This window comes from Acinetobacter sp. CE-15 (genome assembly GCF_051059255.1).
Taxonomy (GTDB): Bacteria; Pseudomonadota; Gammaproteobacteria; order Pseudomonadales; family Moraxellaceae; genus Acinetobacter; species Acinetobacter guillouiae.
In genome coordinates, this window is the sequence record NZ_CP192737.1 from 1153431 (window position 1) to 1211101 (window position 57671).

Here is a 57671-nt window from a genome sequence, read left to right on the forward strand (position 1 = left end):
CAGCATGTCTGGAGTTATAAAGAGGCCTTAATCCCAGAACAATTGCCGAAATCACTTTTGGTGATTGGTTCAGGGGCCATTGGCAGCGAGTTTGCCAGTTTATATCAAGACTTAGGTTGCCAAGTCACCTTGGTTGATATTGCCAAACAGATCCTACCCAGTGAAGACCTTGAAGTTGCCAAATATGTGCAAAAGCAATTTGAACAGCATGGCATGACGGTTTTGACTGAAGCGGCTGTACAAAACATCGAAATCGACAAAGACCAAGTGCATTGTCATGTTGAAACTGCAACCGGTCTACAAACCATCACTGTTGAAAAGGTCCTTTCTGCAATCGGTGTGCAACCCAACACTCAAAATCTGGGTTTAGAAAGATTGGGTATTGAGTTTGAGCATGGTTTTATCAAAGTTGATCCGTGGTGTAAGACCAATGTGGTTGGAGTGTATGCCATTGGTGATGTCGCAGGTGCGCCATGCTTGGCACATAAAGCCAGTCATGAAGCAATTTTATGTGTGGAGAAAATTGCTGGGCTGACGCATGTACATGCTTTAGATCGTAGCCAAATTCCAGGGTGTATTTTTACCCATCCGCAGGTGGCAAGTATTGGGCTAAGCGAGCAAAAAGCCAAAGCAGCAGGTTTTACAATCAATGTAGGTAAATTCCCTTTACAAGCTAATGGTAAAGCTTTGGCTTTAGGCGAGACCACAGGATTTGTAAAAACTATTTTTAATCAAGAAACAGGGGAATTGTTGGGGGCACACATGGTGGGTCATGAGGTCACTGAACATATTCAGGGCTTTGCCATTGCTAAATATTTAGAAGCCACTGATGAAAGCCTAGCACAGGTGATTTTCCCACATCCTACGTTATCTGAGGCGATGCATGAGTCGGTTTTATCGGCAATGCAACGTGCAATCCATATTTAAGGAGTCGCAACATGCCTAGAGGTCTAAACAATAAAGTCGCATTAATTACAGGTGCCGCACAGGGCATAGGACGCGGTATTGCTTTACGCTTGGCACAAGAGGGCGTACATATTGCCTTGGTTGATCTTCACCAAGAAAAGTTAACTGCTGTTCAGCAAGAGATTCAAGCATTTGGGGTGAAAGCCACCACATTTATTGCAGATGTTGCTGATCCTGTACAAATCAGCAGTGCGATTGATCATGCAGAATCGACATTAAATGGCTTTGATATCATCATTAATAATGCAGGGATTGCCCAAGTCCAAGCCTTGGCGGAGGTGAGTCCAGATGAATTTAATCGGATTATGAATATCAATGTCGGTGGTGTGCTGTGGGGGATTCAGGCCGCTGCTGATAAATTTAAACAGCGCCAACATGCTGGCAAAATCATCAATGCATGTTCGATTGCTGGGCATGAAGGTTTTGCCTTGCTTGGAGTCTATTCAGCCACTAAATTTGCCGTTCGTGCCTTGACTCAAACCGCAGCAAAAGAATATGCCAGTGCTGGTATCACGGTAAATAGTTACTGTCCCGGTGTAGTCGGTACAGATATGTGGGTGGAGATAGATCAACGTTTTGCTGATATTACTGGTGCACCCGTTGGTGAAACTTATCAGAAATATGTGGATGGAATTGCTTTAGGACGTGCCGAAACCCCAAATGATGTTGCCGCATTGGTTGCTTTTCTAGCCAGTGAGGACGCTGATTATATTACTGGGCAGTCAATTTTGACCGATGGCGGAATGGTTTATCGTTAATACTGGAATGAGGAGTGCATCAATGAAAGCAGCTCGTTTTTATGATAAAGGGGATATCCGTATTGAGGATATTCCAGAACCACAGGTACAACCAGGAACCGTTGGAATCCAAGTCGCATGGTGTGGTATTTGTGGCACAGATTTACATGAATTTATCGATGGTCCAATTTTTATTCCTCCGTGTGGTCATCCGCACCCGATTTCGGGTGAAGCTGCACCCGTGACCATGGGGCATGAGTTTTCAGGTGTGGTGTACGCTGTAGGGGATGGCGTGGATGATATTCAGGTGGGGCAACATGTTGTGGTTGAGCCTTATATCATTGCTGATGATGTTCCGACTGGACCACATGACAATTATCACTTGTCAAAAAATATGAATTTTATTGGTCTAGGTGGTCGCGGTGGTGGGCTATCTGAAAAAATTGCGGTACAACGCCGTTGGGTACATCCCATTTCTGACCAAATTCCCTTGGATCAAGCCGCATTGATTGAACCTTTATCTGTCGGACATCATGCTTTTGTAAGAAGTGGAGCACAGTCAGGTGATATTGCCTTGGTTGGTGGAGCGGGCCCGATTGGATTGTTATTGTCTGCAATTTTAAAGGCCAAAGGCTTAACAGTCATCATTACCGAGCTCAGTGCAAAACGTAAAGAAAAAGCCTTAGAAGCAGGTGTTGCCGACTATGTGCTAGATCCATCTCAAGTGGATGTTGTGGCTGAAGTAATGAAAATCACCCAAGACCGTGGGGTAGATGTGGCTTTTGAATGCAGTAGTGTCAATAAGGTCATGGATACCCTGGTGGCAGCCATGAAACCGACGGGTGTGGTGGTGATAGTTTCAATCTGGAGTCATCCTGCAACGATTAATGTGCATAGTGTGGTGATGAAAGAGCTGGATATTCGCGGCACGATTGCCTATGTCAATGATCATCAAGAAACCATTCGCTTGGTTGAGCAAGGTAAAATTAATTTAGAACCTTTTATTACCCAAAGAATTGCTTTAGAAGATTTGGTTTCACAAGGCTTTGAAACCTTGATTCATAACAACGAATCTGCGGTCAAGATTATTGTGCATCCTTAGTAGATCGAATGCGCCTTTATTCAATGCCAATATTGAGTCAGCAAGCAAACAATGAAAATGATCTGTGAACAAATATAAATGTTGTTCACAGATCGGTTTAAGCTGATTTCTGCTGTTGTATTAAGAGTTATTGTCACTGAGCTTAACGTTGCTTTGTGAAGCCTTATTCTCTGATGCTTGATGAGCGCCCCAATTAAACTTTTGTGCACAAATCCCAAGACCTACGATAAGTAAGGCCAGTACACTGGTATATGCAACTTCTTTAAAATAAGTTCCTTCAATAACCATTGTAATTAATGCACCAATAATAAAGACAATAACCAGATAGGTCAGCCAAGGAAATAACCACATTTTAAATGGAATATGTTCACCTGCGGCTTCGAGTTTTTTACGTAACTTTAATTGTGAAAACGCAATTGCGAGATATACATAGAGGGATACTGTACCTGTTGTCAGCATGAGTACATCATAAATATTCATACTTTCAGTCGCGGTAAAATAAACGGCAACGAATGAAAACAGACTCGAAAAAATGACGCCAATCCATGGGCTGTTATTACGATTGGTCAATGCAAAGCTCTTCGGTGCATCTCCTCGTTTAGAAAGCGAATATACCATGCGAGAACAGGTGTAAAGCGCCGAGTTAAAGCAACTACATACTGAAGTTAACACCACAAAATTGACAATATGACGTGCTTCAGGAATACCCAGTGCTGTTAGGGTTACACTGTATGTGCCCCAAGTTGGATCTTTTAATAAAGGGTTGTTATGTGGAATTAAGCAAACAGTAATCAACATTGAGCCGACATAAAATAAAATGATCCGCCATACGATTGAGTTGGATGCTTTACGGATTTCTTTGGCTGGATTTTTGGTTTCAGCGGCTGCAACAGTCACAATTTCTGCGCCCATATAGGCAAACATTACACCGAGCAAGGCAGTAATGACTGAAGAAAAGCCATTTGGCATAAACCCTTCAGCTGTTAAATACGTAACACCACCGACCATTGCGGCATCGCCCCAAGGCCATATATACAAGATGGCTAAACTTCCGATCACCAAGAATAAAATAATGGCAATGACTTTGATTAAGGCAAACCAAAACTCAAATTCGCCATAGTTTTTAACATCGCGTAAATTAATCCAAACTAAACTTACAATAACAAGGAGCATATAGCCCCAAATGGGAATAAATGGAAACCAATTATTGAGAATTTTGCCTGCAACAAAGGCTTCCCATCCCATCAATAAAGTCCAAAAGGACCAATACAGCCAGCCAATTGAAAATCCAGCCCAACGACCAATGGCACGGTCTGCATAAGTTGAAAATGAACCACTGTCAGGATTCAGTACCGCCATTTCACCCAGCATACGCATGATCAGTAGAACCAATAATCCGCCAAAAGTGTAGGCAAGGATTGCAGCTGGTCCTACATCGTAGATCACATTTCCAGAGCCAACAAATAATGCACCGCCAATAACACCGGCAATCGAAATCATAGTGAGGTGGCGGGATTTAAGTCCATTTTTTAAGCCTTGTGACGAATCTAGCTTGGAAGTAGATTGATTTCCAGTCATATTATTTCCCTTAATATCAAGCATATAATTGCAGTTGAGCGCTATGCTATTTTTTAATGATCTATCCTTTGAAATGCAGCTAAATGATTAAGCACTGAATGAAGATGAGGTTAACTTTGCTCAATCGCATATTTTGTAAACAGGGGAAGGATTACCCTTTGGCGACTAAACTGTTTACATACTTTTTATGTATTCGATTAATTTGGCTTTTTTGTTATCAGGTGACGAGAGCCACTTTTTATCTATTCAAAGGAGCCAATTATTTTTAAAATGTGAAAAGGGCGAGAAAAAAATGTACAGAAAAATCAAGTTGCTCAATAAAATGAACAATATTCTATGGTTGTGCTGAGGTTTTAAAGCGGGTAAAAATGAAGTTAAACTTTAAAATGAAATTTTAATGGAGCTCTGATTTTTTAATGATTGAGCGTCGGAATACCAACATCACGTAAGCATTTCAGTAAAATACCGAAAGCGACAAAAATGGCTTGTTCATTAACACAGGCGAAACCGAGCAATAGACCTTTCTGTTGAGTAGAGTATTGTTTTGTATAGTATTGTGACAGTGCTCTGACTTTTACCCCTTGATCAAGCGCGTTCGATGCAATCAAGACATCATCACTGTGACTTGGTAATTTTAAAATAAGGTGTAAACCTGCTGCTGTATTGTATTCATGTAGGAAATCTTGACCTAAATGACGGTAAATTAAATCAATTAAAAATGCATGGCGTTTGCTATAAAGTAAACGCATACGTCGAATATGTGCGCCATAATGCCCCTCACGAATAAACTCAGCCAATACTTTTTGATCGATTAGATGTCCACCTCGATAGAGCTCTGCTGAGACGATGCGTAATGGTGAAAACAGTTTTTTGGGCACGACCAAATAACCAATACGTAGCGCTGGATAAATGGTTTTACTGAATGTTCCCATGTAAATGACGGGGGAATCTGGTTCTAAGCCTTGTAAAGAGGGATAGGGTTGTCCTGAAAATCTGAACTCACTGTCATAATCATCTTCAACAATCCAGCATTGATGTTGACGTGCAAACGCGATCAGCTGTTTTCTGCGTTCAAGACTTAGATGTGAACCCAATGGATACTGGTGAGATGGCGTAACGAAGATCAGCTTAGGCGGGCATTGAGGATGAAGGTCTGGAATAATCCCATCTTGGTCAACTGGCAGTGAACGTAAATTAATCCCATTAATGCGTAGAATATTGCGGGCTCCCCAATAAGCCGGGTCTTCGATCCAAACTTCATCACCGATATCAGTCAAGGTCCGCGAAACTAAATCAATAGCTTGGTGGGTACCTTCGGTAATGATGATTTGGTCTGCATCACATTGAACTGAACGCGCAATTTTGAGGTATTCCGCGAGTTCCTGACGTAGCTCCAAACTGCCACCAGCATTGCTATAAATTAATTGATTAATTTCTGGTTCACGGCTTAAACGGGTCTGAATTCGGCTAAAAATATGATGCGGAAATTCAGTTACATCAGGTTCGCCTGGTACAAATGCCCCCCATTGATAGGGTGATGCAGCGGAATAGCCGATTAAGTAAGAACCACGTTGAGATAAGCTGTAACTTTGCTGAGATTTTTTTTCTTGAATGGGCTGATGGGGATTTTCTGCTTTAACTAAAAAAGATTCAGGTAATTCGTCTGCGACCCAAGTCCCTTGTCCAGTACGGGCATTTACATAACCTTGTGCTTGTAATTGTTCATACGCGCTTAACACGGTATTGCGAGAAACTTTAATTTCTTTTGCCAAGTCACGCGATGCAGGTAAACGGGTTTTAGGTGCCAATACACCATCGATTATGGCATTGCGTAAGCAGCGAAATAGCCGTAACTGCAAGGTTCCATCGATATCTTGCTGCAATCGTTGTAGTAAATAATCTCCAAGCAAGCTACGCAATTGGCTCTCTCCTACAAATTGAAAATGGCTCTCGTGGGCACACTGTCAACACGTGCAAAATGATCTAGTCAGACCATGATTGTTTAAAAAATTGCTTCATCTCTGGCTGAAAAATAGCAACCCGTAAATGGCAGAAAAAATATACACAGATCTGACTAAAAGCCCAAGCAAAAAAATCAAGCTTATTTTTTAGCTCAGATTGTGCTGCTAAAACTTAGGGAATCGTAAATATCAACAAGGCTACATCATTTTTAGTTTTTTGCAGTCGCGAGGAAATGCGTCTACATACAAAAATAGGATCATATAATGAACAGGATAGTGAGCGATTTTACACATAAGCAACAAGGGGCAATTACTTGGAATAATGATCTTCAGCCATCTGCATATTTTGATGCACTTAGCGAAGATCAATTTAGCAAAAAGAGAGGCATGCTGAACTGCCAGAAGTGGAGTCTAAGGCCTGATATTCCAGTAAAATTGATTTTGTTGGTTACGCTGCTCAGCGTAATGACGGTATCTACGGCTATTTATGCTGAGGATCTTTCTTGGGGAAATGCTGATACGGCATTGGGGAAACTGACGGTGTCAGGGTGGGTACGTGCGAATTACCAAGATAAAGATTATTCGGACAGTGACCATAAATTAAAATTTAATGCTGCGAAACTCGATTTAAAATATGATGCCAAGACCTTGTTTGGTGGCGTGGAATATCGCTGCTATCAAAATGATACCTTGTGTGATTTTTCAACTTTGGTCAATGCCAATCTTGGTTATAAGTTAAGTGATACGAGCAGGATTAGGCTTGGACTACAGGATATGCCTTTTGGTATAGGTCGTTTCTGGACCAGTAGTTGGTACGGGAGTTTATTGGACAATGCCGGTTTAGAAGATGTGCATAATTTAGGAATCAATTGGCAGCAGCAACTCAGCACCAATACTGTTTTGGACTTGGCTTATTTTGCTCGTGATGGTGGAAGTTTTGCAGGAGGTGGTGGAGATTCAGCGCGTTATGCAGCCAATTATGTTGAGCCTGAAAATACAACGACAGAGAATATCGAAGAAAAAAATATGTGGGTTGCACGGATTAATCAGAAAATTCACTTCGATGATTATCCTGTTCAATTGAATGTGGGGGGATCGTATTGGTATTCGGATTTGGAAAATAATAGCAATGGACAAACGGGTCATCGTCATGCATGGAATGTTTTTGGTCGCTTAAATTACCAAAAGGCGAATTTAACCTTGACCGCTGGGCAGAATCGTAGTGATACCAAGTCATTAAACGCTACAGACTATACGACGGTTGGTTCATTTGAATCTAAATATCTTGTTGCCAACAAAAGCAACTACTATGTAGCGAATATTGATTATCATATCAATGATTTTTATAGAAATTATGATATTACCCCTTATTATAGCTATACCGTGTTTGATAAAAATAAGTCAGATTTTGCCACATCAACCCGGCAAATCCTCGGTGCACATATGGACATAAAGCAATTTTCATTAGCAGCAGAATATATCGTGGGAAAAAATGATGTATTTATTGGTGGTGATGCCAATTCTCTAGCAAAAGGTGATGCATCAGGGCAGAGTAAACTCCTTAATTTACTGTTTATTTATAGTTTTTAGTTTTTCGGATAACTTAAACAATGGCACCCTTTTAAAAGGTGCCATTTTTTTATCAGCTAATTTTAAAGCCAAGATTTATCCGTATTTATTGAATTTTAATTTTTTAAAAAATAGAGCAAGTGTATACATTGGCTCTCTCGCACTTAATTAAAGTGGCTCTCGTTTCATACCCATAAAAGCGCACAATAAGACAAATCAACATGTCATTTGCATATCATCAATTGGGTGATATGGATGCTGAAATTTTATCATGTATGAATCAAGATCGAGGATATAAAATGGACAGTAAACATTCTGCTTTGAATACGCGTAAACAGCAGGCAACACCTCGAGGAGTTGGTGTCATGTGTCAATGGTATGCGGAGAAAGCAGAAAATGCGACAATTTGGGATCTTGAAGGCAATCAATTTATCGATTTTGCTGGTGGAATTGCGGTACTAAACACAGGTCATCGTCATCCTAAAATTATTGCTGCTGTTACTGAACAATTAACAAAATTTACCCATACAGCATATCAAGTTGTACCTTATGAAAGTTATGTATCTCTTGCTGAGCGTATTAATCAACGTGCCCCGATAGATGGTCCTGCAAAAACTTCATTCTTTTCTACGGGCGCAGAAGCTGTAGAAAATGCAGTAAAAATTGCCCGTTCATATACACGTCGCCACGGTATTGTAACTTTTGGAAATGGATTCCATGGTCGCTCATTTATGACCATGGCAATGACAGGTAAAACAGCACCTTATAAACGTGATTTCGGTGTGATGCCTGGAGGCGTTTTCCATGCGCGTTATCCAGTAGCATCGAAAGGCATTACGATAGATGACGCAATTCAAAGCATCGAAGATATTTTTGCTGAAGATATTGCTGCACATGATGTGGCTGCAATTGTACTTGAACCTGTGCAAGGAGAAGGTGGCTTCAATGTGGCCCCAGCGGAATTCTTAACGCGTTTACGTGCACTATGTGACTTGCATGGTATTTTGCTGATCGCAGATGAGGTTCAGTCTGGTTTTGCACGGACAGGCAAATTATTTGCTATGAATTACTATGAAACTAAAGCTGACCTCATCACTATGGCAAAAAGCTTAGGTGGTGGTTTCCCTATCTCAGGTGTAGTTGGACGTGCTGATGTGATGGATGCACCGAATCCTGGCGGGTTAGGCGGTACTTATGCGGGCAGTCCAATTGCGGTTGCTGCAGCACATGCAGTTATTGATGTTATTGAAAGTGAAGGTCTATGTGATCGCGCCAATGTATTGGGTGCTGAGTTGGTTTCAGTATTAAATACAATTAAGGCCACCACCAGCATTGTTACCGATATTCGCGCTTTGGGTTCAATGGTTGCAATTGAACTAGAAACAGCTGAACAAGCAAAAGCAATACAGACGCATGCAATGGAAAATGGCTTACTGATTTTAACTTGTGGCCGCAATGGTAATGTCATTCGTTTCTTATACCCATTAACGATTCCAACAGCGCAATTTAAAGATGGTCTCGCTATTTTAAAACAAGGGTTTGCTACGCTGGTTGCAGCATAACTGATTGCATCATAAGAAATGGGGGATTGAAATGCTTCAAGATCATTTGAAATATTTACTACAGCATGCAGATGTTCACTTTGAACCACCGTTAAATGATGGCTACATCGAAGTGAGTGATGCTGCAACTCATGTGCCATTAGCATGGGTGAAAGCATCTGATCGTCAGGCGGTCGAACAAGCAATTAGCCGTTCACAAGCTGCACAAAGAATGTGGAAAGCAAAAACAGCCTTGCAGCGTGCGGATGTGTTGTGGGCGTGGTACAACTTGATTTTGCAAAATCAGGAGCAACTCGCACAAATCTTGACCGCAGAGCAAGGTAAGCCTTTGTTGGAAGCACGTGGTGAAATTACTTATGCGGCTTCATTTATTCGCTGGTTTGCCGAACAGGCGCGTCGTATTGATGGTGAGGTGCTGACCCCAACACAGCCAAATCAGCGTTTGCTGGTTATTAAACAAGCGATTGGGGTAACAGCTGCGATTACGCCATGGAATTTCCCTGCAGCGATGATTACCCGTAAAGCTGCGCCTGCCATTGCTGCGGGTTGTTCGATGCTGGTTAAACCTGCGGAGCAAACGCCATTAACGGCATATGCTTTAGAAGTCTTGGCAGTACAAGCGGGTTTGCCACAAGATGTATTGCTTCATATCAGTGGTGATGCAATTGAAGTCGGTAAAACACTGTGTGAAAGTGATACTGTTAAAAAGCTGAGTTTTACGGGTTCAACTCAAGTAGGCCGTATTTTAATGCAACAGTGTGCGCCAACAATCAAAAAATTATCACTGGAGCTTGGTGGCAACGCACCAGTATTGGTTTTTGATGATGCCAATCTGGAACAAGCCGTACAAGGCATTATGCTGAGTAAATTCCGTAATAGTGGTCAGACCTGTGTTTGCGCGAATCGTATCTATGTACAAGATGGCATTTACGATGCATTGGCTGAAAAATTGACAGCTGCTGTGGCGAACTTAAAAGTTGGCGATGGTCGTCAAGAAGGCTCAACTCAAGGCCCTTTAATTGATGAAGATGCTGTTGCTAAAGTGCAATCACATATTGCAGATGCAATAAGTAAAGGGGCACAGATTAAAATTGGCGGAAAACGTTCAAGTTTAGGCGGAACTTTCTTTGAGCCGACGGTGTTAACTGAGGTGACTCAAAACATGCACGTTGCAAAGCAAGAAACCTTCGGTCCTTTGGCTGCATTATTTCGTTTTAGCAATGAAGAACAAGCTGTGGCAATGGCAAATGATACGGAGTTTGGACTGGCGACTTATGTATTTACACAGAGTTCAGCACGTCAATGGCGTGTAGGTGAAGCATTGGAATATGGCATGGTTGGTATTAATACTGGTGCTATTTCAAATGAAGTTGCGCCATTTGGTGGAATTAAACAATCTGGTTTAGGGCGTGAAGGTTCTAAATTTGGTATTGATGAATATCTCGAAATGAAATATCTATGTGTGGATTTATCTGCATAAATACGTTCTTTTCATCATGCTTTATACTTTTTTAAAAATCAGTCTTGCCCATTCAAGACTGATTTTTTTAATTTAGGGAAAATTTAATTTGTAGCTTCGCCATTACGCAATGAGCTTAGCGAATCAGCTGTTAAAGACAGCCTGAATCTATAAAGTTTGATATCTGGTTATTTTAAATCATCTCTTTCATTGATCATGGTTAATGCCCCAATGATTAATGCTTCCATACTCTGGATAAATTCCGCCTCCATTTCTGCTTCTTCAGCGGCACGTTGGGTGTCTTTAATCGGTTCTTTACCCGCCACAGAATAAATCGTATCTGCAACCGCGATACAGTGAAATGCAATGGTTGCATTTAACCAGCCCGCCTGCTTTTCAGAAAGAGAATAAGCCGCCGCAACTTGATGATGATGTTTTTCAATTTTGGCAATCATTGAAGGTGTAGATGCCATGCGACGAATTAAATAGGGGGTAAAACCAGGGTTGGACTTCACCAGTTCCCGAATTGAATGCATAAATTCAAACAGATATTGTTTTAATGGAATCGGATTTTTTTCTAAAGGCTGCGGTATTTCCCAACGAATAAAAATTTCTTCTGCAATCAAATATTTAAGGTCTTCTAAACTGGCAATATGTTTGTATAACGCCATATGACTGACCCCAAGTGCAGCTGCAACGCCAACAAATGTAAGGTTCAATAAACCGATCTCAATCCCAGCATTCATGATGCGTTCATGGGTGATGGTACGTGGGCGACCGCGAGAAGACGGTTTGCTCAGAGAAGACATATTTATTCCGTAAAAATTAATTTTTTAATGTTGCCATGTGAATGGATGAGGGTCAAATCATTTACTTTGCTTAATTAGTTTACTACAATGCAACTAAATCTATTGATATTAATTCTCATTATTGTTTGATGGCATATCTAGCGAAGTTTTAGGCAGAATCAACTGACCAAAAGCGAATGGATATGAACGATCAGACACAGGATTTTTACTGTTATGTGTGCAAGTCATGTAAAAGAAGTTCAGGCTCAGTATTCAAATCCATTGAATTTTATATTGCATCCAATTCGGCTCAAGTTAATTTTGGCTTCGGTCATAGCAGCGGTTGGTTCAATGCTCACCTTGGTGCCTTTGATCGCGATTACATGGGTGATCAGTACTATATTTACCGAAGTAACCACACTTGGTGGATCACAACAGGGTGACGATAAAATCCTATGGATGATGTTACTCAGTATCGGGTGTTTGTTGCTCGGCATGCTTTTGTTGACCGTCAGTGAATTAATCGCGCATTTGGCGGATCATGAAATTACTGGGCAATTACAAAGCAATATAACCCAGCATTTGACCCAAGTTCCTCTAGGCTGGTTTACAGGCAGAAGTTCGGGAGAAGTTAAACAAATCATGCAGGATGACATTGGTCTACTGCATAGTTTAACTGCACATTTTTATCCCGCTGTTGGACGTGCATTCGGCACAATTAGTGTTGCTGTAATTTTTCTATTGATGATGGATTGGCGCATGGCAATTTTAGCATTGTTGCCATTTTTAGGCTTTGTCATATTTTTACGCAAGGCCATGCGTGCCAGTGAAAATAATATTCAGCAATTTGCCACTCAGCTCGGTCAGATCAATAGTGCCGCTGTTGAATTTATCCATGCGATACCCGTCGTCAAAACCTTTGGCAAAAGTGGTCAGGCTTCACAGGGCTATCAGCAGGCTGTTCATTCCTTTGCAGATGCTTTTCGAATATTTACTCGTCCCTTAGTCAAATCTATGGCGCATGCCCATGCGATGATTTCACCGATCACCATATTAGGTGTTGTACTGCTGAGTGGAACACTATTGATTTCTTTGGGTTGGCTTAAACCCATAAATTTACTGCCTTTTATGTTGATTACACCAACCATCTGTGCCCCCGTTTTATTATTGCATACCTTATTACATGATCTACAGGCTAGTCAGGCTGCCGCACAGCGAATTTTGGCATTATTGGACACACCAGTATTGCCAATGGCTAAAGGGAATCCACAATTACAGATTAAAGACAGCAGTATTGATTTTCATCAAGTCAGCTATGGCTATACAGCGCAGCATCAAGTGCTATCGGATCTTAATTTTTCACTTAAGTCTGGAACCATCACTGCAATTGTCGGTCCATCGGGTGCAGGGAAGTCAACCATTGCTCAGCTGTTGCTTCGCTTTTTTGATCCTGTTGCAGGAAAGATCATGCTTGGTGGCGTAGATCTACGCGATATTCAAACCACCACACTTTATCAACAGATCGGATTTGTTTTGCAGGATACTCGTCTCATTCATGCCAGTGTACGTGACAATATTGCTCTCGGACGTCCAAACGCCAACCAACAAGAAATAGAACACGCAGCAAAGGCGGCAAATATTCATGATCGAATTATGGCGTTGCCGCAGGGCTATCAATCTATTGTGGGGAAAGATGCCCAGTTGTCAGGAGGGGAACGACAAAGGATCAGTATTGCCAGAGCAATTTTACTGGACCCACCGATATTGGTGCTGGACGAGGCCACAGCTGCTGCTGATATTGAAAATGAAATTGCAATTCAGGATGCACTTTCAAAATTTGCCCAAGGTCGGACCCTTTTAGTTATTGCACATCGTTTAGATACCATTATGAATGCTGACCAAATTCTTGTCCTTGATCAAGGAAAAATTGTTGAACAGGGTACCCATGAGGCGTTGTTCGCTCAGCAAGGTTTATATCACCAATTATGGTCCTATACCGAAAAGCATGTTCATACGCAAATGGGAGAAGCATCATGCTAAAAACCTTTTCTCAATTGCTGGGTGATGATGTCACTATTCTTCACCGTTATCTGGCGATGGCAGTTGTATATGCTGTGTTTTGTGGCCTGAGCCTGATCATGTTGGCGTTGATTTTGTCTCAATTGATGCTTGCTAATCTTGATCAAATGGCGCTTTGGCTGATCTTATTATTTTTTGCAATCATTCTGTGTTGGTGTCTTCGCCGCGTAGTGGAGCAAATGGGAATTGCGGTTGGTATTGCTGTTTTAGAAAATGCCCGTCTGCGTTTGGGGCATCATGCCGCAAGTCTACCAGTCGGTTGGTTTACCCAACAAAATACCACCCAATTCAATCATCTTGTCACTCAAGGCATGATGTCGGTTGCACAATTACCAGCACACGTTTTTACCCCTGTGATTAGCAGTGTGATCACGCCTTTGGTCATTGTCATCGCATTGTTATGTATACATGGTGTGTTCGGCTTGATTGCACTGGTTGCGCTTCCGTTGATTGTGCTGGTCTTTCGATTGACCAGTAAAATTGCTCGTTTTACAGATGAGCGATACCAACTGAGTTTTGCTGAAACAAGCCAACGTATGGTGGAGTTTGCGCAAGCTCAATCCGTTTTACGTGCTTTTAATGGTGAAGGTCGTAGCACCCGATTTATTCATCAAGCTGTAGACCAGCAACGACATTTCGGTTTAAAGCTTATTTTAATGTCGTCCTTATCTGCGGTATTGAATAGTTGGGCCATTCAAATTGTGTTTGCGCTATTTTTGATTGTTACGGTGTTTTGGCTAAACATCCACAGCGCAAATCAGCTCTTATTGGCAGACATTGTTAACATTACCGTTTCACTGCTCCTCGTTTGTCGATTTATTGACACCTTGCTTGAGGTTGCAAGCTATAGCGAAGTATTGCGTAGTGCAGGCAGTCAACTTGAAGCCATACAACAGATTTTTAACGCCAAAGCATTAGCACAAGTTGAGATTTCTACAAGCCCCAATGATGCATCGATTGAATTTAAAAATGTTCAATTCCGTTATGCAGAGGATGAGCCTGATGTCTTAAAGGGGGTGGATTTATATATCCCTTCAGGCAGTATGATGGCGCTGATTGGTGCTTCTGGTTCTGGAAAAACCACTTTAGCCAAGCTCGTTGCTCGTTTTTTTGATGTCAATCAAGGGCAAGTGCTGTTAGGTGGGGTGGATGTCAAGCAATTACGTTATGAACAACTGACTACACAGATCAGTCAAATCTTCCAAGACAACTATTTGTTTTCGGGCTCGATTGCTCAGAATATTCGTATGGGTAAAGCCAATGCAACCGATGATCAGGTGATGCAGGCAGTCCAGCAAGCGGGCATCACAGAAATGCTGGCGCGCCTTCCTGATGGTCTTGAAAGCATGGTGGGAGAGGGTGGTGTACGACTATCAGGCGGTGAACGACAACGGATTACCATTGCACGCGCGTTGATTAAAGACGCACCTATTCTTTTGGTGGATGAAGCAACTGCTGCTTTAGATGCAGAAAATCAGGCGATTATTTGTGAATTGCTGAATCGCTTACGGGGTCAAAAAACAATATTGGTGATCGCACATCAACTCTCGACAATTGCTGCCGCAGATCACATCGCGGTATTGGAAAAAGGCCGAGTGATTGAGCAGGGAACACCTGCACAATTACGCTTGTTGCATGGACATTATGCCCGTTATTTAGCGCAGGGGCAGGCGGTTAAAGGATGGCGACTAGGCAAAAATGTACAGGTCGGAGAGCATGCCTAATGCCTGTCGTTTTATTGTTGCTGTTTGGTATGTTGTGCATCGCATCCTTACTGCTGGGTGCTCAGCAAATCGCATGGTCAGATTTATTTTCTGCATCGAGTGATGCATGGCTCACCCTTAGTGCAAGTCGGATTCCACGTTTGATCACGATTGTATTAACGGGTGTGGGTTTGTCAGTGTGTGGCGTGATCTTACAGCATATTGTCCGAAATCGTTTTGTTGAACCGGGAACAACTGGGAGTTTGGATGCCGCCAAGCTTGGAATTTTAGTGTCATTAACCCTCATTCCAGCCGCAAGTGTACTCAGTAAAATGCTGTTTGCGATGCTTTTTTGTTTTCTTGCCAGTCTGATTTATATCGCCATCATTCGCCGTATCCAATTTAGGAATACCGTTTTAGTGCCCGTGATTGGTTTGATGTATGGCGGCATATTGAGTGCATTGGCAGAGTTCTATGCTTATCGCAATAATATTTTGCAGAGTATGCAAGGTTGGCTGATGGGGGACTTTTCAAGAGTCATTCAAGGCCACTATGAAATGATTTATATCATCTTGCCCATCGTGGTACTGAGCTATGTTTTTGCTCATCGCTTTACGGTACTGGGGATGGGTGAGGAAATGGCCTCAAGTCTGGGGCTAGGCTATGCAAGGATGGCTACAATTGGCTTGTTGCTGGTTGCAATCACTGTTGCAGCAACGGTGATTACCGTTGGTGCTATTCCTTTTGTAGGATTGGTGGTTCCCAATCTAGTTGCCTTGATGTATGGCGAAAACTTGGCAAAAACCTTACCCATTGTGGCTTTGGCAGGTGCTTCTTTACTGCTGGTCTGTGACCTTATCGGACGTTCTGTACTTTATCCCTTTGAAGTGCCTATCGGTTTAACTGCTGGTGGTGTCGGTGGGGTTTTATTCCTCATGTTAATTCTGAGGGGGCTTCGATCGTGACAAAGTTGAAGCTATCGATGCTGGTATTCAGCGTAATGGTGCTGGCGGTATTGTTTGTTTTTCTAAATGCAGGATTTGATTTTGCTTATGTCATTCCGCAACGGCTGGTTCGGCTCGCCACCATCGTGCTTGGCGGAATATGTGTTGCATTTTCTTCGATTATCTTTCAGACCATCGTCGGCAATCGTATTTTAACCCCATCCATCATGGGCTATGAAGCCGTCTATTTGTTATGGCAGGTCATGTTGCTGTTTTTTCTTGGCACTTCTGGATTGTCATGGCTGGGTTTAAATGGAAATTTCTTTGTTTCAATCTTGCTGATGCTGTTTTATTCGTGGGCAATGCACCGTTGGTTGCTGACCCGAGTGCGCAATGATGTCTTTCAACTGCTGTTATTTGGCTTAGTACTCACTATGGTGATTAGTACCGTCACTCAGTTTATCCAGCTCAAAATAAGCCCCGGTGAGTTTTCAGTATTTCAAGGACTCAGCTATGCCTCATTTAATCGTTCTCAACCTGAAACATTAATTTATGCAGTGGTGACGGTTGTTATGGTTCTTGGGTTACTGAGAAAAAAATATGCTGTTTTGGATGTGATGGTGCTCGGTCGTGAACAGGCAATTTCATTGGGGATTGATCATCATCAATACGTCAAATTTTATCTTGCCTTGATTGCCGTCTTGGTTGCAATTTCAACCAGCTTGATTGGCCCTACCGCATTTATGGGGGTGTTTATTGCCAATATTGCTTATGCACTCGCCAGAACACATCAACATAAATTTACCTTAGCCATCGGTTGTGTTGTGGCGATTGCCATATTTATTATCGCTCAGATTTTAGTTGAGCATGTTTTTAATTATAAAACGACAGTCAGTATTTTAGTCAATTTGGTATGTGGTGTGTACTTTCTTGTACTGACAGTTCGTGCCAGAGGTGTTTCATGATTAGGGTGCGTAATATCCATAAATCCTATGGGGGAAAAAGTGTGCTTTCGGATGTCAATATTGAATTTCCTGAAAAGCAGGTGACTTCACTCATTGGTCCAAACGGGGCGGGTAAATCAACATTATTGATGATGCTGGCGAATTTATCGAGCCCTGATCAAGGTCAAATTTTATTTCAGCAGAAAGATATTACCCAGATCCGAACGGCTGAATATGCCAAATATGTTGCAACCTTACGACAGTCTCCAAGCTTTAACTTACGCATGAGCGTAGAAGAACTGGTGTCATTTGGGCGTTTCCCTTATAGCGGTGGTGCTTTGACTGCAAACGATCATCAGGTGATTGATGAGGCGATTCAATTTCTAAATTTAGAAGCATTACGTAAAGCCTATATCGATGAACTGAGTGGAGGCCAACGGCAGATGGCTTTTCTGGCGATGACCATTGCTCAGCAGACTGAGGTGCTTTTATTGGACGAGCCTTTAAATAACCTTGATATGAAACATGCTGTTCAGATCATGCATGCATTACGTCGTTTATGTGATGAACAGGGGCGTACCGTGATTCTGGTGATTCATGACATCAATTTTGCAGCGAATTATTCTGACCATATTGTTGCATTGAAGAATGGCAAACTGCGTTTTAGTGGTCCAGTCAAACAGGTGATTACTGCGCAACAATTAGATGATTTGTATGAACTTGATTTTGAAATTACCTACAGTGAACAAGGCTGTATGTGCAACTACTTCAACTCAACAGGAGCTTGAATACACATGAAATGGAAAAATAACGGCTGGACTCTGGCACTGAGCATGATAGCCGCAATCAGCTTATCGGGATGTGACAAAAAACCTGCTGCTGATGCGAACCAAGGCGCTCAAAAATTAGCAACCCCGATCATGGTTAAACATGAACTAGGAACCACCAGCATTGCCTATCATCCTCAACGTGCTGCGGTATTGGATATGAATGAAGCTGATTTTCTTGATCAACTGAGTATTCCTATTGCGGGTATGCCCAAAGATTATGTACCGCATTTTTTGCAAAAGTATAAAGATGATCAAAAGGTTCAAGATCTAGGTGCGATTGTTCAACCCAATATGGAACGGATTTACACACTCAAACCAGACATCATCTTAATGACGCCACTGCAAGCAAATCAGTATCAAGCGTTGAGTAAAATTGCTCCAACTGTGCACTATGACATCAATTTCAATAACAGTCAGCAGCATCACATTGAGGCGATTAAAGCGCATTTGATCACTTTAGGCCAGATCTTTAATCAACAGCAATTGGCGACACAAAAAGTAGATGCATTGGATGCCAAATTAGCAGAAGTACGAAAAATAACTGCAAATCGTCCTGAAAAAGCTTTGGTGGTCTTACATAACAATGGTGCCTTTAGCAACTTTGGGGTTCAGTCACGTTATGGCTTTGTATTTAATGCATTCGGGGTAAAACCAGCCAGTACAGTGGTAGATACAAGTTTGCATGGTCAACCGATTTCTAGTGAATTTATCAAACAGGCTGATCCCGATATTTTGTATATCGTCGATCGTACAGCCGTCATGGAACATCGTCCGACGATTGATGCTGAGCGGGTGAGTAATCCTTTATTACGCCAAACCAAAGCATGGAAAAATGGCAAAGTGGTTTTTGTTGATGCAGATGCTTGGTACATCACTGCGGCAAGCCCAACCTCCATGCATATTTTAATTGATGATGTCATCAAGGGGTATCAGCTATGAATTAGGTCTTTACACGATAAATTTATAGCCAGATAAGCTCTAGCCAAAGCACCCATACCGTGAACAAGTGACTACAGCATACTTTTCAATAAAAAAGTGTGATAGGGAAACTTGTGCTTAAAAAATGAAAGGAAATTTGTATATGAAATATGGTCGTCCACTTTTTCAGCATGCTTTGAAATCACAGTGTCGAGATTCAAGCCCGCAATTTAAACTGAAAAACTTGATTTCCGCTCAACTGTTGTTGGGTTTCGGATTAACTTTGGTGATTCCGATCTCAACAATTCATGCGCAAACACCTGATCTGCCATCATCAGATCACGAGGGATTGCAAAATTTACCCACCATCCATGTACAAGCTGTGAATGAAAAAAACAGTGTTTTAGCGGGGCAGATTTCTTCGCAAAATAAGTTGGGTTTTTTAGGTGAGAAAGGCTTTTTAGAAACGCCATTTAATAGCATTGGCTATACAGACCAATATATTGAAAATCAACAGGCAAAAGATATTACCGATGTCATTGCTAAAACCGACCCTTCGGTATTTACCAATGGCGCCAGTGGCGGCTGGAGTGAAAACTACTATATTCGTGGCTTTGCTTCGAGTACAAGTGATATGTCAATGAATGGTATGTTTGGCATCACACCTTTTTATCGAACTTCTCCCGAAATGTTTGAACGAATCGAGGTCCTCAAAGGACCTACAGCATTACTCAATGGGATGCCGCCAGCAGGATCTGTGGGGGGCATGGTCAATTTAGTCAGCAAGCGTGCAGGCGATGATCCATTGCAACGTTTTACCGCGACCTATATGTCTGATTCACAGTTTGGTGGTCATCTCGATATCGGCAGACGTTTCGGTCAAAATAAAGATTTTGGTGTACGTTTAAATACAGTATATCGTGATGGAACAGGGGCAATTAAAGACCAAGATAAAAAAACAGCCTTAGTTTCTTTAGGTCTGGATTGGCGTGGCGAACGTGCACGTATTTCAGCAGACCTCTATACAGCTGAGGATCGAGTAGATGGTGTCAACCGTGGGATTAATTTACTCTCAGGGGTTGCGATTCCTAAACCACCAAAACCAGACACACTATTAAATCCAGACTGGTCTTTTGTTGAAACCAAAGATAAGGGCGCTATGCTTCGTGGCGAATATGACTTGAGTGATCGAGTTATGGCCTATGCCACTTATGGACAAAGTAAAACTGATTATAAATATAATGGTGCCATGTCAGCGACCGTGCTCGACAGTCAAGGCAGGCTTGAAACCAAGATTGGTCAGTTGGCTTTTGACCTTGAAAAGAAATCAGCTGATCTGGGCATAAAAGGAAAATTTGATACAGGATCTATTGGTCACCAATGGGTTGTCAATGCAACGTATTACCAACATGATCAAAATGACTATGGGGTAAGAAATGTGGCTGGGGCTGAATGGATCACCAATCTTTATCATCCAGTTTGGGGAAATCCAGTTCGCTTTAATGCGCCACATATTTCTAAAACAGCATCTCGTTTAAACAGTTATGGGATTGCGGACACCTTATCTTTTGCTCAAGATCAAGTCCAATTGACCTTGGGTGTACGACAACAGAATGTGCTGAGTGAAGCTTTTAATATTGTTACAGGCAGTCGGACATCACGTTATGATGAAAGTGCCACCACACCTGGGGCTGCGATATTGTTTAAAGCCACAGAGCATATTTCCTTATATGCAAACTATATTGAAGGCTTAAGCCAAGGCTCAACTGCACCGTATACTGCAGCAAATGCGGGCGAAGTTTTTGCACCTTTTAAAACAAAACAAAAAGAGCTTGGGGTTAAAGTAGACTTGGGTAAATTCTCAAATACTTTGAGTCTGTTTGAAATTGAAAAACCAAGTAGCTATACCGATCCCATCAGCAATGTTTTTACTGCTGATGGCGAGCAGCGCAATAGAGGAATTGAATGGAGCTTCTTTGGAGCACCTATTGCGAATCTTCGTGTAATCGGTGGTGTTGCCTATATTGATCCTGAATTAACCAAAACTGCAGGTGGTAAAAATCAAGGCAATACTGCGACTGGGGTTGCCAAGCAACAGGCGAAATTAGGCATGGAGTGGGATATTTCGATGTTGCAGGGTTTAACCTTGACTGGAAATGTCACAGCAGTTTCAAAGCAATATATCAATCAGGAAAATACACTACATGCTTCTGGACGAACACTGTTTGATGTTGGGGCGAGATACAAGACCAATGTTTCAAGTTTTCCACTGAGCTTAGCTGCGAGTATCAATAACGTGACCAATAAGGCCTATTGGGGCATGCCACAATTGTCCAGTTTAGCCTTGGGCGCACCTCGAACTTATATGCTGTCGGCTTCTATCGATTTTTAATTTAAGCGATACAGCACTATATTTTTATATGGTGCTGTATGTTGATTCAATGAGGGACTTTAAATCTGTTCAATCAAAAATAAAGCGGATGAGGGGAGTGTCTCAGGGCAGGCTTGCTTAAAGCGCTGTTGATAAAACAACACTAAATCTAAAACAAGTGATGAAATCTAAACATTTATTAAAATTATATTTTGCATAAGGCATTGAAAATTATAAAAATAAATATTGGCATAAAAGCTGCTCAATACAAGTGATATGAAATTGGAAGTATCTTAAGGAATACCTATGTCACTTGTCGTCGATAAAAAAGAAAATTCTAAAGAATTTGTAAAAAGTACTTTATCTGAAATTTGGGTCACACGATGTCCAGTACCCACTGCAACAGGAATCTCATTAAAGCGCGGCACCTTAGTCGAAAAATTTGAGCGACATGGTATTGATGTTGCGGTATTGCAAGATGCACGTAAAGGCTTGTCTGTGCATCATTTTGATCATCAGCTTCCGGCTTTATTCCGTGAGGGTGGCAATGTACCTGCTTTGGCTGCACGTTCAGAAGGTGCCCCAAGTCGTCTGATTGGATTAACTTGGATTGATGAATGGCAAGTGATTATTGTTCGACCTGATTCAGCAATTCGTCAACCTGAAGACTTAAAAAATGCCAAAGTGGCTTTACCTGAATATGCCGATAAACGTGCAGGCAGTATTTTTAGAGCCATGTCATTGCAAGGTATTCGAGGGGCTTTACAACTTGCAAATTTAAGTTTTCGTGATGTTGATTTTATTGAAGTTCCTGAGCGAGCTGAATCGAAACAAGATCGTGATGCCAGTGCCTATTGGTCAGGCCTTGATGCCTTGATTACAGGTGAGGTGGATGCCGTGTATGTCAAAGGGGCATCGGCTGTTGAGGCTGCCACCAAACGTGGTTTAAAAGTCGGTATCGATTTAGATCAATTTGCAGATGTGACTTCACGTGTGAACAACGGGACACCTCGTCCTATCACGGTACATGAAGATTTATTGGAACATCACTTTGATGTCGTCGTGGATTTTCTGGAAGAGCTGTTTGATACCGCAGACTGGGCAGAAGATCATTTAGATGAAGTGCTGGTTATTCTACAAGATGAAACCATTGCGGGTGCTGAAAGTGTGGCTACAGCGTATCGTAATAATTTCCATAAATCTTTACATCCTTCATTAAGTGAAGAACGCCTTGAGCTTTTAAAACAACAAAAAGATTTTCTTTGGTTACATGGCTTCCTTGAAAAAGACGTAGATCTTGATACATGGGTCGATCATCGCCCATTACTCGAAGTTTTAAAGCGTCGCCAAAATAAACAACGTTAAAACAGGATATTTATCATGACTACACTGATTCAATCGCCACTTTCCCCTGAACTCAATGATTTTATTGAACGCAACCGTGAAAAAGCTGAATTTGCATTTGAGGTGTTCCGTGAGACGAGCACAATCACTGCCAATGGCACGGTCAATTTTGTTGAACGCGCCCCTGAGAATACCTTGGTGACCTTTAACTATGCAGGTCCTTGGTCACGAGATAAAAAAAGCAAAGTACTGGTAGAGAAACTTGATGGTGAAGTTTTATTGGGACGAAAAGGTGCTGGTGGCCGTTATAACAAACTGTTTCGTGAACACGCAGATGTCACCACAATCTCTCATGTACATGCACCGAATTTAGGTGCTTGGGCCCAAACACACCGAACCCTACCGATTCGATATGTGCCTGTTCAGCGTTTTCATTTATTTAATGAATTACCGATTTATATCGATCGCCGTCAGGCAGAAGTCGATTTCATTTTAGATCAACTCAAGATTGATATTGAGCATCGGGCTATTTTGGAAGCCAATGGCGGTGCCACAGTTTGGGGACGTCAAGGTCTACAGGAAACTGCTGAATTTATTTTATTGCTTGAAGAAGGTGCTCAAATTCAACTGTTAGCAGAATTGGTTGGAGGAAGTCGTGAATATGGGCAAGGGGTGTTACAGCAACAGTGGAAAATGAGCGGATTGACTGAAAAAGCCAAATCACTGGGATTACTTCCACTCCATTAGAAACATGATTTAAAACAAATATAGAGAATATTATGGCTGTAAAACTTTTATGGTATCTCACCTCTCCTGATGGTCCCTATCCTTGGTTGGAGTCGGGACGCTGGGATACCGATTATGAACATTTGCAACAAATTGCAATTACCGCAGATCGTCTGGGGTTTTACGGTTCGCTCATGGGTACAAGTGAGTATGAAACACTGGCGGTTGCTGCGAGTTTAATTCCTTTTACTGAACGCCTGAAGTTTTTGGTTGCGCAGCATCCAGGCGAAGTTCAACCCGCAGTTTTAGCCAAATATGCACAAACTTTTGACGCATTCTCTCAAGGACGTTTGTTGTTTAATGTGGTCAATGGCAATGATCAGGGACTTGCCGCTTTGGGTATTCATTATTCACATGATGAACGCTATGACTTTAGTAAAGAATACTGGAGCACATTTCAACAAAATTATTTAGGCGATAAATCTGGTTTTCAGGGTGAGTTTATTCAAGTGGCTCCACGTCAAGAGGGTGCTTCACCGATGTCAAAATGGCATGGGGCAACCCAAAAACAAGGCGTACCACTGTGGGGAGCTGGCACATCAGCGAAAGGGGTACAACATTCAGTGGAATTGCTGGATGTGTATTTAAGCTTTGCCAACACACCGCCGCTGCTGGGAGAAAAATTCAGTAAGGTTGCAAAAGAAGCCGCTAAAGTTGGGCGAACTTTGCAGTATGGAACTCGCTTACAAATTATTGTTCGTGAAACCGAAGAAGAAGCGTGGCAATACGCGCAGTCTCTACTCGATAAAATTGATGTGAATTATGCGATTGAAGCAGTAAAACGTCAGCTTCCACCCAATGAAACTTTTGAAAGCTATCAAAGTAATAACCCGATTGTTCAAAAAAATTTAGAACGCTTACGTCAGGGGATATTACCTCAAGCTAAAGATTTTGAAATTTATCCAAATATTTGGACAGGGCCATCACTGTTTGGTTTTGATATCTTAAATCCCGCTGCGGGGACCGCATTGGTCGGGAGCGCTGAAAATATTGCTCAACGTATCCAAGAATATGAAAGCTACGGTACATCTGCATTTATTTTGTCGGGTTTTCCTTTAATTACTGAAGTTTACCGTGTTGCAGACTTGTTGTTTCCTCTACTTGAGCTCGATCATGGTTTTGAGTTACCGAAGTTAAAAAAGCGCTCCTCTGTAGATTCTCTGTTGAATCAAGAAACTGTGGTTTAAAAGGAGAATCCTATGAGTAAAATTACGCGTAGAGCATTAATTAAAAATACTGGTTTAGGTCTAGGTACGATTGCAGCAGCAAGCCTGATCGGGTGTTCTCGTTCCGATTCCTCAGCAGCAAATGAAGCTGCTGCACATACAAGCCAGCATGCCACACCGCAAAAAGGTGGAGTGATCAAAATTGGGGTGATTAATGGTAATCAAGCTGGAAATTTAGATGCCCATAAGCCGATTGGAATGTCGAGTGCCTTTAGAGGTTGGCCGTTATATGCCAAATTATGGGAGTGGGGGCGAGATATTCAACCTAAATTGGCGCTTGCTGAATTTGCAGAACCCAATGAGGATGGCACTAAATGGACGATTCGGTTAAAGAAAGAGCTTGAGTTTCATCATGGTAAAACCATTACAGCCGATGATGTCATTTTCTCTTTACGTCGTTTGACCGATCCTAAACTGGCGTCTCCCTTTGCGGCTTATTTGTATTCATTACAGCGCGATGCGATTAAAAAGCGTGATGATTACACCGTTGAAATTCCATTTGCTCAAGGCAAAGGATTAGTAGCCTTACCTGAAGCATGGATGAGTTGGGGTGGTATTGTTCCAACAGATTATGATCCAATCAAGAATGTCGTCGGAGCAGGCCCGTTTAAACTGGAAAGTTTTACCCCAGGTCAACGTTCCCGTTTCGTACGTTTTGAAAATTATTGGAAAGACAATCAGCCTTATGCAGATGCCATTGAAATTATAGATTTTAAAGACCAAACCGGGCGTCTTGCTGCTTTGCAATCAGGGCAAATTGATATTGCATCGGGTATTAGTGCCGAGCATTTATCTTTGATTCAAGCCAATAAACGACTGAGTGTTGTTTCATCTGAAACAGATGCTTGGCAATCCTTTGACATGAATACCACTAAAGCACCGTTTAATGATCCTCGTGTCAGACAAGCATTTCGTTTGATTGCCAATCGGGATGATTTAGTGAAACGGGCATTGGCGGGACAAGGGCGAATTGCCAACGATCTGTATTCATTTAGTGATCCTGTTTATAACCATGAAATTCCACAGCGTAAGCAAGATTTAGCCAAAGCTAAAACACTATTAAAAGCCGCTGGTTTTGATCAAAACTTAAAAGTTGATTTATATACAGGACCAGATAGCAATGCCGCCTTGGTGTTTGCGCAACATGCAGCGCAAGCTGGCGTGATCGTAAACGTTAAACAAGTTGAAGCTGCAACATTTGCAGATGCAGTCAAACAAGATTGGGCATTGAGTACAGGTTCAAATGTTTCTCGTCCATTTTTATTGACGGTATTGCAGATTGATGGACCCGGTGCAGCCAATAACAAAACCCGTTTTAATCAAGCCCGTTTTACTGAGCTGGTGCATCACGCATTGCAACAGCCTGATCTGGAAAAACGCAAAGTTCTGGTGCATGAGGCACAGCAAATTCAGCATGAACAAGGTGGCTTACTGATTTGGGGTTTTAACAATGTTTTAGATGCACATTCTCATCAGATTGGTGGTGTTACACCTGATCGAACCGGTTTTGCAGCATGGCGAACTGATGAGTTTTGGCGTAAAGGGGAGTGATGATGACGACTCAAGCCAGCAAAATTGAAACCTCGATTCAACATCCAGCTATCGCCAAGTCATTTGAATTTCCTGCATGGTTACCTTGGTTTTTGACCCGTATCGTGTCAGGAATTTTGGTGATTTTTGTGATTAGTTTAATTGTATTTATCGCGACTCAAGCGCTTCCATCTGACCCTGCGCGGGTTATTTTAGGGCCAGAAGCACCAGAAGCTACGGTTCAAATACTGCGTGAACAATTGGGGCTGACTCAACCGATATTGGTGCAATACTGGAATTGGCTGACTCAATTATTACAAGGTAATTTTGGACGCTCAATTGATTCTAATGTACCTGTGTTACAGATTATTCAAAACTATTTTGGTAATACGCTTGCTTTGAGTAGCTTGGTGGTGGCAATCACTGTACCGATTTCAGTTTTACTTGGGGTTTGGTTATCGCTACGTCGTGATCGCAAACTAGACCGAATCATTGTATCTAGCTCGATTATTTTTAAAGCAGTGCCCGGATTTGTCATTGCCATTTGGCTGATGATGTTATTTTCAACTTCGATCTTGCATGTATTACCCGCTGCATCATTGCTGATTCCTGGGCAGTCTCCGTTTAGCCAGTTAGAGTTTTTAATTTTACCCATTTTAACGTTAGCTTTATCGCTTATTCCTTATCTCATGCGTCTTGTGCGAGGCTCAATGATCGATGCCTTAGAGTCTGATTATGTCACTTCGGCACGATTACGCGGTATTCCAGAGCGTCGCATTATCTGGAAGCATGTTTTGCCTAATGCTTTAGTGCCCGTGGTACAAGGCACGGCATTGACCATACGGGTTTTACTCAGTGGGGCTTTAATTATCGAGGTTGTATTTAGTTATCCCGGAATTGGCAATGCATTGAATGCAGCAATTGAAATGCGGGATATTCCTACCATTCAAGCGATTGTGTTATTGCTGACCATCTGTGTGGTGGTGGTCAATTTAATTGCAGACTTAATGACCACTTTACTCACACCGAAAATACGCACTGCAAAAAAACATAAAGCCCGCTCACCTGGTTTACGTCAGGCATTACGTTTATGGAAATCTGGCCGACCGATTACGGTAAAGCCTGTCGATCGCCGTAATGCCTTGAAGAATATCAATTCAGGAGAGGGGAAATGAGTACACTTCATTGGTATCAACGTAAGTTTTTTAAAGCCTTGATTTCTGAGCGACAAGTCCGTTTTGGTTTTGTGGTGACAAGCTTAGTTTTGATATTTGCGCTTATTGGCCCAGTGCTGGTTCCTTTTGAACCAACTGCATTAGTGGGTATGACCTATGGTGCGCCTGAAGCACAGGCTTTTCTTGGCTATGACTATATTGGGCATGATGTTTGGTCTCGTGTATTAGCGGGTGGTGCTTCAATAATTTGGATGACCCTCGCTGCCAGTCTAGTGGCTTTAATTATTGGTTCCTGTTTAGGCATATTGGCTGCTTTTGCACGAAATAAAGTTGACCAGTTTGTGACTTGGCTTACCGATGTTTTTATGGCATTTCCTGATCTGATTTTAGTGCTATTAATCGTTTCGATGCTAGGGCGTGAGCCATGGCTGATTGTGCTCACTGTTTCGATTGCTTTTATTCCTGGGGTAGTACGTCTTGCACGAAGTGTTGCGCTAAATTTGGTTGAGCAAGAGTATGTAGAGGCCGCAAAAATTTTAGGTTATTCGAAAAGCTATATTTTATTCCGTGAAATCCTACCCAATATGCTGACACCCTTATTAATTCATCTTGGGGTGATGTTGACGTGGGCTGTTGGCATGTTATCTGGTCTGGCTTTTCTTGGTTATGGTATCGCACCTCCTGCAGCCGATTGGGGCCTGATGATTAATGAAAATCGTGCTGGGTTATTGGTTCAACCGTGGGCAGTATTTGCACCGGTGATTTTAATTGCTTTGTTTGCGCTGGGAACCAATGTGTTGGCTGAAGGTGTAGGGCGTGCCGCAGCGCGGATTGAGGAAAAGTAACCATGACAGAGATTTTAAAGAATACGGTACTACAGGTAAAAGACTTAACGGTGGCATTGGTCAACACAGGCAATCATGTGGTTTCGAATATTTCTTTTCATTTAAACGAGGGCGAAGTCCTTGGATTGGTGGGAGAAAGTGGTTCAGGTAAAACCACATTGTCGAGTGCGTTATTGGGCTATGCACGACATGGTGCCAAAATTATTCAAGGCACAATTGCGCTGGATGGACAAGATATCCTCGGTCTTGACGATTACGCTTTGCGTCAAATTCGAGGTTATAAAATCAGTCACGTTGCCCAAGATCCGGGAACGGCACTAAATCCCGCATTAACAATTGGACAGCATCTACTTGAGTTATTAGAAGTCCATCAATCACGCTTATCCAGTAGTGAAAGAAATCATAGAGTTGCTAAAATTTTAGATGAAGTGGGATTGCCTCAGGATGATGTGTTTTTAAAACGCTATCCTCATCAGCTTTCCGGCGGGCAACAACAACGGATTTTATTAGCATTGGCCTTTTTGTTACAGCCTCGCTTAATTGTCTTGGATGAACCGACAACAGCATTGGATGTTACGACCCAAACTTTAGTGCTGAATATTATTCGTAGATTATGTCGCGAATATAATGTCGCAGCAATTTATGTATCACATGATTTGACTGTGGTGAAAGATATTGCAGATCGCGTAATCGTCCTGTATTCAGGCCAGATTGCAGAAGATGCTGCATTAAGCCAGTTATTTGAAACGCCAAAACATCCTTATACCCAAGGTTTACTCAATGCCATCCCCGATGTGTCGATTCGTAAATATTTATCCCCCATCGAAGGACATGCACCCGCACCGAATGACCGTCCAACAGGATGTGCCTTTGCCGCAAGATGTACTTTCGCTAGCGAATTATGTCATCAACAGCAACCGAAATTAACCCTGCTATCTCAAGCATTTGATCCACATTTTGTTGCTTGTCATCATTGGGATGAAGTGGGCGTGATCAATTTTCAAGAGCTTGATCCGCATCTGATTGAATTAAAAACAGATCAACAGGCACTGCTTAAAGTAGAACATATCAATGCTTGGTATGGCCAGCAACAAGCACTTTTCGATGTTTCTTTTCAAATACAGCGTGGAGAATGTTTGGCCTTAGTCGGGGAGTCTGGTTCAGGTAAAACCACACTGTCTAGAGTGATTGCAGGACTGAATGAAAATGCAGAAGGTCAGGTGATTTTAGCAGATGAAGTATTGTCCTTGCAGGGACAAAAACGTCAGTTAACACAACGACATAAACTGCAGTATATCTTTCAAAATCCATATAAAGCCTTGAATCCAGCACATACCATAGGACAGACACTCACTAAAGTGGTTCAGCACTTTTTTGCTACATCTCAGCAAGAAACTCAACAAAAGGTCGTTCAGGTACTTCAACAAGTATCGCTTCCTCCACAGGTTCAAGAACTCTACCCAAGAGATTTATCTGGCGGAGAACGGCAACGTGTAGCGATTGCACGAGCGCTGTTATGTCAGCCTGATGTTTTGATTTGCGACGAAATTACTTCTGCTTTAGATGTGTCAGTACAAGCATCTATTTTAAAACTGTTGCAACAACTGCAAAAGCAAGGCGTAACTTTACTTTTTGTGACCCATAACCTTGGGGTAGTTCGAGCAATTGCTGATCGAGTTGCCGTTTTAAAAAATGGCCATCTGGTGGAATACGGTGAAACCGATCAAGTACTGAGTCATCCGCAACATGCGTATACCAAAACTTTGCTCACACATGCACCCAGCTTATTTAAGACTACAGCACAGCGTATCTGTGCATAAAAAACAAGAGATTTTCCGGAGTTAAAATGAACGATATTCAGCAACACAATTTTTTAGAATTGGGCAGTATAAGACATATTCAAAGTGAACAAGAAGCATTGGATATTGCCAAGGCAGTAGCAAAACAACTGACTGAATTTTCTCAAGATCCTCAATATAACAAAAGTGTTCCTTATGAACAGGCCCGCTTAATTTCGGAAGCAGGTCTGACAGCGATTATTGTTCCTCAACAATTTGGTGGTTTAGGCGCGAGTATTACCACATTGGTCAATGTGGTAAAGATCATTTCATCTGCTGATGGTGGTGTGGGGCAACTTCTACAAATTCATTTCACCATGTTTCGAGGAATTTTAACGGGTTATGAGGATGATATTCGCGATCAATTATTGCGTGATGTATTGAGTGGTAAACGTTTAGGCAATGCACTCGCAGAAGTGGGCGGAAAAGATAAATTTCAGCATAAGACTCGTGTAGAAAGAAATTCACAAGGGCAGTTAATCTTAAATGGCAGTAAATTTTATTCCACAGGCTCTTTATTGGCCGAGTGGATCTCTTTATTTGCAGGCAGTGATGATGGACCTGTTTCGATCTTGATTCATCGTGATACGCATGGGGTAGAACTGCTCGATGATTGGGATGCAATGGGGCAAAACAATAGTGTCAGTGGCACAGTCAATTTTAAAGATGTTGTTGTCGATGAACGCTATGTTGCCAAGCGCAATACTGGTGGTTTAGGGACAGTGCTACGCACAGGTTTAACTTGGCCTCAGATTTTGCATGCAGCTATGGATACAGGTATTGCTAAAGGTGCACTTGAAGGGGGGATTGATTATTTGCAACAGAATGCTCGTCCTTGGGTGGAAAGTGGCGTCGACTCCCCGACACAGGAACCGCATATCATTAAGCAAATTGGTGAGTTTGCAGTTTTGGTCCGTTCAGCAGAAGCACTTTTAGATCGCTCAGCAGCGATTTTTGAGCAGCATTTAACTAATCTGGAAGATGAAGCCTTACAAACTGAATTGATTTTATCTGTGGCTGCCACACGGAGTCAGTCAGACCATGCATCTTTGAAAATTTCCAGTGAAATCTTTGGCTTACTTGGAGCAAGCTCTACTTTGTCAAAATGGAATTTAGATCGTTTCTGGCGTAATGCACGTACGCATACCACACATGATCCGATTCGTTGGCGTTTATATCATGTTGGAAATTATTATTTAAATAATATTCCACCTGGTGAATATAACTCTGTGCTTTTAAAGAAACAGGCTGAAAATGTGACCAAATTTAAGTCATAATTTGAGTTCGACAAAAATATGCTATTCGGAAACCTCATCCACAACTGTTTGAGGCAGTACTTAATCGCATATGTTTTTTCGGTGAGAAGCAGCGCTTTATGCGTTGAGAATAGTCAGAAGCTTTTGTATAGGCGATGCCTTAAATTTTGAAGCTGAAAAAAAAAAGGTTGTCATCACGACAACCTTTTTTTTCGTATTGTTAAGCCACTTGTGCATGAATAGCAATGTCTTGTGCTAGCCATTCACGAACATTGATTTGAGCTGGAATAAACTTCCAGCGATAGAGAAAGTCACTGAGGTCTTGTAAGGCAATAATCGATGTTTCATCAAAATTGGTATTCAGCTTGAGATGTGCATCTGCGCCATAAGCTGCATGGACCCATTGTTCACTGCTATTACATTCTTTAGCCAGATAGCGGTGAGTTTCATCTGCATGCACATGCGCCCATTGTTCAGCTTGTAAAACCGCATCGACGATGGATTGAGCTTGTTGTGGATATTGCGATAGAAAATCTTCATCCACAGTTAGTGTTCGAGGGGTACCATTATTTGAACGTAGGATAGGGTCGGGATGTGAACCAATATCAATAATGGTATGCAGGGCAAAATCATGGGCAATTTGTGCTGCATGTGCGCCTTTTAAAAAGATGGCATCGACATCCCCTTTGATTAAAGCCACAATCTCTGCACTTGCGCTCAGTTTATTACGATTGCTAAAGAAACTCGCATCATTTTCTTCGGTATGATTTTGCTGTTGCGCCACTAATATATCAGCACGCAGACAATCCACCAGTTCCAGATCACTGACCTTAAGATTTACTGTTTTTAATGCATTTTCTAAACCGCGAATGGCTTGAGCACGAGAGAAATCGATGATGGCATCTTGATTCAGTGGGAGCCCAAAGCGCTTACCTTTTAGATCCTCAACCGTCTTAATTTGGGAATCATATCGAGTCAGCAGTAATTGCACTTCATCTGCCCAAGATAAACCGATGACTTTGGTTTTTTGTCCAGAAGCATATGCCCAAATTGCAGGAATACTGCCACCATGCCGAACTGAATTGGCAAGGGTATGGTTAAAATGTGAGTTACGAACCTCTTTTGAGTTCGATTCACGAATTGATTTAATTTCAATTTGTTGCTCAATAAATTTTTCTTTTAGCCAGCCTTTTTGAATCGAGATTCCGAGCCCTGTAGGAACTGGACAGCGTGTATACCAAAGTGTATTCAATGGTTGCGTTTGAAGTGTTGTCATTGTGACATCCTGTTGTGATTTGCATGCTTTAAAGCAATATTGATGCCATTGTTTAACTTATTGATATTTAAAATATATTTTTAATATCTATTTTTATGATGTTGATATATCAAATATTGTTGCAATAACAACAGATAACAAGTACGGATGTTTTAAATCAAACATCTCATCAAACACATTTTTTAAAAAAACAATATAAAACAGTGGATTAAAATATTTATGCCGTTGAAAAATTTGGCATAGATCTCGCAGTGAGCTATAGATCTTTAGTTGTTGTTTTATTTTTATGTTTAAAAATTATCCACTGCTGCGAAGTTTGGCCTTATATCGTTTTATGCCATTTCGCTTTGTATTGACGGCAACATTATTTGTCCTTGCCAATTTTGGCTTAGCACTACAGCAATATTCAATCGGACATGCGATTGATACGCTAAAACACAGCCAACCTGAAAGTTTATTTCAGCATGCTTTTACAGATCCGTTAAATCCGTGGTTTTGGTTTATTCTACTGACGAGTATCGCTTTACTTCGCGCCATTATTCAATATTTAGCGGGTTTAAGTGCCTTGACGATTGGACAGCAATTGTTAAGTATTTTAAGAGAAAGAATCTTTAGCCAGGTCCAGCATTTAGATGTTTCATGGCACTGGAAACACGGATTAGGTGAAGTTTTATCAAGAACCACCCGAGATTCAGATAAATTAAAAGAAGCTTTAATTAATTTTTGGCGACAAGTGTTTGAATCCAGTCTAGTGGTCGCCGCAACAGTCGGATTGTTGTGTTGGTATCATCCTTGGTTGGGGATCGTCCCGCTTATTTTTATTTTTCTAGGCCTAGCTGTGCTGTTTAAACTCACCAATCAGTTGGTGGTGCTGGATCATCAAGTTGCCTATGCCTATGAAAAAGTCAGTGATACTTTGGCTGAAAGCGTCAATGGCATTCGAGTGGTCAAAGCCTTTCAACTTGAGGAAAAGCTCTTACAACGTTTTAATGCTGCGGTTGATAGCTTTATTCGTCATTCTATTCAAACCATTCGCACCAGTGCACAACGCTTACCGATTCCTCAAATGATTATTGCCTGTTCCTACTTATGGGTGATTGGGTTTGGTGGCTACTTAATTGGACAAAATCAATTACAGATTGGGCAATTTGTGGCTGCTGTACTTATGGCAAATTTATTGGTGTTTCGTATTGAAAGTATTGGACAGGTCTTACATATTTTTGCAGATGCACGTTCATCGGCAACTCGAATATGGCAAATGCTAGATGAGAAATCGGCAATTGTAGATGCTGCACATGCTTTGCCACTACAAGGGGATGCTGATGGGGATGAAGGTTTAAATATTCGACTGGAAAATGTCAGTTTTCAGGATCGAAGCACAGAAAAGTATATTTTAAAACAGTGTAATGTTGAATTCCGAGCAGGTGAAATCGTCACCATTGTGGGGAAAACTGGAGCGGGTAAAACCACACTGATGAACTTGCTCAATCGTTTTATCGATCCAACCGCAGGGCAGGTCTGGATTGGTTCAGATCAACGCGGTTGGCTCAATCTTAAAGATCTTAGTTTGGCTAACTTACGTCATATGGTTCAGATTATTCCGCAAGATAATTTCTTTTTCTCAGGAACTTTGGCGGATAACTTAAAAATAGCCAAACAGGATGCGACTGAACAGGAGATGCGAGACGCATTGCATTTGGCTTCAGCATCTGAACTGTTACAGCGACTCGATGCTGGTCTGGAGACACGAATAGGGGACAAGGGAGTCACCTTATCTGGAGGGCAAAAACAACGGATTGCACTGGCACGGTCAATTTTAAAAAACTCGCCAATCTTGGCGCTTGATGATTCAACCAGTGCTTTAGATTCCACTACAGAAAAACAGGTGTTACAGCGTTTATCAGGCTTGGCTGACAATAAAAATCAGCTCAAAAGAACCATCCTGATCAATTCAAATAAACAGACCACGATTTCTTTATCAGATCGCATTATCGTATTAGATCAGGGACAAATTCTTGCTCAAGGGAGCCACACAGAATTGCTCCAGCATTGCGTATTTTATCGGGAGTTGATGGGATTTCAGAAAGCGCAACAGGAGATTCAAGCATGAATACCACGGTTAAAAATTTCCGACCGCTGACGAAAATCTCTGATCTGCAGATCGAAGAAAACTTAGCAAAAACCGCGCTACATCGCGGAATGTTAAAAAAACTCATTCCTTTGCTTTATCCGATTCGTTATTTAATTCTAGCCATGATCTCAGTAGAGATCTTACAAGTGCTGAGCATCTTTGTACGTCCATGGGCAGTCAAGTACATTTTAGATTCTGGATTTCAGCAAGTGGCTGGGAAACTGGTGTTGTATCAGCCAGTACTTTTTATAGCAATTGCTATTCTGGCATTCTGCTGGGTGTGTCGTTTTGGATTAGCGGGTGTATCAAAATACTTGTCTGGAAAAGCGGCCTTAAGCGTTATTAATGATCTAAGACGTTCATTATTTCAACATATTCAAGCTTTAAATATTGGTTATTTTGATCGAACTAAAGCCGGCCGAATTATTTCACGAGCGGATCGTGATGTCGATACTTTAGAACCAGTATTGATACAAGGACCACCTGAACTACTTTCTGCGATTTTACGTTGCGGATTAGCATCTTTGCTTTTGTGGCATATCTATCCCCCATTTTTCTGGTGTTTATTTGCAACGTTGCCGATTTTATTGACAATGACTGCAATATTTAAAAAGTCATCACAACGGCATTGGGGACGGGTTGCCGAAGAACGCAGTCGATTTACTGCACATTTGGTTGAAACGGTAAATGGCGCCAAAATTATTCAGCAATTAAATTATAGTGAAACCAATCAACAGCGCTATCAGCAGCTCTTAAAAGATTTTAATGATTCTATTATTTATGGAAGTAAGCGGACCAGCTGGTTTGCCCCATTTACTGGATTGCTTTCGACAGTGGCAACCGCAGTTTTTATTGTGATTGGAAGTTATGCTTATAGTGAAGGTGTCATCAGTATTGGACAGTTTGCCGAAAGTATTTTTTATGTGTTTTTATTCTTGGCACCTTTACAGGAATTGACCGATTTATTTGAGCGTTATGCCAATGGTGCAGCGTGTGCACAACGGATATTTCTACTTTTAGATACCCAATCTAGCATTCAAGATGCACCACATGCGTTGAAATTAAGGCAACTTAACGGGCATATTCGTTTTCAGTCTGTACATTTTGCTTATACCACCAAAGCTGTTTTACAAAATTTTGATTTAGAGATCGACGCTGGAACGGTGGTTGCGATCGTGGGGCCGACAGGTCATGGTAAAAGCACGATCGTTCAGTTACTGACACGGTTTTATGAGCCTCAGCAGGGGGGGGTTTTCTTAGACCGTTATCCGATACAGGATATCCATCTGGACAGTTTAAGACAAAATGTCAGTATTGTTTTACAGGACAATGTCTTGTTTAGCGGCACAATTTTAGACAATTTACGTTTAATTCAACCCGAAGCTACAGATCAACAACTGATTCAGGCGATTGAAGAACTTGGTGCAGATGATATTCTAGGACAGCTTCCTCATGGTTATTTTACTGAAGTTGGAACACTCGGAAAAAATTTAAGTCATGGGCAACGCCAACTTGTTTGTCTCGCACGTGCATATTTGGCTGATCCTAAAATTTTAATTTTAGATGAAGCGACCTCTGCGATTGATATTTATACGGAACAGAAAATCCAATATGCCCTTCGACGCTTATGTAAAAATAGAACCTGTATTGTGATCGCACATCGCTTAAGTACCATTCAAGAAGCAGACAAAATTGTGGTGATTGAGAATGGGGCTGTAGTGGAACAAGGTTCTCATGAACAACTGATTCAACAGCAACAATCTTACTATCAGTTGTATCAATCTTATTTACACAATCAACTTGTATAAGCTTATGCGCCACTAGCAAATCTGTGGTTTTATAAACATTTTTTCGAATCATTGTTTAAATATAAACAATGATTTTTTTATTTTTAATGACAAGTTTTTGATATTCAATAATAAAAATTTTGGCATTGGCTTTGCTATATCGGTGCAGATCGTTAAGGAAGCTTATATGCGTACATATTTTTCTCAATTCATTCTTCATTCTTCTGTTTTTGCGTTCAGTACACTTACCGCCTCAATCACTTTGGCAAATGAACAAAGGCGTGTATCAGAAAAAGAGGATGTCGTGACATTGCAATCAGTTGTTGTAACGGGTTCTCGGCGAGCTATCAATAGTGCTTTAGAGGCTCCTGCTCCAGTAGACATTGTGACAGCCAAAGAACTACAAGAAACAGGGGCAGGTGATCTTGCAGCTGCATTAACACGCTTATCGCCGTCAGTGAGTTTACCAACATCACCTGCGGGTGGTTTCGGTGCATCGGTGCCGCCGAGTATTGCATTGCGAGGTTTATCTGCAGATCAAACCTTAATTTTGATCAATGGTAAACGTCGCCATACAGCGGCTTACTTCACTCGACAAGCGTATGCTGGGGGGAGAGGTGCTGCGGTAACAGATTTAAGCCTAATCCCGATTAGTGCCATTGAACGTATAGAGATTTTACGAGATGGTGCCGCAGCTCAATATGGTTCTGACGCGATCGCGGGCGTGGTTAACATTATATTGAAATCACGTGATCATGGTGGTGGCGTGAGTTATCAAACTGGAGGCTATACACAAGGGGATGGTGAACAGCATAAAATCAATCTTTGGAAAGGCTTTGAATTACCCAATGATGGTGCTTTAACTGTTGCCGTAGATTTAGGAAAGCGTGAAGCTGCAAGTAATACTGCACCAGATACGCGAACATTTTATGATGGTTCAACCCAAGCCCAATATACCGAGCAGAACACACCATTTAGAACTTGGAAATTTGGTTCTCCTGAACAAAAAGACCAAATCAATATCACTGCGAATTTAGATTTACCTTTAACTGATGAAATTGCCTTGTATGGTTTTAGTAGTTATGGGCATCGTAAGACCATCGGGGAAAATTTTTATGAACCTCCAACCACCAAAACAGTACTGAATCAATCCAGTTATTTTAAGCAACGTTATCCTGATGGACGCTCACCTTTGAGTTTAGTCAGTGTGGATGATTTTGCGACCACGTTTGGGGTTAAACAAGGCAACCAGACTTCAGGAAAATATGACCTGTATGCCACTTATGGACAAAACAAGGTCAGTACTGAACAAGGCAATGGTATTAACCCAAGTTATGGTGCAGATTCACCCTCTCATTATGATTTAGGGGAAAACATTTTTGCCCAACTCAATACAGGACTGGACTATAGTCGTGATTTTGCAATTGATGGTTTAGCCAGTCCATTGACTGTTTCGACGGGAGCGCTATACCGTTGGGAACAATATAAACAAAATGCAGGCGACCCCATTGCCTATACCCGTGGACCCTATTTTAATCCAAGTACGGCTTTAGGTACGGGTATCCCAGGTATATACGCGGGTATTACAGATCAAGACCAACGCAAAATTAGTCGAGATGTGTACGGCATTTATTTGGATCTCGAAGCCGATATTGTAAAAGATTTAAATGTTGGTGCTGCTATTCGAACAGAAAAATATTCAGACTTTGGTTCGACAACCAACGGCAAACTCTTTGCCAAATATGATATTTCTCCGCAGTTGACCCTTCGTGGATCTGTCAATACAGGTTATCGCGCACCGTCATTAGCCCAGCAAGGATACTCCGCTTATAGTGTACAAACGGTGCAAACTCCGACAGGTTGGCAAGATGTACAGCAAAGGACTTTAGTTGCGGGAAGTGAAGCGGCTTTACTGATTGGTGGAACTTCACTTAAGCCTGAGAAATCGACCAATTATTCTTTAGGTTTGGTACTCAAACCATTTATCAATACCTCTGCAACTTTAGATCTTTATCAAATCGATATTCGAAATCGTATTTTACTTTCTGACAATATTACTGGCAGCGTGATCAATAATGCTTTTGCAAATACGCCGTATGCAAATATTGCCAATGTGGCGTTTTTTAATAATTTATTAGATACGCAAACACGTGGTTTGGAGTTCGCGTTAAAACATGATCTTGATCTTGAACAATATGGCAAGTTAAAGCTGAATTTAGGTTTGGCTTATCATAAAAATAAAATCACTGACAGCCGAGACTCAATCACTGCAAAAGGTGAGCGAATTCCAGTCTCCAGTATTGCTGGTCGAAATACTCAAAGCCTAATTGAATCTACAGCGCCAAAAACCAAATTAGCATTGGGGGCACTTTGGTCAAATCAAGCGTGGAGTATCAATGCCGCAGTCCGTCGTTATGATAAATGGACTACTTTAAATAATACCAATACTTCATTGGATCAGACCTTTGATCCGCAATGGATTGCTGATTTGGACTTTGGCTACAAAGCAGATGCGTGGGTAAAAGGGCTAAAATTCAATCTGGGCGCAAATAATTTATTTAACAGTTACCCAGACAAAGCTAAAGACTCATCTGTAGGGAACATCGTCAAATACAGTTTTAATGCGCCAGAAGGTGCCTTTGGAACGTATTTATATGGCCGTGTAAGTTACGACTTTTAAATTAAAAAATAAATTTTTTAAAACAGTTTTTAAATAGGTTTCAAGGTCATGAAAATGCAAAATACTTTTATATCTAATGTGGTTAAATCCGTTTTTGTCGCAAGCATACTAACGTCTGCTGGAATGGCAAATGCCCAGCAAGCCCCTCAGCCTGAAGATCGTTATGGGGATGGACGTGTTTCAGCATTTTATACATGGAAAGCTGCGATTCCAGAACAAGCTGGAAAACTCTTAAAGACAGAGGACATCAGCAACCCTTATATCCGTTTGGACAATGATAGTACGGCCATTCGTATTTTATATAGTTCAACAAGTGGGCGGGATAGTAAGACTCCCATTGTGGTTTCTGGGACAGTACATCTTCCTAAAGGTACGCCACCGAAAGAAGGTTGGCCTGTTGTGTTATGGGCACATGGTACGGTTGGTCTAGCAGATGCCTGCGCACCTTCTTGGAATGGACGATCTTATCGAGATGTACAATATTTAAACCGATGGTTAAAAGAAGGATTCGCTGTAGTAGCAACTGACTATGAAGGACTTGGTGTGGCTGGCCCGCACTTGCTGATCAATAATCCAATGCTTGCTTATAGTATTTTAGACAGCGGTCGAGCTGCGCTTAAAACGAAATTACCTCTAGCAAATCGTTTTGTTATTGTGGGGCAATCTCAAGGTGGGGCGGGGGCTGTTTCAGCTTCAGCTTATTCAGCAACCTATGCACCAGAGTTAAATATTAAAGGATCTATTGGCACAGGGGTGATTTATCAGGACCCAGAGGCAACAGCTGAAAAGAATCAGTTAAAGTTAAATCCTTATGAAGTCAGTCCATCCTTAGCATATGGTATTTATAGTTTTTTAGTGACGCAAAGCTTATTTCCTGAAATCAAAACTGAAGATATTTTTACCGCTGAAGCAGTGCCTTTGGTGGAACAAGCAAGAAATGCCTGTTTGACCAGTTTTATGGGAGATATTCAAACAGCAGGACTTTCACCTGCGCAAGCCTATAAGGCGAATCCACCATCGATCTATAAAAAATTACAGGAAAAACAATCCAATGATTATGGTTATTACCCGACCTTAAAAATCAATCATCCATTATTTATTGGCACTGGGGCAAATGATCGTACACCAGATGCACGTAATCAAATGAAGTTGGTGGCGGATGCATGTAAGGCAGGTACAGTCGTTGAAGGGCATTTGTATCATGGATTGGGACATAGTGAGACAGTGAATGCTTCCCTACAAGATTCTGTTCCATTTGCCAAAAAGGTGATTGCAGGGGAGAAGATTCAGTCCATTTGCAAACCAGATTTACAATAGAAAATCAGAAGAAAATAACCATCCCTCATAATGATGCTCATGGTTATGACAAGACCTTAAATTAGCAAGCAATAAAAACCGCTCATTCAATCCGATTAAATGAGCGGTTTTTATTTAGCTTGAGGACTTAGGCAATCTGTTTGTTTCGCTTGGCCGCCTCAGCTCGTACCGCAGGAATAATATAACGACCATAGTCCACAGTATCGTAAATTGGATCATAACCACGATTTAAAAAGGTGGTGACGCCCAGATCTACATAATCAAGTAATGCGGAAATAATCGTATCAGGCGTTCCGACAAGGGCGGTGGTATCACCATAGGCCCCAACTGCGCTTGCAGTTGGCATCCATAAGGCTCGGTCATGGCGATCACCTTGTTGTGCTGCTGCCAGTAACCGTTGTGAACCTACGCCTTTAATTTTATGTCCCGAAAGTGAGCCATTATTTTGGAACGTTGGATTTTGCTGAATATCAGCTAAAATTTGTTGTGCACGTTGCCATGCGAGTTGTTCTGTTGGCCCAATAATAAGACGTACTGATAAACTGACCTGCGGCTGTGGTTTATTGGCTGCTTCTGCTGCCTTTTTAAGTTTATTTATCTGTTCTTTCACGCCCGCTAAAGGCTCACCCCAAAGCGAATAAAGATCTGCATGACGCACAGCGATATCGTAGGCAATATCCGAAGAACCACCGAATGAAATCGGAATAGAAGTTCCATTGACCGGTTTTAAAGGGCAGAAAGCATTTTCCAGTTTAAAGTATTTGCCTTCATAGTGAATCGGTTGCTCACTTTTCCAAAGCTTTTGGATGATATCTAGATATTCACCCGTGCGTTCATAACGTTGAATTTTATCAACAATATCATCACCTTCTTGCGGTTCAGCGGTAATTCCCGTAATGGCATGTAAACGAATGCGTCCTCCGCCAGTGGTATGGTCTAGTGTGGCAAAGGAACGTGCAGCCAGATTAGGCGTCATCAGCGCAGGGCGATGTGCAATCATAAATCCAAGTCGTTCAGTCTGTTGTGCCAGATAAGCTGCGATTTGGGTACTATCAGGGCTACTTGGTCCATTGGCGATTAAAACTTTATCAAAGCCTGCATATTCATGTGCACGAGCATGATAACGTAAATATTCGAGATCAATTTTATGACCAATTCGGGTTCCTTTGGTTTCAGACCATTGATTTGGAAAAACCATACCCACAAACTCTATGCTCATCATTTAACCCATGCTGTAAATTTTAAATAAAAGAGCAAAATAGATGCCAAATAGTGAGGGGAGATAAAATATATAATTTTTTCAAAAATATTATTGTAAGCTGTTTATATATGATCAATTGACAGACATATTGTTTAAAAAGCAACATTGCATAAAAATAGAAATATATTGATTATAAATGCATAAGCAAAAACGCCTATTAAATCATTCAATATATAAATTTAGGATTAAATATCTGTAATTATTATTTATCAGCTTTGTAATAGAATTGTACTATTCTATTTTAATATCCTCCTCAGCTATTTAAAGGGTTAATTATGAAATCCTATTTGGATAATGATTATAAAGTAATTACCTTGCCTGATAATGGTGTGCCAATTAAGCCAATAAGAGCAAAAGCGATTATATTTTCTGATCAAAACTCTCGTAAGCTATTAAGCCAAGTTGAAACCATTGCACCAAGTTCTGCCAGTGTGATCATCCAAGGTGAATCAGGTACAGGTAAAGAATTAATCGCACGTGAAATTCATTTGAAAAGTGATCGCCAAAATAAGCCGTTTCTTGCTGTCAATTGTGGTGCTTTAGTTGAAACACTTGCAGAATCTGAATTGTTTGGTTATGAAGCAGGCGCATTTACGGGTGCGCATAAGACACGCCCTGGTATTTTTGAAACAGCCGACGGCGGAACTTTGTTCTTGGATGAAGTGGGTGAGTTGCCGTTGTCTTTGCAAGTAAAACTGTTACGTGTATTGCAAGAAAAGGAAGTTGTTCGGGTCGGTGGACGTAAACCGATCCCGATTAATGTACGCATCTTGTCTGGTACACATGTTGATTTGCGTAAAGCTGTCGCGGAAAATAAATTCCGTTTAGATTTATACTATCGCCTAAATGTGGTTGTGCTAAATATTTTACCATTGCGAGAGCGTAAGGGTGACATTTTGCCTTTGGTGGATTTTTTCTTAAACTCCTATTCACAAAAGATGATTACGCCAAAACCCAACATTAGTGATCGCGCCAGAAATGCACTGCTCAACTATAGTTGGCCGGGAAATATCCGTGAGCTTGAAAATAATATCCATTATGCACTGCTCATCAGTGGTGGCAAAACTATTGATATTGAACATTTAAGGTTTTCAGAGGAGGGTGGCTCAAGCGTTTTACCAGATAATGATTTGATTCAAGAGTTTGAGGATGTACTCAAGCGTTTATTTCAAGAATATGATGGTGAAGCATGGCACATCATTGAAGATAAAATCGTCAATACCGCCTTTTCAAGTTGCTGGAATAATCAGGTTAAGACTGCAAAAATGTTAGGACTGTCGCGCAATGTTTTACGTAATTTGTTATCAAGATATAATTTATTACCAAATAAAAATGAAATTGTTTAATTGGGCTGTGCAATAGAAACATCCATTTTACCCATGGATGTTTTATTTTGGGCTGGTCATTTTTGTGATCCATAAACCAAGTTCAAACAAAAGCCACATTGGTACTGCCAGTGCAAGCATGCTAAAAATATCAGGGGGGGTAATAAACATTGCGATAAAGAAAAACAAAACAATGATGTGTTTACGGTATTGTTCCAATTGTTGAATAGAAAGAATGCCAATAAAAATAAGAATATAAGTGAGTACAGGGATTTGAAAGGCGACACCAAAAGCCAGAAAAAGCTTGAGACAGAAATCAAGATAACTGTTGATATCAGTCATCGGTAAAACATTATCTGGTGAAGCTAAGACAAAGAAGTTTAATGCCAAAGGCAGAATCAAATAATAGGCAAATAATAGGCCAAGATAAAATAAACCGATGCTGGAGAGCACAAGCGCCACGCCAAATTTTCTTTCACTTTGATATAGAGCAGGTGCAATAAAGCGCCAGAACTGATAAAGAATAAAGGGAATCGCCAATAAAATTGCAAAGTAAATATTGAGTTTAAAGGGCGCTAAAAATGTACTCATCACATCTGTAGCTATCATGGTTGAATTTTTAGGCAATCGGGATATTAAGGGTTGAGCCAAAAAATGATAATTGTGTTGTGCAAGGGGCAATAAGAGTAAAAAAATAGTTAAGACTGTAGCAATGCTATAGATCAAACGCTTTCTAAGCTCTTTTAAATGTTCGCTATATTTCATTTCAGTGAGTGTTTCACTGAGTATTTGTTCGGTCATGCAGCTTGATCCTCACGCAAGATATTGGATGATGTTGTGTAAATTAAAAAGGGTACTTTTAATTCACGCGCAGAGATTTGATAAACATAATCATGTGTGGGATAAGGGGGCGCTTGATGTGCTATAGCAACAGCGCTATGTACACTTTGGATTTCGTGTTGCATTTGTGCAAGCTGCTGTTTGAGCAGCTCTTCGTTTTGTTTTATTTTGAGCAGCTCTTCTTGCATGATCCTTTTTAGTTCAAGCAATTCCAGTTCATTTTCTAACTCTAGCTGGATTTTGTTAAGGTTATTTTTAAGGGCTCTGTATTTAAGTAATCCCACCCTTAATGTTTGAGGGAGCTTTTCAGGTCCCAATATAATCAGTGCAATAACAGCAAAAGCCAAGAGTTCACCAAAACTGATATTGAACATAATGATTTGGTACTCACCGGTTAGTGTTTTTTTCTTTATTTAAATCGAGATGATGAATTTCTTTAGGCTGATTTGTTTCAGACAGTTTTTGATCATCAGAATGAACCGAGTCTTTAAAATCTTTAATTGCACCACCTAAATCCTTACCTAAGTTTTTAAGTTTTGATGTACCAAATAATAAAATAACGATCACGGCAAATAATAATATATGCCAAATTGATAAACCCATTTCATATTTCCTTAATAATTTAAAACTTGTTGATATAAATATCATGCTTGAATATATTTTCTAAATAATATTTATATCGATGAATATTCGATTTCATTATGCGCTATGGTCCAGCATATTGAGTGCTTGATTACGATAGTTAAATAATAATTCGCTGTCTTTATGTCTTGGATGGGTCAAAGGAACTTGAATGATTTGTTTAATTTTTCCTGGTCGAGCAGACATTACGATCACGCGATCACCCAGATAAACCGCTTCTTCTATATCATGTGTAACTAGAATCATGGTGATCTTTTGATCTTGCCAAATACGTTGTAATTCAGTTTGCAGATGGCTACGTGTAATTGCATCTAAAGCACCAAAGGGTTCATCTAAAAGTAAAATATCAGGCTGATTAACCAAGCCTCGTGCAATCGCTACCCGCTGCGCCATACCACCCGATAGCTCATGTGGATAAGCATTTTCAAAACCTTTTAAACCCACCATTGTAAGATGTTCTGCCACACGGGCATTTTTTTCGGCACGGCTTAAGTCGGTTTCTTCGAGTGCTAAATGAATATTTTCGGAAACACTGAGCCAAGGCAATAGACGGTGCTCCTGAAAAATTAAACCTCGTTTTAAATCTGTCCCTTGTATTGGTGTTTGATTCAGTAAAATCTCACCTTGATAGTCTTTATCTAATCCTGCAATTAAGCGCAACAAGGTCGATTTACCACAGCCACTGCTTCCGACAATAGAAATAAATTCTCCTTGTTGAATATCGAGATGAATACCATCTAATACGGTGAAAGTTTGTTGATCTCGATAAAATGATTTATTGAGTTTTTTAATCGAGAGTAAGGAAAAGCTCATATCAATATCCTGATGAGATGGATGATTCAGTTAAACACGCCATTGCAGTAGTCGTTTAGAAATCAAGTGAATGCAAAGCGTCATGCCAATACCGCTGAGGGTGACCGTAATTGCACACACCAACAAAATATCCATTTCGGCATTGATTTCAGCTTTCATCATTAAATTGCCTAAGCCTGCACCAGCATTGAATAACAGCTCACTGGCAGTTGTGGTAATCCATGTAAAAGGCACCGCTAAATTCAACCCCGTTAAAATATATGGGAGAGCTTGAGGGAAACGGATTTTTTTAAATTCCTGCCAAAAAGATAATTTGTAAATACGAGCGACTTCACTGTATTTCTGGTCATAATGACTTAGCCCTTGAAAGCTGTTAATCACCATCGGGAAAAAAGAAGCAAGCGCAATAATAAAGATTTTTGCCTGCTCACCATTGCCAAACCACAGTGCAATCAATGGGGTTAAACCAAGTAAGGGTACTTGGCGAATGCTATTAAATAATGGTGAAACCAAGGCATTTAAAATTTTTGAATAGGCAAGTAAGGCACCGAGTAGTAGCCCTGTTGTCGAGCCAAGTAAAAACCCCAGTCCAGCTTTTTTAAGACTTCCCCATGTGTTTAACCATAATTCACCTGTTTCAAGCAGCTGAATAAAAGCAAAATACACCTTCTGTAAAGGCACAAATGCATAGGCATGACTGGCACCTAAACTTGAATTGTATTGCCATAAAGCCAGTAAAAGGAACGGGAGCAGCAGACCTTTGATCAAGATCAATGGTTGCGCAAAAGCACTTTTTAAGTTCAGTGGATGCTGTGACATTATTTCCCCCTTGAACTCAATGCAGGTGATACAAGATATTGTTCGAGCTGACGTAAAGTTTTATCTAAAGCAAAACCAATGATTCCTGTAATAAAAACTCCGACCATGACAACGTCTAAACGTAACATTTGCCGTCCGAGTTCCATCATTTGACCAATGCCAGTGCCTGCAGCAAGTAATTCAACGGCCACCAAAATCAGCCAAGCACGACCTAGAGCAATCCGCAGTCCACCGATTAATGGTGGGAGGATGCAAGGGATGATGATGTATCTCAACCATGCAGGAGTTTTTAGTTTGTAGATCTGGCTCAATTCAATATATTTTTTAGGAATATTTCGAACAGCATCCGCTGTTGTGAGTGCGATTGGAAAAAAACAGGCTTTAATAATCAGTAAAATTTTAAATAGTTCACCAATGCCAAAAACCAAAATAAAAATAGGAATAAGCACAAAGATTGGAATTTGATAAAGGATATTGAACAAAATATAGGTGTAATGACGGAAAGAGCTGAGTGATGCATAGGCAATACCAAACAAAATCGCACAGGTGGCCGCAATTGAAAAACCCATCAGCAGTCGAGAAAGGCTATCTTTTAAATGCAGTTGTAGTTCACCACTTTGCAACAAGGCAAGAAATGTCTGCCATACCGTTATAGGTGGCACTAAAATTTGGGTTGGAAAAATCTGTAAATAGCTAATCAATTGCCAAACCAGTAACGCCAAGATGGGTGAAAGGAATGAGAGCAAGCGATAGACCTGTTCAGAAGACAGTCGCCTCCATAATGGCGCTTTGATCGCCACGATTTTTTTTTCGATAAGCGGATTTACGAGGATTTTCATGACCTAGTTTCCTTGCTTATGTTGAATATCAAGTGTTTGTAAATTTTGAATGGCTTGACTGGTAAACTGAGCATTGAGCAATTCTTCAGCTTTGATTGGCGTTTGAATCAATTGGTTTTTTACAGCATGGTCGATGACTTTTGCATAATGCTGTTTAAGAAAATCCACTTGGTACTCAGGTGACCAATCTTGTTGCCAGTTACTGCTGGTATTTTGACTTTCGCGTTGAATCACACTTAGAGGCTGACCAAATTTGGTTTGGCTTTGTTGGAATTCATCTTGATGCTGTGAAATCCACTGCATTGCCCGTACTGTCGCATCAGCAAGTAGTTGGGTTGTGTCTGGATGTTGATCCAGATAAGTCTTGCGTCCCCATAGTTCAGCACGCATTTTCCAGTCAGCGGGTAGACTTTGCGATGACCAAATAATTTTGCCAAGATGGCGATCTTGTAAAGTGAGCGCATCACTTAAGGTAAAAAATGCATCGACGCTTTTAGCGGATAAAGCAGCAGCTCCCGCCTGTGGATTGAGATTGATGATTTGAAAATCTTTAAGCTTTAAACCTTTGCTCTGTATCAATTGAGCAAAATTAATTTCCCAAGGACGACCACGATGTAAGGCAATCTTTTTACCTTTGAGGTCCTCAATGGTTTTGATGGGTGAATCCGCTGGAACCACCAAATAAACATTATTACCGACTCCGCCAGGGACGACAATTTGTGTTCTAACACCAGTGGCATTGAGTACTACCGCAGGAAGATTGCCATAAAAAGCAAAATCAATTTTATTGTTGATAAAGCTTTCATTGACTAAGGTGGCCACAGCCGCAGTGGTTACAGGTTCCCACTTTAATTCAATATTTTTCTGCTTTAATGCTTTTAGAAAAATGGGGTCCTGTGCAATAAGTTGTGGTACACCAATAAAGTCCAGACCGCCAGAAGTTCCATTGGCCACAACCGCAATACGAAGCTGTTGTTGACTGGTTTTACTTTGGTTTGGATCTTCGGTTTTGTGTACGCCACAAGCAACCAATCCTAAAAGACTAAAACTTAAAAAAAGACCAGAAAAAATACGCATATCATCATAAAAATCTAGAAATATAAGGGGATAGAGCAAGAACCAAGCCAAAATAATTATTTTATATAAATCAGTTTGTTATGTTTTTATGATTGGTGTTATTTGAATGGATCAAACAGGTTATGTTGTGAAACCGACAGTATTGGATGGATAAGTGTTGAAATTTCAACACCATGTTTAGGTGGGTTTTTATAATATTTAGATAAAACAACAATATAGATGAATTCAATATTGAATAAAAAACGGCATGGTTTCTGCTCATGAGTTGTATCACTCACGATAGCGTGTAAAACCTTTAAATTATTGAGAAGTATTATGTCTGTTGAATTTTTATGGAGAATCCCTGTGCATGGGGATGGTCGTCGAGCACATCAGTTACATACACGAGGTGAATGGAACCAGCTGAGCCCAGCAGTACAATCCCCTCAACGTGTGGCACCTCAACATCAAGATGAATTGTTTGCCTACTATGATTATGTACAACAGGTAGCAAAAGCCGCAGATATCGTGGGTTTTCACGGCGCATTGATTCCTGCTTTTCCACATACTGAAGAACCGTGGGTACTGGCATCGGCATTGGCAAGAGAAACCAAAAGACTCCGACTATTGATTGCGATTCAACCTTGGTTTATCCATCCTGCATACGCAAGCCAAATGGCAGCAAGTTTGCAGCGTCTCAGTCAGGGACGGGTTGAATGGAACGTGATCTCAGGTGGCGGTGGGGCACAGCAACGTGCCTATGGTGATTTTATTGAACATGATCAGCGCTATGCGCGAACCAATGAATTTTTAGAGTATGTAAAAGGGTATTCGCATCAGGCACCTTTTGACTATGATGGAAAGTTTTTCCACGTTGAACAAGGTGGTTTGAAATACCCAATGAATCAATATGACGTTCCTCGTTTGTGGTTAGCGGGAGCAAGTCCAGCGGCACTGCAAGTTGCAGGTCGGCATGCCGATATCCATTTAACCTGGGGGGAACCTGTTGAACAGCAGAAAAAAGTGATTGAACAGGCGCGATCCTTCCTTGCACAAAATACCCCAGACCATAAGCTAAAGTTTGGTATGCGTATTGATATTTTGGCACGCCCCACACAGGAACAAGCGTTTCAAGAGCTTAAACAGATGTATGAAACCATCGCTGTTGATGGCAATGCATTTGAACGTAAAGATACTGAGTCGGTTGGTGCAAAACGTCAGCAGGCCTTAGCACAAGGCAATCGTTTTGAAGACTTATTTGTCAGTCCAAATGTTTGGGCTGGTATGTCAAATGTAAGGGGTGGTCCAAACTGTATTTTAGTGGGGAGTTATGAACAAGTGGCACAGCGCTTACAAGAATATATCGACATTGGCGTTGGGCATTTTATTCTCGCCAGTAACCCACATTTGGAAGAAGCGTATCGGGTTGCTGAAGAAGTCTTACCCTTGGTTGGATATAAATTAAAATAATAAGTTTAGATCCCTTTGAGATATCAGAGGGATCTTGTTGTTTCAACAGCATAGAACTGTCTTAAAACCAACAGCTTTGCTGAAAAATCAAAGAGTGTTTTTAATTAAATTTATAAAAATTAGTAGCTTATATTGTTGGCATGACTTGTGCAATTTTCAATACAGTATTTTATTTTTTAGTTTAAATTGCCATGAGTGAACGAATATTTAATCCCCATCAGCGGGCGTTGCTATTTGGGCAATATGCATCTGCTTCAACTGCAACTGGCATATCAGACCCATTTACACGACATCGTTTGGATGTGAGTCAATCACCTCCAGCAAAATTGAATAAATTGTGGATCGCGATCATTGCGGTTGCTGCAGCACATTTGGGTATTTGGTATATCGCAAAACAATTACCGACACCAGCTTTGGACATTGCAAAGCCAGAACCCGTGGTGATTGAAATTGTCAAACCAGTGGAACCACCTAAAGTCATTGAACCTAAAATTCCACCAGTGACGCAAAAACCCAAAATTCCGCCTGTGGTCGAAAAACCAAAACCGATTGCGAAACCTATCGAACAGCCGAAACCTGTTCAAAAAACTGTGGAGCAAGCCAAACCGATTGTAAAACCCATTGCACAAGACACAGTTCAAAAAACTGAGGAACCTGTTGTAAGCAAAAAACTGAGCGCTGAACCTGCTCCAAAAACAGCAGAACCAGTGAAGCCTACTGATGACAATTTACCTGTGACAGAAGCCAAGGGTTATGCAGGTTATCTAAGCAACCCCGCAGCAGAGTACCCAGAACAGGCCTTAGAACGTGGTTGGGAAGGCTCGGTGATTTTAAGGGTCAAAGTATTGCCAAACGGTAGCCCAGATAGCGTAACAGTCAAACAAAGTAGCGGCAAAAAACTTTTAGACAGCGCGGCTGTAAGAACAGTAAAGCAATGGAAATTTTCACCGGCCTTAAAAGGTAAAACACCTGTCGAAGGTTGGGTTGATGTTCCAATTCATTATCAATTACCGAAATAAACTATTTTAAATTAAGAGGATATCTACATGACAGACATAAATTCATTGATCCATGACGGCACAATCTGGTTATTGGTTGCTTTCTCCATCGTCACATGGGTGTTGATCGTGGTTAAAGTGGTACAGACACAGAAAGCCAGCAAGCAAAGTAAGGTCTTTGTCGAAGCCTTTTGGAAAGCCAAAAATTTGCCTGAGGCAGTGACTCAATCACAACAAGGTGAAGGCCCTACAGCCCGTGTTGCAAATGCCGGTTTTCAAACCTTGATTGAGGCAGATGAGAAGACTCATCAAGATTTGCAAAACAGTTGGAGTCGTCAGGATCTATTAGAGCGTCATTTACGCAAGCAAATTTTAACTGAACGTCGTCAATTGGAAAAAGGTTCTGCATTATTGGCTTCGATTGGCAATAACGCACCGTTCATTGGACTATTTGGAACAGTGTTTGGGATTATTCATGCTTTACAGGCCATTGCACATTCAGGTAATGCAAGTATGGATGTGGTTGCAGGGCCAATTGGTGAGGCATTGATTGCTACAGGTATTGGTATTGCTGTGGCGGTACCCGCTGTGTTGGCTTATAACTATTTCATACGTAAAGTTAAAACCATCGGTGCAGACCTCGATGATTTTGCTACTGATTTTGTCAGTTTAAATCAAAAAGCGGGCTTTCAGTTACCTGTCGCTAAGCCAAAAAATACCACTGGAAATACTGTAGTCAATCATGATGCATCCAGTAAAGAAGTCAAAGAAAAAGGAGTGTTTGCATAATGGCCGTTTCAACCTCCCAAGAAGATGATGTGGTGAGTGAAATTAACATTACGCCATTGGTTGATGTAATGCTGGTTTTACTCATCGTGTTTATCGTTACAGCGCCTCTGTTAACCAATACCGTGAAAGTAAATTTACCCAAGGCTGCACCGACGCAGTCAACGGATCAGAATAAAGCGGTTGTCATTAGTGTTAATCCGCAAGGAGAAATCTTCCTTGACAAGGATAAAGTAACTTTGGCAAGTTTTGAAAAAGAGATTCAGTCACGTAAAAACAGTAACCCTAAATTGGCTTTGAATTTAAATGCCGATGAGACTATTCCTTATGGAACAGTTGCAAAATTACTTGCCAGTATTGAGCGAGTAGGGGTAGAAAAATTATCTGTGATTACCGTACCCAAGTAGTCTTTGGATGCTGAATGAAATAGCTGCTACGGCAGCTTTTTTAGTGCCTAAAAATATGAGTAGTTAAAATAAAAACAGCGTTCAAATTTTATTGCTTTGTATAAGCATGATTTATATAAGCCTGATTTTTATAAACTGAATGTGTCTAAAATGAATGTGTTATTCACGATTTTGATCAGCAACATAAAGGTCGTTGTGTTGGGCAGCAATAGACGGGATGTACCATCAGAGCCCCATACTGTATTGACTTTTCGTCCTTGAAAAGTCACAAGATCGCTGACTACAGCAGATGCTTGCTGGTGTTAAGGCTCTGCAAATTTTATTTTAGGCTTGATTGTTCCATAATTTCTCAAAACGCCACGTTGGGAAAATAGTGTTTTCTGCCGCTAATCCTCCGATCTGTTTCGATGCAGCATCTATGCTATGGCTAAAACCCCAAATCAGCATTCCACCGCGTTCATGTTGAATTTTTTGTGCCTGAGCCAAATACACTTTACGCTTGGCTAAATCGGGTTCAGCCAGTGCTTTATAAAACAGCTCACTATATTCTGGGTCTTTAAAGTTGACACGATTGGTTGTTGAAATTGGCGCATCATTCACTACAGCAGTGGATAAATACGGCGTACCCACGTTGGTTGCATTACTGGAGAATTGCCATTTACTCCGATCAGGTCCATTAAATGTGGCTAAATCAACTTGTTTGACCCGAATACTGACATTGGCTTTCTTTGCTTGTTCTGCAAATATTAGGGCAGGTTGGGCGTTGCCAACGGGGGTAATCAGTTCAACGCTTAAGCCATTTTTAAAACCCGCTTGAGCCAATAAGTTCTTGGCTTTCGTAATGTCTTGTTGACGTTGTGGCAAATTTAGAAATGCTGGATCCTGTGGCGAATATAAATCATTGGCGATGCGTCCCTGACCGTTTAAACCCCGTTGTATCAGCTCTTGACGATCGGCGATTAAACGAAATGCTTGGCGGACTTTGGGATCATTAAATGGTGCCTGTTGAGTATTAAAGTCAAAACTATTGTGGGTATTGGTTTGAGAACGAACCGTTTGAATATGTTTTGCTTGCTCTAAAATTTTAATGTATTCAGGTGAAATCGCATTTGCAAGATCAATTTGTCCTGCCAATAATGCATTTAGTCGAGAAACTTGATCTTTAAAGTCAATGACTTCAAAACGATCTGCATAAGGCCGATCTGCTTTAAAATAGTTTTCAAACCGAGTAAAGACTGAACGTTGACCGGGGATAAATTCTTTGACTTTATAAGGACCTGCGCCCACAGGGTTATGAATGGGATCAAAATCAGTGGGGACAATACCGCCAAAATTGACCCAAGTTTCAGGCAGCGCCACAAAGCCAGCAATTGAACTAATAAAAGGAATGCGTACTGTATATTGATCTAATTTTTGGATACGATCACGATCAATCCATTGCACAAGATTTCGAAAAGGTGAGGCAAGCTTTGGATCTGTTAATCGTTGCAATGAAAAAATGACATCATCTGCGCTGACGGTTTTACCATGATGAAACTCTAAACCTTTACGCAGTCGTATGGTCCATTCGCTGGCATTATGATTAGGTTCTGCAAATTCAGCCAAAGCAAGACGAGGAAGCATGTTTTCGTCCCATTCCCAGAGCTTATTATAAATCGCAAATCCACGGGTAATCCCACTTCCTGATGCTGAAAGGTGAGGGTCAAGGCTACCTGATTGTTGTCCACCAATCAGCCCTAATCGAATTGTTCCACCATGCTTAGGGGTACTGGAAAGTGAACTTTGGGAGTCAGCGCTAGGTTGTGGAGATTGTCCACAAGCAGATAAACCACTGATTAAAGAAACGCCACCTAGTGCAGTTAGACTTTGGGTTAAAAATTTTCGACGTGAGAGTAACAAGGTTTCATGTGTCATTAAAAATACTCAGTTAGAACTTATCCAGAGGAGATTGCACAATGAATGCCAATTCTTTTTAATATTTTTCTAATATTTATCAATTAATTATAAGCGTTGTGTTTTTTGTCACTGTTGCTTTTTCAGCATTTCTGTTGAAAAAATAAACATGAATAAAATCTGTATATCAATGAGGGCTATTTAAAAGTAATAAAAATCAATGTTTTATATTTGAGTTTTGCCTATTTAAAGATTGGCATAGGCTTTGCGTAACGCAGTGTAAATGTATTTTACTGAGTGTGATATGAAACAGAACTTTCAATTAAAGCCACTGGTGATTGCGCTAGGGCTATTTGGGGCAATTTTTCCATGTGCTATTTTTGCTGAAGAAACCTCAGAGCAAGCCAAGGATTCTGATGGTGATGTAATTACCTTAGCTGATGTTGTGGTGACAGGGGCAAATAAAAAAACCACCATTCTCCCCAAGCGTAAAGTCACTTCGATTTATGGGACGGATAGTTCTGTATTAGATACCCCACGTGTCGTTTCACAAGTGTCAGAACAACAGTTTCGTGAAGATGTTATTCGTAGTGCAGATGATTTGGTTAAGTATGCTCCAAGTATCACCAGAGGAGGTGGGCAAAATGCAAATTTCGCGCCACAGATACGTGGGCAAAATTCCGAAGTTTTTCAAGATAGCCAACGAATATACAGTACCCGACATCCGACCAATTTAAATGCGTATGAAGCTGCTGATATTGTTGCAGGACCAACGGGGGTAATTTTTGCACCAACGTCAGGTTCAGGAGGATATATTAATTATCTCACCAAAAAACCGAATTTTAATAAAGCACAAACCACGATTTCGGGATCAGTGGGTTCAATTTATGCAGGGCAAGGTGCTGAGCCTAATTTCTCAGTCAGTATTGATCATACTGCACCTATTTCTAAAGAATTGGCATTTCGTGTCAGTGCAACAGCACAACGAACAGATGACTATTATGACAATGTAAAAAATAATTTTAATGCATTTTATGGTGCTTTGGCTTGGCGTCCAGATGACAGTCTACGGGTTGACTGGAATATCAGTTATGACGATTATTCAGATTTTAATGTGACGCATGGTTGGAACAGAGCGACACAACAATCCGTTGATCAAGGGCTTTACTATAAAGGCAGAGCGACCCCGATTATTCAAAACGGTTCAAACTTTTGGTCTCCAGTCTTTGAGTCTGGTGCAGCTCACTCTAAAGTGATTGGTTGGCAAACTCGGCAGAAGAATGACAAAAATCAATATATTGCTGTAGGTCCAGTACAGACTTCTCCTTTGCCAAGTTCCAATGCTGATCAAGCGGGTACAATTCGAGGCTGGGTCTATGATCCATCAATCGCAGGCAATGGCTTAGTCAAATTAGATGATGATGTTTCTGGTCGGAGCGAAGATAAAAACAGTGCAAAGCGCTTTAGTACACAATTTAAACTGGTCAAAGATATCAATGAAAATTGGTCTGTGGCCAATAGTACGCTATATCAAAAGAGTCGTGATTTGGGTGATTCTGTTGGGAGTTTCTTTACCGATTTGGACCATGAATTATTGGATAACCGCTTAGAGTTTTTAGGCGATCATGACTTTGAGCTATTGAGTGTCAAAATCAACAATAAAAGCAGTACAGGTGGCGCTTATCGGCATGAGAAATTTACCTCTCTCGCAGCAAACAATAGTTTTAATATCAATCCTTATGATTTAACCAATGATCCATCACAGAAAAACCCTGGAGATTTATTGGGGTTGGTCAATCATGGCGGTTCGACTGGAAGCTGGATTGGGCAGGCTGGTGTTCCACAGTATTCGCAGTATTTTGGCTATTTAAATCTACCTCGAATGTACCCTGTGGGTCATGGCTTATATGCTGAAAAAGGCGGTTTTCCTCCCAATGGAGGTGGTGCAGTTTATACAGGAACAGGCTTTTGGGACACTTACAGCGTATTTACACAGCAAAATTTTACCTTTAATGATGTTTTTGGGATTAATCTGGGAATTAACCACAGTTCTATAAAAGCAAAATTAGAGAATCCACTGGTTTTAGTCCCTACAGATGTCCGCTCAGATTCCAATAAATATAGTTTACTCAGCTATCAAGCCAGTACCTTTATTAAACCTACTGAAAAAAGTACCCTATATTTTACTTATGATAAAAGTACAGCATTGAATACGGGTGTATTTGGTCCATTTTTAATTTGGGGCGCTGGAAATCAGCTAAATCCTTTGGCTTTTGACAGCCAAAGTGAATTAAAAGAAGTGGGAGTGAAATACGAGCCGATCACTGATCAACTTCTGTTAACGCTCAGTGGTTTTGAACAGAAGCGCGATTTATCACCTGATACCAATGGCAATATGGCGCGTTTTGAAATCAAAGGCCTTGAATCATCATTGCGTTGGCAGCTACAAAAAAATATCGCGATCGGGGCAAACTTAACCTATCTCAATGCTGAATATTCTTCCATTATTCCGGCTGGTTTTTCACCTTTTGGTTTCCATGCAGACAATGCGACGGTATGGGGCGATAGCAATGCTTTAAACCAACGCAAAGCAGGACGTTATGATGCAGCAGGCATTCCTAAATATTCTGCAAGTGCTTATGTGGACTATCAGCACCAGTCAGGTTTTGGACTAAACTTATCGGGCTGGTGGACAAGTAACTGGTATACCAATCTAAGTCAGACCGTAAAGGTACCCAATAATTATAATTTAGATTTGGGACTTTATTATCGTCAACCGCAGTGGACAGTAGGCTTAAATATTCTTAATTTGACCAATGAGCGTAATTTCGTAAATGGTTTAGCTGGTGCAAATAGCGAGTTTTTACAGCCAATGCGTCCATTGACGGTACAAGGACAATTTAGCTATAAATTCTAAATTAAACAGATTTTTATTTTTGATTGCATTAGCCATACTTTTGTATGGCTTTTTTATAAATTTATTCTTAGTAGATATCATTAAAAATAAAAAACAGCAAAATGTTGAAATAACAACAATACGACAATTAGAAATGTCTATCTATCAGCAAAAATAAATATTTTTTTTATGATTTTTTATATAACACTTTGAAAATATTTAAATAAATAGAATGGCACAAAAGTTGCCAATAACAAGAATAGATTTATTTAAATGGAGTCACTATGTTTAAGGTTACAAAAATTAGGCAGAGTATTTTAACTGCTATGTGGGGCGTAACAGCGAGTGTTTCAACACTGGCTATTGCAAATGACGAGATCGAGACTACACCAGCACAACAAGCACAGGTTGAAAAAGCCAAAGATGTCAAAAAATTAAGTGATGTGATCGTCACTGCACAATATCGGGCGCAAAATATTCAAAAAGTCCCAACTGCAATTACTGCTGTTTCGGGTAAGGACTTGGCTGCGAAAGGTTCTACTTTTATTGGGGATGTTTTAACCTATACACCAAATGCTGCAGCTGAAAACCCAGATGGGGATAGTCGTCCACGTTGGTATATTCGTGGTCTAGGTACGGGAGATGTGGCTGCATCGACAGTATTTCCTGTTGGCGTGTATGCAGATGGGGTTTATTTAAATGCGCCAGTTGCAGGTGCAGGTGACTTGTTTGATTTAGAGCGTATAGAAGTTTTACGTGGTCCACAAGGTACGCTCTATGGGAAAAACACCACCGCGGGTACAGTCAATTATATTTCTAAAAAGCCTAATTTTTCAGATAAACCCAATGGATATGCAACCATTGGTTTAGGGGATCATAACCTGCGAACATTTGAAGGCGCAGCAAACGGTAAAATTTCAGAAA

45 protein-coding genes (2 of these 45 cut by a window edge) are annotated in these 57671 nt (G+C 40.9%); 32 read left to right on the forward strand and 13 right to left on the reverse strand.

Annotation, left to right across the window (positions count from 1 at the left end; genetic code table 11):
• The 3 genes in view from lpdA to ACQ7EO_RS05410 are tightly spaced (at most 22 nt apart) and all read left to right on the forward strand, a layout consistent with a single transcriptional unit that may run on beyond the window.
• Window positions 1-927, forward strand: the 3' portion of a protein-coding gene (lpdA, locus tag ACQ7EO_RS05400; RefSeq protein ID WP_004823424.1) for a dihydrolipoyl dehydrogenase. The gene continues 474 nt to the left of window position 1, outside the view; 927 of the gene's 1401 nt are visible here — the last part of the coding sequence; its start codon lies off the left edge, out of view; its stop codon occupies window positions 925-927.
• 11 nt (window positions 928-938) lie between these two features.
• Entirely contained in the window at window positions 939-1724 is a 786-nt protein-coding gene (locus tag ACQ7EO_RS05405; RefSeq protein WP_004717552.1) for an acetoin reductase, read from the forward strand.
• A 22-nt stretch (window positions 1725-1746) separates the two neighbouring features.
• A complete protein-coding gene (locus ACQ7EO_RS05410; protein WP_434279088.1) occupies window positions 1747-2805 on the forward strand; it encodes a 2,3-butanediol dehydrogenase in 1059 nt (352 codons plus the stop codon).
• Between the two features lie 120 nt (window positions 2806-2925).
• Here the strand turns inward: ACQ7EO_RS05410 and ACQ7EO_RS05415 are convergent, their stop codons facing one another.
• Window positions 2926-4383, reverse strand: a complete 1458-nt coding sequence (locus tag ACQ7EO_RS05415; protein WP_434279089.1) for an amino acid permease — start codon at window positions 4381-4383, stop codon at window positions 2926-2928.
• A gap of 413 nt (window positions 4384-4796) precedes the next feature.
• Complete coding sequence (locus ACQ7EO_RS05420; protein WP_434279090.1) at window positions 4797-6302, reverse strand: PLP-dependent aminotransferase family protein; 1506 nt, start codon at window positions 6300-6302, stop codon at window positions 4797-4799.
• Window positions 6303-6608: 306 nt separating this feature from the next.
• On the opposite strand from ACQ7EO_RS05420, the gene ACQ7EO_RS05425 reads away from it, so the two are divergent.
• The 3 genes from ACQ7EO_RS05425 (at window position 6609) to ACQ7EO_RS05435 (ending at window position 10955) form a co-directional block, all read left to right on the forward strand.
• Complete coding sequence (locus ACQ7EO_RS05425) at window positions 6609-7934, forward strand: hypothetical protein (protein WP_419315206.1); 1326 nt, start codon at window positions 6609-6611, stop codon at window positions 7932-7934.
• 278 nt (window positions 7935-8212) lie between these two features.
• Window positions 8213-9475 (forward strand): 4-aminobutyrate--2-oxoglutarate transaminase, encoded by a 1263-nt coding sequence (gabT, locus tag ACQ7EO_RS05430; protein ID WP_034610616.1) that lies wholly within the window; start codon window positions 8213-8215, stop codon window positions 9473-9475.
• A gap of 31 nt (window positions 9476-9506) precedes the next feature.
• A complete protein-coding gene (locus tag ACQ7EO_RS05435; RefSeq protein ID WP_419285445.1) occupies window positions 9507-10955 on the forward strand; it encodes an NAD-dependent succinate-semialdehyde dehydrogenase in 1449 nt (482 codons plus the stop codon).
• A gap of 167 nt (window positions 10956-11122) precedes the next feature.
• On the opposite strand, the gene ACQ7EO_RS05440 is transcribed toward ACQ7EO_RS05435, so the two are convergent.
• Entirely contained in the window at window positions 11123-11743 is a 621-nt protein-coding gene (locus ACQ7EO_RS05440; RefSeq protein WP_209827401.1) for a TetR/AcrR family transcriptional regulator, read from the reverse strand.
• A 213-nt stretch (window positions 11744-11956) separates the two neighbouring features.
• Here ACQ7EO_RS05440 and ACQ7EO_RS05445 point away from each other — a divergent pair, with 213 nt between their 5' ends.
• From ACQ7EO_RS05445 to ACQ7EO_RS05515, 15 genes are all read left to right on the forward strand, one after another.
• Window positions 11957-13762, forward strand: a complete 1806-nt coding sequence (locus ACQ7EO_RS05445; RefSeq protein ID WP_434279091.1) for an ABC transporter ATP-binding protein — start codon at window positions 11957-11959, stop codon at window positions 13760-13762.
• Window positions 13756-15525: an ABC transporter ATP-binding protein gene (locus ACQ7EO_RS05450; protein ID WP_434279092.1), complete on the forward strand. Its 1770-nt coding sequence runs from the start codon at window positions 13756-13758 to the stop codon at window positions 15523-15525. The genes ACQ7EO_RS05445 and ACQ7EO_RS05450 overlap by 7 nt, the downstream gene beginning before the upstream one ends.
• A complete protein-coding gene (locus ACQ7EO_RS05455; RefSeq protein WP_434279093.1) occupies window positions 15525-16469 on the forward strand; it encodes an ABC transporter permease in 945 nt (314 codons plus the stop codon). Before ACQ7EO_RS05450 ends, ACQ7EO_RS05455 begins: the two co-directional genes overlap by 1 nt.
• A gap of 17 nt (window positions 16470-16486) precedes the next feature.
• Complete coding sequence (locus tag ACQ7EO_RS05460; protein WP_434279593.1) at window positions 16487-17413, forward strand: iron chelate uptake ABC transporter family permease subunit; 927 nt, start codon at window positions 16487-16489, stop codon at window positions 17411-17413.
• Complete coding sequence (locus tag ACQ7EO_RS05465; protein WP_056513049.1) at window positions 17410-18180, forward strand: iron ABC transporter ATP-binding protein; 771 nt, start codon at window positions 17410-17412, stop codon at window positions 18178-18180. Before ACQ7EO_RS05460 ends, ACQ7EO_RS05465 begins: the two co-directional genes overlap by 4 nt.
• Before the next feature lie 6 nt (window positions 18181-18186).
• A complete protein-coding gene (locus tag ACQ7EO_RS05470) occupies window positions 18187-19161 on the forward strand; it encodes a siderophore ABC transporter substrate-binding protein (protein WP_434279094.1) in 975 nt (324 codons plus the stop codon).
• 142 nt (window positions 19162-19303) lie between these two features.
• Window positions 19304-21532: a TonB-dependent receptor gene (locus ACQ7EO_RS05475; RefSeq protein WP_434279095.1), complete on the forward strand. Its 2229-nt coding sequence runs from the start codon at window positions 19304-19306 to the stop codon at window positions 21530-21532.
• A gap of 285 nt (window positions 21533-21817) precedes the next feature.
• Entirely contained in the window at window positions 21818-22876 is a 1059-nt protein-coding gene (locus tag ACQ7EO_RS05480) for an ABC transporter substrate-binding protein (RefSeq protein WP_004823403.1), read from the forward strand.
• Between the two features lie 15 nt (window positions 22877-22891).
• Complete coding sequence (locus ACQ7EO_RS05485; RefSeq protein ID WP_434279096.1) at window positions 22892-23602, forward strand: class II aldolase/adducin family protein; 711 nt, start codon at window positions 22892-22894, stop codon at window positions 23600-23602.
• A gap of 32 nt (window positions 23603-23634) precedes the next feature.
• Window positions 23635-24828: an LLM class flavin-dependent oxidoreductase gene (locus tag ACQ7EO_RS05490; RefSeq protein ID WP_004823401.1), complete on the forward strand. Its 1194-nt coding sequence runs from the start codon at window positions 23635-23637 to the stop codon at window positions 24826-24828.
• Window positions 24829-24840: 12 nt separating this feature from the next.
• Window positions 24841-26418: an ABC transporter substrate-binding protein gene (locus ACQ7EO_RS05495; protein ID WP_434279097.1), complete on the forward strand. Its 1578-nt coding sequence runs from the start codon at window positions 24841-24843 to the stop codon at window positions 26416-26418.
• Window positions 26419-26420: 2 nt separating this feature from the next.
• The gene (locus ACQ7EO_RS05500) at window positions 26421-27572 is read left to right on the forward strand and encodes an ABC transporter permease (RefSeq protein ID WP_434279594.1); all 1152 of its coding nucleotides are present in this window, start codon (window positions 26421-26423) and stop codon (window positions 27570-27572) included.
• The gene (locus tag ACQ7EO_RS05505) at window positions 27569-28417 is read left to right on the forward strand and encodes an ABC transporter permease (protein WP_239045134.1); all 849 of its coding nucleotides are present in this window, start codon (window positions 27569-27571) and stop codon (window positions 28415-28417) included. The genes ACQ7EO_RS05500 and ACQ7EO_RS05505 overlap by 4 nt, the downstream gene beginning before the upstream one ends.
• 2 nt (window positions 28418-28419) lie before the next feature.
• The gene (locus ACQ7EO_RS05510; RefSeq protein ID WP_434279098.1) at window positions 28420-30237 is read left to right on the forward strand and encodes a dipeptide ABC transporter ATP-binding protein; all 1818 of its coding nucleotides are present in this window, start codon (window positions 28420-28422) and stop codon (window positions 30235-30237) included.
• 26 nt (window positions 30238-30263) lie between these two features.
• A complete protein-coding gene (locus ACQ7EO_RS05515; RefSeq protein WP_434279099.1) occupies window positions 30264-31532 on the forward strand; it encodes an acyl-CoA dehydrogenase family protein in 1269 nt (422 codons plus the stop codon).
• Between the two features lie 199 nt (window positions 31533-31731).
• On the opposite strand, the gene ACQ7EO_RS05520 is transcribed toward ACQ7EO_RS05515, so the two are convergent.
• Complete coding sequence (locus tag ACQ7EO_RS05520) at window positions 31732-32787, reverse strand: ABC transporter substrate-binding protein (protein ID WP_004717513.1); 1056 nt, start codon at window positions 32785-32787, stop codon at window positions 31732-31734.
• Window positions 32788-33073: 286 nt separating this feature from the next.
• Between ACQ7EO_RS05520 and ACQ7EO_RS05525 the strand changes: the two genes are divergently transcribed.
• From ACQ7EO_RS05525 to ACQ7EO_RS05540, 4 genes are all read left to right on the forward strand, one after another.
• Window positions 33074-34897, forward strand: coding sequence for an ABC transporter ATP-binding protein (locus tag ACQ7EO_RS05525; RefSeq protein ID WP_434279100.1), 1824 nt, complete (start codon window positions 33074-33076; stop codon window positions 34895-34897).
• Window positions 34894-36726: an ABC transporter ATP-binding protein gene (locus ACQ7EO_RS05530; protein WP_434279101.1), complete on the forward strand. Its 1833-nt coding sequence runs from the start codon at window positions 34894-34896 to the stop codon at window positions 36724-36726. The genes ACQ7EO_RS05525 and ACQ7EO_RS05530 overlap by 4 nt, the downstream gene beginning before the upstream one ends.
• Window positions 36727-36892: 166 nt before the next feature.
• Window positions 36893-39385, forward strand: coding sequence for a TonB-dependent receptor plug domain-containing protein (locus ACQ7EO_RS05535; protein WP_434279102.1), 2493 nt, complete (start codon window positions 36893-36895; stop codon window positions 39383-39385).
• 54 nt (window positions 39386-39439) lie between these two features.
• Window positions 39440-40702: a lipase family protein gene (locus ACQ7EO_RS05540; protein WP_034610869.1), complete on the forward strand. Its 1263-nt coding sequence runs from the start codon at window positions 39440-39442 to the stop codon at window positions 40700-40702.
• Window positions 40703-40829: 127 nt separating this feature from the next.
• Here the strand turns inward: ACQ7EO_RS05540 and ACQ7EO_RS05545 are convergent, their stop codons facing one another.
• On the reverse strand, window positions 40830-41921 hold the full coding sequence (locus tag ACQ7EO_RS05545) for an LLM class flavin-dependent oxidoreductase (RefSeq protein WP_434279103.1): 1092 nt from the start codon (window positions 41919-41921) through the stop codon (window positions 40830-40832).
• A 317-nt stretch (window positions 41922-42238) separates the two neighbouring features.
• On the opposite strand from ACQ7EO_RS05545, the gene ACQ7EO_RS05550 reads away from it, so the two are divergent.
• Complete coding sequence (locus ACQ7EO_RS05550) at window positions 42239-43309, forward strand: sigma-54 interaction domain-containing protein (RefSeq protein WP_004717502.1); 1071 nt, start codon at window positions 42239-42241, stop codon at window positions 43307-43309.
• A 42-nt stretch (window positions 43310-43351) separates the two neighbouring features.
• Here the strand turns inward: ACQ7EO_RS05550 and tatC are convergent, their stop codons facing one another.
• The 7 genes from tatC to ACQ7EO_RS05585 all read right to left on the reverse strand — a co-directional run bounded on the left by tatC (window position 43352) and on the right by ACQ7EO_RS05585 (window position 48318).
• A complete protein-coding gene (tatC, locus tag ACQ7EO_RS05555) occupies window positions 43352-44089 on the reverse strand; it encodes a twin-arginine translocase subunit TatC (RefSeq protein WP_434279104.1) in 738 nt (245 codons plus the stop codon).
• On the reverse strand, window positions 44086-44502 hold the full coding sequence (tatB, locus tag ACQ7EO_RS05560) for a Sec-independent protein translocase protein TatB (protein ID WP_004823389.1): 417 nt from the start codon (window positions 44500-44502) through the stop codon (window positions 44086-44088). The genes tatC and tatB overlap by 4 nt, the downstream gene beginning before the upstream one ends.
• A gap of 13 nt (window positions 44503-44515) precedes the next feature.
• Window positions 44516-44731, reverse strand: coding sequence for a Sec-independent protein translocase subunit TatA (locus ACQ7EO_RS05565; RefSeq protein WP_004823388.1), 216 nt, complete (start codon window positions 44729-44731; stop codon window positions 44516-44518).
• Between the two features lie 96 nt (window positions 44732-44827).
• On the reverse strand, window positions 44828-45583 hold the full coding sequence (locus ACQ7EO_RS05570; protein ID WP_034610681.1) for an ABC transporter ATP-binding protein: 756 nt from the start codon (window positions 45581-45583) through the stop codon (window positions 44828-44830).
• Between the two features lie 30 nt (window positions 45584-45613).
• Window positions 45614-46402, reverse strand: a complete 789-nt coding sequence (locus ACQ7EO_RS05575) for an ABC transporter permease (RefSeq protein ID WP_004823385.1) — start codon at window positions 46400-46402, stop codon at window positions 45614-45616.
• Window positions 46402-47241, reverse strand: coding sequence for an ABC transporter permease (locus ACQ7EO_RS05580; RefSeq protein WP_434279105.1), 840 nt, complete (start codon window positions 47239-47241; stop codon window positions 46402-46404). The genes ACQ7EO_RS05575 and ACQ7EO_RS05580 overlap by 1 nt, the downstream gene beginning before the upstream one ends.
• 3 nt (window positions 47242-47244) lie before the next feature.
• Window positions 47245-48318 (reverse strand): ABC transporter substrate-binding protein, encoded by a 1074-nt coding sequence (locus tag ACQ7EO_RS05585; protein ID WP_056518007.1) that lies wholly within the window; start codon window positions 48316-48318, stop codon window positions 47245-47247.
• Window positions 48319-48633: 315 nt separating this feature from the next.
• On the opposite strand from ACQ7EO_RS05585, the gene ACQ7EO_RS05590 reads away from it, so the two are divergent.
• From ACQ7EO_RS05590 to ACQ7EO_RS05605, 4 genes are all read left to right on the forward strand, one after another.
• Complete coding sequence (locus tag ACQ7EO_RS05590; RefSeq protein WP_434279106.1) at window positions 48634-49767, forward strand: LLM class flavin-dependent oxidoreductase; 1134 nt, start codon at window positions 48634-48636, stop codon at window positions 49765-49767.
• Window positions 49768-49958: 191 nt separating this feature from the next.
• On the forward strand, window positions 49959-50786 hold the full coding sequence (locus ACQ7EO_RS05595) for an energy transducer TonB (protein ID WP_105713540.1): 828 nt from the start codon (window positions 49959-49961) through the stop codon (window positions 50784-50786).
• 27 nt (window positions 50787-50813) lie between these two features.
• The gene (locus ACQ7EO_RS05600; RefSeq protein ID WP_096734860.1) at window positions 50814-51554 is read left to right on the forward strand and encodes a MotA/TolQ/ExbB proton channel family protein; all 741 of its coding nucleotides are present in this window, start codon (window positions 50814-50816) and stop codon (window positions 51552-51554) included.
• The gene (locus ACQ7EO_RS05605; protein WP_004717481.1) at window positions 51554-51958 is read left to right on the forward strand and encodes an ExbD/TolR family protein; all 405 of its coding nucleotides are present in this window, start codon (window positions 51554-51556) and stop codon (window positions 51956-51958) included. Before ACQ7EO_RS05600 ends, ACQ7EO_RS05605 begins: the two co-directional genes overlap by 1 nt.
• Window positions 51959-52282: 324 nt before the next feature.
• Here ACQ7EO_RS05605 and ACQ7EO_RS05610 read toward each other — a convergent pair whose 3' ends face one another.
• Entirely contained in the window at window positions 52283-53872 is a 1590-nt protein-coding gene (locus ACQ7EO_RS05610; protein ID WP_434279107.1) for an ABC transporter substrate-binding protein, read from the reverse strand.
• A 283-nt stretch (window positions 53873-54155) separates the two neighbouring features.
• Here ACQ7EO_RS05610 and ACQ7EO_RS05615 point away from each other — a divergent pair, with 283 nt between their 5' ends.
• Together ACQ7EO_RS05615 and ACQ7EO_RS05620 are read left to right on the forward strand one after the other, a co-directional pair.
• Window positions 54156-56768, forward strand: coding sequence for a TonB-dependent receptor (locus tag ACQ7EO_RS05615; protein WP_244013650.1), 2613 nt, complete (start codon window positions 54156-54158; stop codon window positions 56766-56768).
• Window positions 56769-57031: 263 nt separating this feature from the next.
• A protein-coding gene (locus ACQ7EO_RS05620; RefSeq protein WP_434279108.1) for a TonB-dependent receptor crosses the window boundary here: on the forward strand, window positions 57032-57671 show its 5' end (the start). It continues 1688 nt past the right edge of the window; 640 of the gene's 2328 nt are visible here — the first part of the coding sequence; its start codon is at window positions 57032-57034; the stop codon falls past the right edge of the window.

Coding starts and splice junctions, on each gene's coding strand:
- ACQ7EO_RS05405 (WP_004717552.1), top strand. CDS start 939: ATGCCTAGAGGTCTAAACAATAAAGTCGCATTAATTACAGGTGCCGCA.
- ACQ7EO_RS05410 (WP_434279088.1), top strand. CDS start 1,747: ATGAAAGCAGCTCGTTTTTATGATAAAGGGGATATCCGTATTGAGGAT.
- ACQ7EO_RS05415 (WP_434279089.1), bottom strand. CDS start 4,383: ATGACTGGAAATCAATCTACTTCCAAGCTAGATTCGTCACAAGGCTTA.
- ACQ7EO_RS05425 (WP_419315206.1), top strand. CDS start 6,609: ATGAACAGGATAGTGAGCGATTTTACACATAAGCAACAAGGGGCAATT.
- gabT (WP_034610616.1), top strand. CDS start 8,213: ATGGACAGTAAACATTCTGCTTTGAATACGCGTAAACAGCAGGCAACA.
- ACQ7EO_RS05435 (WP_419285445.1), top strand. CDS start 9,507: ATGCTTCAAGATCATTTGAAATATTTACTACAGCATGCAGATGTTCAC.
- ACQ7EO_RS05440 (WP_209827401.1), bottom strand. CDS start 11,743: ATGTCTTCTCTGAGCAAACCGTCTTCTCGCGGTCGCCCACGTACCATC.
- ACQ7EO_RS05445 (WP_434279091.1), top strand. CDS start 11,957: ATGTGTGCAAGTCATGTAAAAGAAGTTCAGGCTCAGTATTCAAATCCA.
- ACQ7EO_RS05450 (WP_434279092.1), top strand. CDS start 13,756: ATGCTAAAAACCTTTTCTCAATTGCTGGGTGATGATGTCACTATTCTT.
- ACQ7EO_RS05455 (WP_434279093.1), top strand. CDS start 15,525: ATGCCTGTCGTTTTATTGTTGCTGTTTGGTATGTTGTGCATCGCATCC.
- ACQ7EO_RS05460 (WP_434279593.1), top strand. CDS start 16,487: ATGCTGGTATTCAGCGTAATGGTGCTGGCGGTATTGTTTGTTTTTCTA.
- ACQ7EO_RS05465 (WP_056513049.1), top strand. CDS start 17,410: ATGATTAGGGTGCGTAATATCCATAAATCCTATGGGGGAAAAAGTGTG.
- ACQ7EO_RS05470 (WP_434279094.1), top strand. CDS start 18,187: ATGAAATGGAAAAATAACGGCTGGACTCTGGCACTGAGCATGATAGCC.
- ACQ7EO_RS05475 (WP_434279095.1), top strand. CDS start 19,304: ATGAAATATGGTCGTCCACTTTTTCAGCATGCTTTGAAATCACAGTGT.
- ACQ7EO_RS05480 (WP_004823403.1), top strand. CDS start 21,818: ATGTCACTTGTCGTCGATAAAAAAGAAAATTCTAAAGAATTTGTAAAA.
- ACQ7EO_RS05485 (WP_434279096.1), top strand. CDS start 22,892: ATGACTACACTGATTCAATCGCCACTTTCCCCTGAACTCAATGATTTT.
- ACQ7EO_RS05490 (WP_004823401.1), top strand. CDS start 23,635: ATGGCTGTAAAACTTTTATGGTATCTCACCTCTCCTGATGGTCCCTAT.
- ACQ7EO_RS05495 (WP_434279097.1), top strand. CDS start 24,841: ATGAGTAAAATTACGCGTAGAGCATTAATTAAAAATACTGGTTTAGGT.
- ACQ7EO_RS05500 (WP_434279594.1), top strand. CDS start 26,421: ATGACGACTCAAGCCAGCAAAATTGAAACCTCGATTCAACATCCAGCT.
- ACQ7EO_RS05505 (WP_239045134.1), top strand. CDS start 27,569: ATGAGTACACTTCATTGGTATCAACGTAAGTTTTTTAAAGCCTTGATT.
- ACQ7EO_RS05510 (WP_434279098.1), top strand. CDS start 28,420: ATGACAGAGATTTTAAAGAATACGGTACTACAGGTAAAAGACTTAACG.
- ACQ7EO_RS05515 (WP_434279099.1), top strand. CDS start 30,264: ATGAACGATATTCAGCAACACAATTTTTTAGAATTGGGCAGTATAAGA.
- ACQ7EO_RS05520 (WP_004717513.1), bottom strand. CDS start 32,787: ATGACAACACTTCAAACGCAACCATTGAATACACTTTGGTATACACGC.
- ACQ7EO_RS05525 (WP_434279100.1), top strand. CDS start 33,074: ATGTTTAAAAATTATCCACTGCTGCGAAGTTTGGCCTTATATCGTTTT.
- ACQ7EO_RS05530 (WP_434279101.1), top strand. CDS start 34,894: ATGAATACCACGGTTAAAAATTTCCGACCGCTGACGAAAATCTCTGAT.
- ACQ7EO_RS05535 (WP_434279102.1), top strand. CDS start 36,893: ATGCGTACATATTTTTCTCAATTCATTCTTCATTCTTCTGTTTTTGCG.
- ACQ7EO_RS05540 (WP_034610869.1), top strand. CDS start 39,440: ATGCAAAATACTTTTATATCTAATGTGGTTAAATCCGTTTTTGTCGCA.
- ACQ7EO_RS05545 (WP_434279103.1), bottom strand. CDS start 41,921: ATGAGCATAGAGTTTGTGGGTATGGTTTTTCCAAATCAATGGTCTGAA.
- ACQ7EO_RS05550 (WP_004717502.1), top strand. CDS start 42,239: ATGAAATCCTATTTGGATAATGATTATAAAGTAATTACCTTGCCTGAT.
- tatC (WP_434279104.1), bottom strand. CDS start 44,089: ATGACCGAACAAATACTCAGTGAAACACTCACTGAAATGAAATATAGC.
- tatB (WP_004823389.1), bottom strand. CDS start 44,502: ATGTTCAATATCAGTTTTGGTGAACTCTTGGCTTTTGCTGTTATTGCA.
- ACQ7EO_RS05565 (WP_004823388.1), bottom strand. CDS start 44,731: ATGGGTTTATCAATTTGGCATATATTATTATTTGCCGTGATCGTTATT.
- ACQ7EO_RS05570 (WP_034610681.1), bottom strand. CDS start 45,583: ATGAGCTTTTCCTTACTCTCGATTAAAAAACTCAATAAATCATTTTAT.
- ACQ7EO_RS05575 (WP_004823385.1), bottom strand. CDS start 46,402: ATGTCACAGCATCCACTGAACTTAAAAAGTGCTTTTGCGCAACCATTG.
- ACQ7EO_RS05580 (WP_434279105.1), bottom strand. CDS start 47,241: ATGAAAATCCTCGTAAATCCGCTTATCGAAAAAAAAATCGTGGCGATC.
- ACQ7EO_RS05585 (WP_056518007.1), bottom strand. CDS start 48,318: ATGCGTATTTTTTCTGGTCTTTTTTTAAGTTTTAGTCTTTTAGGATTG.
- ACQ7EO_RS05590 (WP_434279106.1), top strand. CDS start 48,634: ATGTCTGTTGAATTTTTATGGAGAATCCCTGTGCATGGGGATGGTCGT.
- ACQ7EO_RS05595 (WP_105713540.1), top strand. CDS start 49,959: ATGAGTGAACGAATATTTAATCCCCATCAGCGGGCGTTGCTATTTGGG.
- ACQ7EO_RS05600 (WP_096734860.1), top strand. CDS start 50,814: ATGACAGACATAAATTCATTGATCCATGACGGCACAATCTGGTTATTG.
- ACQ7EO_RS05605 (WP_004717481.1), top strand. CDS start 51,554: ATGGCCGTTTCAACCTCCCAAGAAGATGATGTGGTGAGTGAAATTAAC.
- ACQ7EO_RS05610 (WP_434279107.1), bottom strand. CDS start 53,872: ATGACACATGAAACCTTGTTACTCTCACGTCGAAAATTTTTAACCCAA.
- ACQ7EO_RS05615 (WP_244013650.1), top strand. CDS start 54,156: ATGAAACAGAACTTTCAATTAAAGCCACTGGTGATTGCGCTAGGGCTA.